This window comes from Bacteroides cellulolyticus (assembly GCF_025567135.1).
Classification (GTDB): domain Bacteria; phylum Bacteroidota; class Bacteroidia; order Bacteroidales; family Bacteroidaceae; genus Phocaeicola; species Phocaeicola cellulolyticus.
In genome coordinates, this window is the sequence record NZ_JAOQJJ010000003.1 from 115,344 (window position 1) to 173,014 (window position 57,671).

Annotated in this window: 64 protein-coding genes (2 of these 64 cut by a window edge); 15 read left to right on the forward strand and 49 right to left on the reverse strand. The window is 38.7% G+C overall.

Annotated features, from left to right (window positions below):
• Positions 1–408 carry the start of a butyrate kinase gene (buk, locus tag OCV82_RS05100; RefSeq protein WP_154043446.1) on the reverse strand. Its footprint begins 657 nt before the window's first position, so 408 of the gene's 1,065 nt are visible here — the first part of the coding sequence; its start codon is at positions 406–408; its stop codon lies beyond the left edge, outside the window.
• A 13-nt stretch (positions 409–421) separates the two neighbouring features.
• Complete coding sequence (locus OCV82_RS05105; RefSeq protein WP_154043447.1) at positions 422–1,333, reverse strand: phosphate acyltransferase; 912 nt, start codon at positions 1,331–1,333, stop codon at positions 422–424.
• A gap of 79 nt (positions 1,334–1,412) precedes the next feature.
• On the opposite strand from OCV82_RS05105, the gene OCV82_RS05110 reads away from it, so the two are divergent.
• Positions 1,413–3,179, forward strand: a complete 1,767-nt coding sequence (locus OCV82_RS05110) for a gamma-glutamyl-gamma-aminobutyrate hydrolase family protein (RefSeq protein WP_154043448.1) — start codon at positions 1,413–1,415, stop codon at positions 3,177–3,179.
• Positions 3,180–3,249: 70 nt separating this feature from the next.
• Here the strand turns inward: OCV82_RS05110 and OCV82_RS05115 are convergent, their stop codons facing one another.
• Positions 3,250–4,779, reverse strand: a complete 1,530-nt coding sequence (locus OCV82_RS05115) for a Gfo/Idh/MocA family protein (protein WP_154043449.1) — start codon at positions 4,777–4,779, stop codon at positions 3,250–3,252.
• Positions 4,780–5,148: 369 nt separating this feature from the next.
• On the opposite strand from OCV82_RS05115, the gene OCV82_RS05120 reads away from it, so the two are divergent.
• Both OCV82_RS05120 and OCV82_RS05125 read left to right on the forward strand, forming a co-directional pair.
• Positions 5,149–5,376 (forward strand): winged helix-turn-helix domain-containing protein, encoded by a 228-nt coding sequence (locus tag OCV82_RS05120; protein WP_154043450.1) that lies wholly within the window; start codon positions 5,149–5,151, stop codon positions 5,374–5,376.
• 1 nt (position 5,377) lies between these two features.
• Complete coding sequence (locus tag OCV82_RS05125) at positions 5,378–5,599, forward strand: winged helix-turn-helix domain-containing protein (RefSeq protein WP_154043451.1); 222 nt, start codon at positions 5,378–5,380, stop codon at positions 5,597–5,599.
• Between the two features lie 84 nt (positions 5,600–5,683).
• On the opposite strand, the gene bglX is transcribed toward OCV82_RS05125, so the two are convergent.
• The 9 genes from bglX to OCV82_RS05170 all read right to left on the reverse strand — a co-directional run bounded on the left by bglX (position 5,684) and on the right by OCV82_RS05170 (position 21,806).
• Positions 5,684–7,978, reverse strand: a complete 2,295-nt coding sequence (bglX, locus tag OCV82_RS05130) for a beta-glucosidase BglX (RefSeq protein ID WP_154043452.1) — start codon at positions 7,976–7,978, stop codon at positions 5,684–5,686.
• An 8-nt stretch (positions 7,979–7,986) separates the two neighbouring features.
• Positions 7,987–9,363 (reverse strand): glucoamylase family protein, encoded by a 1,377-nt coding sequence (locus OCV82_RS05135; RefSeq protein WP_154043453.1) that lies wholly within the window; start codon positions 9,361–9,363, stop codon positions 7,987–7,989.
• Between the two features lie 21 nt (positions 9,364–9,384).
• Complete coding sequence (locus tag OCV82_RS05140; RefSeq protein ID WP_154043454.1) at positions 9,385–10,857, reverse strand: RagB/SusD family nutrient uptake outer membrane protein; 1,473 nt, start codon at positions 10,855–10,857, stop codon at positions 9,385–9,387.
• A 21-nt stretch (positions 10,858–10,878) separates the two neighbouring features.
• The gene (locus OCV82_RS05145) at positions 10,879–13,917 is read right to left on the reverse strand and encodes a SusC/RagA family TonB-linked outer membrane protein (RefSeq protein ID WP_154043455.1); all 3,039 of its coding nucleotides are present in this window, start codon (positions 13,915–13,917) and stop codon (positions 10,879–10,881) included.
• A gap of 156 nt (positions 13,918–14,073) precedes the next feature.
• On the reverse strand, positions 14,074–16,920 hold the full coding sequence (locus OCV82_RS05150; protein ID WP_154043456.1) for a helix-turn-helix and ligand-binding sensor domain-containing protein: 2,847 nt from the start codon (positions 16,918–16,920) through the stop codon (positions 14,074–14,076).
• A gap of 130 nt (positions 16,921–17,050) precedes the next feature.
• Positions 17,051–18,781: a family 43 glycosylhydrolase gene (locus OCV82_RS05155; protein ID WP_154043457.1), complete on the reverse strand. Its 1,731-nt coding sequence runs from the start codon at positions 18,779–18,781 to the stop codon at positions 17,051–17,053.
• Positions 18,782–19,022: 241 nt separating this feature from the next.
• On the reverse strand, positions 19,023–20,660 hold the full coding sequence (gene groL / locus OCV82_RS05160) for a chaperonin GroEL (RefSeq protein WP_154043458.1): 1,638 nt from the start codon (positions 20,658–20,660) through the stop codon (positions 19,023–19,025).
• A 34-nt stretch (positions 20,661–20,694) separates the two neighbouring features.
• Positions 20,695–20,967, reverse strand: a complete 273-nt coding sequence (locus OCV82_RS05165; RefSeq protein WP_154043459.1) for a co-chaperone GroES — start codon at positions 20,965–20,967, stop codon at positions 20,695–20,697.
• A 215-nt stretch (positions 20,968–21,182) separates the two neighbouring features.
• Positions 21,183–21,806 carry a Crp/Fnr family transcriptional regulator gene (locus OCV82_RS05170; RefSeq protein ID WP_262543001.1) on the reverse strand — a complete coding sequence of 208 codons (624 nt, stop codon included), beginning with the start codon at positions 21,804–21,806 and terminating at the stop codon, positions 21,183–21,185.
• 127 nt (positions 21,807–21,933) lie between these two features.
• Here OCV82_RS05170 and hcp point away from each other — a divergent pair, with 127 nt between their 5' ends.
• The 3 genes from hcp to OCV82_RS05185 all read left to right on the forward strand — a co-directional run bounded on the left by hcp (position 21,934) and on the right by OCV82_RS05185 (position 26,167).
• Positions 21,934–23,613, forward strand: a complete 1,680-nt coding sequence (gene hcp / locus OCV82_RS05175; protein ID WP_154043461.1) for a hydroxylamine reductase — start codon at positions 21,934–21,936, stop codon at positions 23,611–23,613.
• A gap of 150 nt (positions 23,614–23,763) precedes the next feature.
• Complete coding sequence (locus OCV82_RS05180; RefSeq protein ID WP_154043462.1) at positions 23,764–24,129, forward strand: BlaI/MecI/CopY family transcriptional regulator; 366 nt, start codon at positions 23,764–23,766, stop codon at positions 24,127–24,129.
• A gap of 25 nt (positions 24,130–24,154) precedes the next feature.
• A complete protein-coding gene (locus tag OCV82_RS05185; RefSeq protein WP_154043463.1) occupies positions 24,155–26,167 on the forward strand; it encodes a M56 family metallopeptidase in 2,013 nt (670 codons plus the stop codon).
• Positions 26,168–26,338: 171 nt separating this feature from the next.
• On the opposite strand, the gene efp is transcribed toward OCV82_RS05185, so the two are convergent.
• Positions 26,339–26,905 (reverse strand): elongation factor P, encoded by a 567-nt coding sequence (gene efp, locus OCV82_RS05190; protein WP_154043464.1) that lies wholly within the window; start codon positions 26,903–26,905, stop codon positions 26,339–26,341.
• A 192-nt stretch (positions 26,906–27,097) separates the two neighbouring features.
• Between efp and rpmH the strand changes: the two genes are divergently transcribed.
• The 7 genes from rpmH (at position 27,098) to OCV82_RS05225 (ending at position 32,392) form a co-directional block, all read left to right on the forward strand.
• Positions 27,098–27,259 carry a 50S ribosomal protein L34 gene (gene rpmH / locus OCV82_RS05195; RefSeq protein ID WP_004292199.1) on the forward strand — a complete coding sequence of 54 codons (162 nt, stop codon included), beginning with the start codon at positions 27,098–27,100 and terminating at the stop codon, positions 27,257–27,259.
• A gap of 139 nt (positions 27,260–27,398) precedes the next feature.
• The gene (locus OCV82_RS05200; protein ID WP_154043465.1) at positions 27,399–28,049 is read left to right on the forward strand and encodes a PASTA domain-containing protein; all 651 of its coding nucleotides are present in this window, start codon (positions 27,399–27,401) and stop codon (positions 28,047–28,049) included.
• A gap of 14 nt (positions 28,050–28,063) precedes the next feature.
• Positions 28,064–29,137, forward strand: coding sequence for an RluA family pseudouridine synthase (locus tag OCV82_RS05205; RefSeq protein WP_154043466.1), 1,074 nt, complete (start codon positions 28,064–28,066; stop codon positions 29,135–29,137).
• Between the two features lie 15 nt (positions 29,138–29,152).
• A complete protein-coding gene (locus OCV82_RS05210; RefSeq protein ID WP_154043467.1) occupies positions 29,153–30,142 on the forward strand; it encodes a D-alanine--D-alanine ligase in 990 nt (329 codons plus the stop codon).
• Positions 30,143–30,170: 28 nt separating this feature from the next.
• Positions 30,171–31,325, forward strand: coding sequence for a 1-acyl-sn-glycerol-3-phosphate acyltransferase (locus OCV82_RS05215; protein WP_154043468.1), 1,155 nt, complete (start codon positions 30,171–30,173; stop codon positions 31,323–31,325).
• Entirely contained in the window at positions 31,322–31,978 is a 657-nt protein-coding gene (locus OCV82_RS05220) for a NigD1/NigD2 family lipoprotein (protein ID WP_154043469.1), read from the forward strand. The genes OCV82_RS05215 and OCV82_RS05220 overlap by 4 nt, the downstream gene beginning before the upstream one ends.
• 15 nt (positions 31,979–31,993) lie before the next feature.
• Positions 31,994–32,392, forward strand: a complete 399-nt coding sequence (locus OCV82_RS05225) for a rhodanese-like domain-containing protein (protein ID WP_154043566.1) — start codon at positions 31,994–31,996, stop codon at positions 32,390–32,392.
• A gap of 53 nt (positions 32,393–32,445) precedes the next feature.
• Here the strand turns inward: OCV82_RS05225 and OCV82_RS05230 are convergent, their stop codons facing one another.
• Positions 32,446–33,408, reverse strand: a complete 963-nt coding sequence (locus OCV82_RS05230; protein ID WP_154043470.1) for a Rossmann-fold NAD(P)-binding domain-containing protein — start codon at positions 33,406–33,408, stop codon at positions 32,446–32,448.
• Between the two features lie 97 nt (positions 33,409–33,505).
• Positions 33,506–34,753 (reverse strand): glutamate-5-semialdehyde dehydrogenase, encoded by a 1,248-nt coding sequence (locus OCV82_RS05235; RefSeq protein WP_154043471.1) that lies wholly within the window; start codon positions 34,751–34,753, stop codon positions 33,506–33,508.
• A 210-nt stretch (positions 34,754–34,963) separates the two neighbouring features.
• Here OCV82_RS05235 and OCV82_RS05240 point away from each other — a divergent pair, with 210 nt between their 5' ends.
• Positions 34,964–35,203, forward strand: coding sequence for a DUF2007-related protein (locus tag OCV82_RS05240; protein ID WP_154043472.1), 240 nt, complete (start codon positions 34,964–34,966; stop codon positions 35,201–35,203).
• 104 nt (positions 35,204–35,307) lie between these two features.
• Here OCV82_RS05240 and rplQ read toward each other — a convergent pair whose 3' ends face one another.
• The 34 genes from rplQ to OCV82_RS05410 form a co-directional block, all read right to left on the reverse strand.
• Positions 35,308–35,793, reverse strand: coding sequence for a 50S ribosomal protein L17 (gene rplQ, locus OCV82_RS05245; RefSeq protein ID WP_154043473.1), 486 nt, complete (start codon positions 35,791–35,793; stop codon positions 35,308–35,310).
• 3 nt (positions 35,794–35,796) lie between these two features.
• Positions 35,797–36,789, reverse strand: a complete 993-nt coding sequence (locus OCV82_RS05250; protein ID WP_154043474.1) for a DNA-directed RNA polymerase subunit alpha — start codon at positions 36,787–36,789, stop codon at positions 35,797–35,799.
• Positions 36,790–36,800: 11 nt separating this feature from the next.
• Positions 36,801–37,406 carry a 30S ribosomal protein S4 gene (gene rpsD / locus OCV82_RS05255; protein ID WP_154043475.1) on the reverse strand — a complete coding sequence of 202 codons (606 nt, stop codon included), beginning with the start codon at positions 37,404–37,406 and terminating at the stop codon, positions 36,801–36,803.
• A gap of 43 nt (positions 37,407–37,449) precedes the next feature.
• The gene (gene rpsK, locus OCV82_RS05260; RefSeq protein ID WP_005844897.1) at positions 37,450–37,839 is read right to left on the reverse strand and encodes a 30S ribosomal protein S11; all 390 of its coding nucleotides are present in this window, start codon (positions 37,837–37,839) and stop codon (positions 37,450–37,452) included.
• A gap of 11 nt (positions 37,840–37,850) precedes the next feature.
• Complete coding sequence (rpsM, locus tag OCV82_RS05265; RefSeq protein ID WP_154043476.1) at positions 37,851–38,231, reverse strand: 30S ribosomal protein S13; 381 nt, start codon at positions 38,229–38,231, stop codon at positions 37,851–37,853.
• 33 nt (positions 38,232–38,264) lie between these two features.
• The gene (gene ykgO, locus OCV82_RS05270; RefSeq protein WP_002558051.1) at positions 38,265–38,381 is read right to left on the reverse strand and encodes a type B 50S ribosomal protein L36; all 117 of its coding nucleotides are present in this window, start codon (positions 38,379–38,381) and stop codon (positions 38,265–38,267) included.
• A gap of 13 nt (positions 38,382–38,394) precedes the next feature.
• Complete coding sequence (gene infA / locus OCV82_RS05275) at positions 38,395–38,613, reverse strand: translation initiation factor IF-1 (protein ID WP_002558052.1); 219 nt, start codon at positions 38,611–38,613, stop codon at positions 38,395–38,397.
• A 9-nt stretch (positions 38,614–38,622) separates the two neighbouring features.
• Positions 38,623–39,414 carry a type I methionyl aminopeptidase gene (gene map / locus OCV82_RS05280; protein ID WP_154043477.1) on the reverse strand — a complete coding sequence of 264 codons (792 nt, stop codon included), beginning with the start codon at positions 39,412–39,414 and terminating at the stop codon, positions 38,623–38,625.
• Between the two features lie 7 nt (positions 39,415–39,421).
• Positions 39,422–40,768 (reverse strand): preprotein translocase subunit SecY, encoded by a 1,347-nt coding sequence (secY, locus tag OCV82_RS05285; RefSeq protein WP_154043478.1) that lies wholly within the window; start codon positions 40,766–40,768, stop codon positions 39,422–39,424.
• 4 nt (positions 40,769–40,772) lie between these two features.
• A complete protein-coding gene (rplO, locus tag OCV82_RS05290; RefSeq protein ID WP_154043479.1) occupies positions 40,773–41,219 on the reverse strand; it encodes a 50S ribosomal protein L15 in 447 nt (148 codons plus the stop codon).
• Positions 41,220–41,248: 29 nt separating this feature from the next.
• Positions 41,249–41,425 carry a 50S ribosomal protein L30 gene (gene rpmD / locus OCV82_RS05295; RefSeq protein WP_154043480.1) on the reverse strand — a complete coding sequence of 59 codons (177 nt, stop codon included), beginning with the start codon at positions 41,423–41,425 and terminating at the stop codon, positions 41,249–41,251.
• A 10-nt stretch (positions 41,426–41,435) separates the two neighbouring features.
• On the reverse strand, positions 41,436–41,951 hold the full coding sequence (gene rpsE / locus OCV82_RS05300) for a 30S ribosomal protein S5 (protein ID WP_204390357.1): 516 nt from the start codon (positions 41,949–41,951) through the stop codon (positions 41,436–41,438).
• Between the two features lie 6 nt (positions 41,952–41,957).
• The gene (gene rplR / locus OCV82_RS05305; protein ID WP_154043482.1) at positions 41,958–42,299 is read right to left on the reverse strand and encodes a 50S ribosomal protein L18; all 342 of its coding nucleotides are present in this window, start codon (positions 42,297–42,299) and stop codon (positions 41,958–41,960) included.
• Positions 42,300–42,320: 21 nt separating this feature from the next.
• A complete protein-coding gene (gene rplF / locus OCV82_RS05310) occupies positions 42,321–42,890 on the reverse strand; it encodes a 50S ribosomal protein L6 (RefSeq protein WP_154043483.1) in 570 nt (189 codons plus the stop codon).
• Positions 42,891–42,905: 15 nt separating this feature from the next.
• Complete coding sequence (gene rpsH, locus OCV82_RS05315; RefSeq protein ID WP_154043484.1) at positions 42,906–43,301, reverse strand: 30S ribosomal protein S8; 396 nt, start codon at positions 43,299–43,301, stop codon at positions 42,906–42,908.
• A 58-nt stretch (positions 43,302–43,359) separates the two neighbouring features.
• A complete protein-coding gene (gene rpsN, locus OCV82_RS05320; RefSeq protein ID WP_154043485.1) occupies positions 43,360–43,659 on the reverse strand; it encodes a 30S ribosomal protein S14 in 300 nt (99 codons plus the stop codon).
• A gap of 6 nt (positions 43,660–43,665) precedes the next feature.
• On the reverse strand, positions 43,666–44,223 hold the full coding sequence (gene rplE, locus OCV82_RS05325; protein WP_154043486.1) for a 50S ribosomal protein L5: 558 nt from the start codon (positions 44,221–44,223) through the stop codon (positions 43,666–43,668).
• Between the two features lie 3 nt (positions 44,224–44,226).
• Positions 44,227–44,547: a 50S ribosomal protein L24 gene (rplX, locus tag OCV82_RS05330; RefSeq protein ID WP_154043487.1), complete on the reverse strand. Its 321-nt coding sequence runs from the start codon at positions 44,545–44,547 to the stop codon at positions 44,227–44,229.
• 20 nt (positions 44,548–44,567) lie between these two features.
• Positions 44,568–44,933, reverse strand: coding sequence for a 50S ribosomal protein L14 (gene rplN, locus OCV82_RS05335; protein ID WP_154043488.1), 366 nt, complete (start codon positions 44,931–44,933; stop codon positions 44,568–44,570).
• Between the two features lie 2 nt (positions 44,934–44,935).
• The gene (rpsQ, locus tag OCV82_RS05340; RefSeq protein WP_154043489.1) at positions 44,936–45,193 is read right to left on the reverse strand and encodes a 30S ribosomal protein S17; all 258 of its coding nucleotides are present in this window, start codon (positions 45,191–45,193) and stop codon (positions 44,936–44,938) included.
• 11 nt (positions 45,194–45,204) lie between these two features.
• On the reverse strand, positions 45,205–45,399 hold the full coding sequence (gene rpmC, locus OCV82_RS05345) for a 50S ribosomal protein L29 (RefSeq protein ID WP_154043490.1): 195 nt from the start codon (positions 45,397–45,399) through the stop codon (positions 45,205–45,207).
• Between the two features lie 7 nt (positions 45,400–45,406).
• Positions 45,407–45,838, reverse strand: a complete 432-nt coding sequence (rplP, locus tag OCV82_RS05350) for a 50S ribosomal protein L16 (protein ID WP_154043491.1) — start codon at positions 45,836–45,838, stop codon at positions 45,407–45,409.
• A gap of 21 nt (positions 45,839–45,859) precedes the next feature.
• Positions 45,860–46,591, reverse strand: coding sequence for a 30S ribosomal protein S3 (gene rpsC / locus OCV82_RS05355; protein WP_154043492.1), 732 nt, complete (start codon positions 46,589–46,591; stop codon positions 45,860–45,862).
• A gap of 6 nt (positions 46,592–46,597) precedes the next feature.
• Positions 46,598–47,008 (reverse strand): 50S ribosomal protein L22, encoded by a 411-nt coding sequence (gene rplV / locus OCV82_RS05360; RefSeq protein ID WP_154043493.1) that lies wholly within the window; start codon positions 47,006–47,008, stop codon positions 46,598–46,600.
• Positions 47,009–47,045: 37 nt separating this feature from the next.
• Positions 47,046–47,315: a 30S ribosomal protein S19 gene (rpsS, locus tag OCV82_RS05365; protein WP_013618002.1), complete on the reverse strand. Its 270-nt coding sequence runs from the start codon at positions 47,313–47,315 to the stop codon at positions 47,046–47,048.
• A 22-nt stretch (positions 47,316–47,337) separates the two neighbouring features.
• Positions 47,338–48,159 carry a 50S ribosomal protein L2 gene (gene rplB / locus OCV82_RS05370; protein WP_154043494.1) on the reverse strand — a complete coding sequence of 274 codons (822 nt, stop codon included), beginning with the start codon at positions 48,157–48,159 and terminating at the stop codon, positions 47,338–47,340.
• Positions 48,160–48,167: 8 nt separating this feature from the next.
• A complete protein-coding gene (gene rplW / locus OCV82_RS05375) occupies positions 48,168–48,458 on the reverse strand; it encodes a 50S ribosomal protein L23 (RefSeq protein WP_154043495.1) in 291 nt (96 codons plus the stop codon).
• 19 nt (positions 48,459–48,477) lie between these two features.
• Positions 48,478–49,107 (reverse strand): 50S ribosomal protein L4, encoded by a 630-nt coding sequence (gene rplD, locus OCV82_RS05380; protein ID WP_154043496.1) that lies wholly within the window; start codon positions 49,105–49,107, stop codon positions 48,478–48,480.
• Entirely contained in the window at positions 49,107–49,724 is a 618-nt protein-coding gene (gene rplC, locus OCV82_RS05385) for a 50S ribosomal protein L3 (protein WP_154043497.1), read from the reverse strand. Before rplC ends, rplD begins: the two co-directional genes overlap by 1 nt.
• A 20-nt stretch (positions 49,725–49,744) precedes the next feature.
• On the reverse strand, positions 49,745–50,050 hold the full coding sequence (gene rpsJ, locus OCV82_RS05390; protein ID WP_002558075.1) for a 30S ribosomal protein S10: 306 nt from the start codon (positions 50,048–50,050) through the stop codon (positions 49,745–49,747).
• Between the two features lie 91 nt (positions 50,051–50,141).
• A complete protein-coding gene (fusA, locus tag OCV82_RS05395) occupies positions 50,142–52,259 on the reverse strand; it encodes an elongation factor G (RefSeq protein WP_154043498.1) in 2,118 nt (705 codons plus the stop codon).
• Between the two features lie 31 nt (positions 52,260–52,290).
• Entirely contained in the window at positions 52,291–52,767 is a 477-nt protein-coding gene (rpsG, locus tag OCV82_RS05400; protein WP_154043499.1) for a 30S ribosomal protein S7, read from the reverse strand.
• 149 nt (positions 52,768–52,916) lie between these two features.
• Positions 52,917–53,321: a 30S ribosomal protein S12 gene (rpsL, locus tag OCV82_RS05405; RefSeq protein ID WP_154043500.1), complete on the reverse strand. Its 405-nt coding sequence runs from the start codon at positions 53,319–53,321 to the stop codon at positions 52,917–52,919.
• A 183-nt stretch (positions 53,322–53,504) separates the two neighbouring features.
• Positions 53,505–53,843, reverse strand: coding sequence for a DUF3467 domain-containing protein (locus OCV82_RS05410; RefSeq protein WP_154043501.1), 339 nt, complete (start codon positions 53,841–53,843; stop codon positions 53,505–53,507).
• 135 nt (positions 53,844–53,978) lie between these two features.
• Between OCV82_RS05410 and OCV82_RS05415 the strand changes: the two genes are divergently transcribed.
• Positions 53,979–57,671, forward strand: partial view of a hybrid sensor histidine kinase/response regulator transcription factor gene (locus OCV82_RS05415; RefSeq protein ID WP_154043502.1) — the 5' portion only. The gene runs 372 nt beyond the window's last position; only the first 3,693 of its 4,065 coding nucleotides appear in the window; its start codon is at positions 53,979–53,981; its stop codon lies beyond the right edge, outside the window.

A 57,671-nucleotide genomic window follows, 5' to 3' on the forward strand; every position in this document is an offset into this window, starting at 1 on the left:
TGCCAGGTCGCTCATTTCATCCGTTACCACCGGATCAGCAATATATGCAGGACAATTACATCCTTTGGCAATCTCATCGGCAATCAATCCTGCCAGATTGGACGCATGCTCCATCTTGGCATTTATCAAATCGTATTTAATCTTTTCATCTACCAGATAAACACCACCTTGTGTAGGTTTAAGCAAACCTCCGCGTCCTATCACCGCATCGAATTCCACATTGAAACCTGCCTCTTCCAAAGACTTTATAATAAGCTCCTTTCTGAAATCGTGCTGTTCGTTGACATGCGAAAAACGCGAAAGTTCCTCAGCCGGATGATATACATTTTCACTCCACAGTTGTTTCTCATTATCATAAACGGCAACCTTGGTTGAGGTTGATCCGGGGTTTATTACAAGTATTCTCATAAAAACATAAGATTTATTTTCCTGCAAGGCATGCCAGCACAAGACTGTAGTATTTAGAATTACCGGAATCGCTTCGCGAAGGAACAACTACCGGAGCTATAGTACCGGTAAGCATTCCTGCCATGTTGGCATCTCCAAACAGGGAAAGTGTTTTATAAAAGGTATTTCCAGATTCGATGTTAGGGAATATCATAATATCAGCATTGCCGATAACAGGCGACGACATTCCTTTTATCTCTCCACTATGAGCGTCACAAGCAGTTTTCGCATCCATCGGACCGTCAATATAAACCTTACCCATCTTGCCTTCAGAGGCTTCTTTCTTCAGTTCGGTATAACAAATGGTATGGGGAAATTTGGCATTTACCTTTTCCGAACAATGTATCAAAGCCACACGTGGTTCTTCCATACCAAGCCTGTTGCATATCCTGATATCGTTCATTATCATAGCTCTGAACTGGTCTAATGTAGGTTTGGGAATTACGGCTGCATCCGAAAAGAACAATAATTTATGATAAAGCGGAATCTGTGCCACTGCCACATGACTAAGAATTCCACCTGGAGGAAGTAATCCTCTCTCTTTATGCAGAACTGCTCTCAGAAGATTGTCTGTATTTATCAATCCCTTCATAAGCACATCAGCCTCACCGGAACGGACCAGCTCCACAGCCAAAGCTGCTGCATCATCCGGAGTGGGAGCAGTATAGACACGAACAAAATCAGGAGATGCGGCATAAAGACTATTTGAAATGTCAACGTGATCAACATCAGTCACCAAAAGATATTCGGCAATTTCTTCTCTCAGACTTCTTATTATAACATATTCGGTGTGCGGATCATTAGGACAAACAACGGCAACCCTGCGTCGCTTATTGCTTAAACGCAGCCTGCTTACCATTTGGGAAAGAGTTCTTACAGGTTCCATAGTGTGTTATTTTAAACAAATATCCGAAATAAATCCGATTTTTCCGTATATTTGTCAGAGTTATAATAAAGATTAACGTATGAAAACGTATAATACATTCGATATACAGGCTGATTATGACTATTTGCATAGCAAATTGCCATCCGACAAAAGATGTCCGATAATTGGCATTACCGCCAATATAAGCGATGGAAACGTATCACTGTTTCCGGGATATTTCAAATCGATATATGAAGCCGGAGGAGTTCCCCTGGTTATTCCTCCTTCTGATGACCTGACCATCCTGCCAAATCTGCTTGATTCATTAGACGGAATACTTCTCAGCGGAGGCGCAGATATCAATCCGTTATTTCTGGGAGAAGACCCTGTAAGGGAACTCCATAATATAAATCCTTACCGCGACCGTCAGGAACTGATGATAGTGAGAATGGCTGCCGACAGACAGATTCCGATTCTCGGCATTTGCAGAGGCATCCAGATAATGACTGCCGCATTGGGAGGTACTTTATATCAGGACATCTACTCACAAGCTGAAGGCAAACTGATTAAACACAGTCAGGATCTTGACAGATCATATGCATCACACACGGTAAATATAGATAAAGACAGCCTGCTTGCCGAAATAATGGGTAATACAATATTGCCAGTAAATTCGTTCCACCACCAGGCAGTCAAGGAGCCGGCTCCAGGATTCAGAGTATGTGCACGTTCAAACGACGGTATAATAGAAGCAGTGGAAAGCACTGAATACAAATCGATGCTCGGAGTCCAATGGCATCCCGAATGTTTTATCCTTAACGGGGATAGAAGCATGATGCCTATATTCGAATGGCTGATAAAAGAATCATCATCATTCAAAGAAGCAAAAAGGCTTCATCAGAGGATCCTGACACTAGATACCCATTGTGACACTCCCATGTTTTTCGGACAGGGAATAAACTTCGCAACAAGAGACAGCAAGATAAAAGTCGATCTTCATAAAATGACAGAAGGAAGACAGGATGCCACAATAATGGTTGCATATATTCCGCAGAAAGAACGTACAGACGAAGCACTGCTTGCTGCCACAGCAAAGGCAGACAGACTGCTTAATGAAATGGAAAAGATGATAGCCGAAAACTGTACTGCTGTTGATATCGCATACGCACCTTCGGATCTTTACCGTCTTAAAACGGAAGGGAAAAAAGCTATAATGTTAGGTATTGAAAACGGATATGCCATTGGTAAAGACATCACCAATGTGGAACGTTTCAGAAAAAGAGGTGTGGTATATATGACATTGTGTCACAACGGTAACAACGACATCTGCGGTTCGGCAAGATATAATGACGAAAATCTTGGTGTAAGTCAGTTCGGTGAAGTTGTCATACGTGAGATGAACCGCACGGGTATGATGATAGACCTGTCGCACAGTGGAGAAAGAAGTTTCTACGAAACACTGGAGATAAGCCAGATGCCTGTAGTATGTTCACACTCCTCATGCCGTTCTTTATGCGATCATCTGCGAAACCTTACAGATGACCAGATAAAAGCCATTACCCGTAAAGGAGGAGTGATACAGGTTTGTCTTTACAGCGGTTTCCTCCGCTCAGACCGTGAAGCAAATATCCTTGATGCGATAGAACATCTGAACCACATAGTAAATCTTGCAGGTGTGGAACATGTGGGAATAGGAACAGACTTCGATGGCGACGGCGGAATAATAGGATGCAACGACTCATCGGAACTTATAAACTTCACCCGTCGTCTCATGAAAGAAAGATATAGCGAGGATGATATCAGACGAATATGGGGAGGCAACTTCCTGCGAGTAATGGAAGAAGTTCAAAAACACTCTTCACTATAAAATTTAAAGCCTTTTGAAAACTGTTTGCAAAGAGTTTTCAAAAGGCTTTAAAAATATCATATACTCTGATTTATTTCCAATCCTCAGCACCCTGAAGTTTTAGTTTCTGTGTATAAGCCTCAGCTTTCTTGGCTGCTTCAGCCTCATCTTCAGTTGAAGCAAAGGCATGTCTGTATCCTTTCACCTTGTTCCAGTCACCACGGGTGAAGTCAGGGAATTCTACAGGAGCACAGTTATTATCCATAGACAATTCACCAAGTTCGGCAAGGCAGCACCATTCAGCCAGGTCATAAACATCCATATCCAATGGCAAACCGTTCTGTAGGCAATAAACCAGACGTGAGTCCATAATGAAGTCCATACCACCGTGTCCGCCAACTTCCTTGGCCATATCACCGTATTTCTTCAATATAGGATGTCTGTATTTCTCTACCAGTGCATTCATTTCCTTTTCAGGAAGGAAGCTGTGTGCATTCAAATTGTCAACTTCCGGCTTTACGCCTGAAGCCTCAAGCTGATCACCTCCTACAGCATATCCCTCAATAGGATATTTGTTTGCAAAACCTTTTGTTCCTGTAAGTTGATAAAGTCTGTTGTATGGTTGCGGAGTCATTACGTTATGCTGTATTTCGATAACCTTTCCATTTTCTGTACGTATCAAAGTTGTAGTATGATCACCGTTTCTGAAATTCTCGCATACTGAATCTGCAGATGCTTCAACCCATGCTTTTCCATTCACAGATTTGGTATCCATTGCCACCAAAGTCTTCATTCTGTCGCCACGATGAATATCAAGAGCCTGAGCTACAGGGCCTAAACCATGAGTGGCATACACATCACCACGATGACGCATATTATAATCCAGACGCCATCCCAACTTGTCTGATTCACCATTCTTCCAGTAATGTTTCCAGAATGGACTTAAATCGTGGATATAGGCACCCTGAGCACGTATCACTTCACCGAATACTCCCTGCTGTGCCATATTAAGGGTATTCATCTCGAACCAGTCATAACAGCAGTTCTCAAGAATCATACAGTGCTTCTGATATTTCTCACTCAAGTTTACCAATGTCCAACATTCATTTAAATTCATTGCAGAAGGAACTTCTATAGCCACATGCTTGCCATTTTCAAGGGCACATTTTGCTACAGGGAAATGATGCAGCCAGTCTGTTGCTATATAAACCAGATCAATATCCTCTCTTTTACACAGTTCCTCATATCCTTTTTCACCTGAATATATCTCAGCCTTTGGCAAAGAAGCATTCTTCAAATACTCCTGACAAGCCTCAGCACGCGAAGCCTCATGATCACATAAAGCTACAATATGTGTACCCGGAATGTGAGTGAAACGTTCCACGGCTCCAGGTCCACGCATTCCAAGCCCTACAAAGCCTACTCTGACTACTTCCATTTTAGGAGCTGTAAGTCCCAATACACTCTTTTGTCCGGCCTCGCGTTCTGGAGTGTTTACGACGATAGTACCGCCATCCCACTTCCACTCGGTTCCATGCTCATTGACATTTACCTTATCCGTGTTGGTCGCAGTACACGCACATAAGGCAATACACACAATTAAATATAAAATTCTCCTCATAACACTTATAACCTCCACATTTATAAACTACCATCCTATATGTAGTGGAGTTTTACCATGATAAGACAGTTCTTTTTTCAGGCGTAAAGATATGAAGATTTTATACAATAACCTCCAATTATTAGGAAACATTATAATCACAAAATACTGGAGCGAATTAAAAAAAAACGGATAAACAGACTATCCTAATAATTAACACATTAGTAATATTATCACCAAAACTGGTATATTTAATAACATCATATTAAAAAAACGAATGTTCAAAGTTATAACATATACAAAAAAACAGTATATTTGTGAAAAGTCAATATTTAAAAACGACTTAGTTTATGAGGAAATAACCTGTTTTATTAATAAATATTTAAATATATGGATGTACAAAGTATAGGAAATTGCGCAGGAGTAATTTGGAAATTACTGAATGGCGAACACCGCAAATGGTCTTACAACGAGATCAAGAAGTCAACCGGATTGTCTGACAGAGAAATAAATGCTGCCATAGGATGGCTGGCTAGAGAAGGCAAACTCAATATAGAGGAGACTCAACAAGGAAAAAGAAATATTCTATACATTGAACTGAACTTTTTTATTGGTTAATATGGATAAACACATTATAGGAGAAAACGCAGGAGTTATCTGGCGTCTCCTCAACAACGGCGAAAGATGGGAGTATGAGAGCCTGAAAGCTGCTTCCGGACTTTCTGACAGAGATTTGAATCTTGCAATAGGATGGCTGGCAAGGGAAAACAAGATATTCTTTGAACGAAGTAAAGATCAGGATAAAGAATACATGTACCTGTCAATTGACCTGTATCTGTAAAACTATCTATAATAAAGAAACAAAAAAACACACGCACCGCATATTTGCAGCACGTGTGTTTTTTGTTTTATATACTCGGTTTTATCACATTAAAGTAAAACCAAGCTTTGTAACATCCTTACTGTTAGGACCAATCATTACATCAAAATCTCCAGGTTCACAAACGTAATTCAAATCATAATCATAGAATTTGAGCATTTCAGGAGTTATTGTAAACTCAACAACCTGACTTTCTCCCTTCTTAAGATGAATTCTCTTGAAACCTTTCAGTTCTTTTACAGGACGTGTTATACTTCCTACAACGTCTCTGATATACAGCTGTACAACCTCGTCAGCATCGTAGTTTCCTGTATTCTTTACTACGATAGAAGCAGTGATATTACCATTTGCATCCATCTTGCTGTTGCTCAGCTTCATGTCAGAATAGCTGAATGTTGTATAGCTCAAACCATATCCGAAAGGATATAACGGATCGTTGGAAACATCAATATAGTTGCTTCTGAACTTTTCGAACCATCTTCCTTCTGCCAATGGACGACCTGTATTCTTATGATTGTAATACAAAGGTAACTGACCTTCGTTCTGAGGGAATGTAGTTGTCAGTTTACCGCTAGGCACAACATCACCAAACAAAACATCACAAATAGCATCAGCTGATTCACTACCTCCAAACCACACATTAAGGATAGCAGGAACATTTTCGTTTTCCCATGTCATAACAGTCGGACGTCCTGAGAAATGCAACAAGATTACAGGCTTGCCTGTAGCCAACAATGCTTTCAACAAATCATGCTGTGCATCCGGCATTCTCAGTTCAGAACGACTACTAGACTCACCACTCATTTCTGAAGACTCTCCTAAAGCAGCAACAATGACATCAGACTTCTTTGCCACTTCAATGGCTTCCTGCAACAACTCCTTGTCATCCTTTCTTGGGATTTCACGGCCAAACATTGTTGCACGAGTCTGATATTCCGCATCGTACATCAGATTACTACCTTGAGCATACAATACATTAGCTTTTCCTTCTACCGCATTCTTCAGTCCTTCCAACAGTGTACTGTATCTGTCAGGAGTAGCAGCAACACTCCATGTACCAGGCATATTTGTACGAGTATTTGCAAGAGGGCCTATCAAAGCTATATTTCCTTTCTTTTTCAAAGGAAGCATATTGTTTTCGTTCTTCAAAAGTACGAACGACTTGGTTGCAATCTCACGTGCTACTTTACGATGTTCCTTATTAAAGATGTCTTTTGCAGGACGTTTCAAATCGCAATATTTATAAGGATCTTTAAACAAACCAAGTTTATATTTAGCTTCCAACATTCTGCGGCAAGCACGGTCTATATCTTCCATTGTAACCTTGCCTTCCTTCAACGATTTTTCCAAAGTTCCTATAAAACCGTCTGACACCATATCCATATCTGTTCCGGCTTTCAATGCTCTTGCAGATACTTCCTGCAAATCACCAATACCATGATCTGTCATCTCGTATATTGCAGTATAGTCAGTAACCACGAAACCGTCGAATCCCCACTGATTTCTCAACACATCAGTCATCAACCAGCGGTTAGCAGTTGCAGGAACACCGTCAACTTCATTGAATGAAGACATGAAACTACCGGCCCCCTCTTCTGCTGCAGCTTTGTAAGGAGGGAAAAACTCATTATACATACGGTTACGGCTCATGTCAACCGTATTATAATCCCTTCCCGCTTCAATAGCTCCATACAATGCAAAGTGTTTTACACAAGACATTATTTCAGTATTACTGCTCATATCCTTACCCTGATAACCTCTTACCATAGCCTTGGCTATTTCAGAACCCAGATATGGATCTTCACCGTTACCTTCTGATACACGTCCCCATCTTGCATCTCTACAGATATCTACCATCGGACTGAAAGTCCAGCATATTCCGTCGGCACTTGATTCAATCGCTGCTATACGTGCTGATTTTTCCACTGCTTCCATATCCCATGTACACGACAATGCCAAAGGAATAGGGAATACGGTTTCATAACCATGAATAACATCCATTCCGAAAAGCAATGGAATACCAAGGCGGCTTTTCTCTACTGCAAGTTCCTGCATTTCACGAATAGCCTTAACACCTTTCAGATTGAACAAGCCTCCGACTTCTCCACGGCTTATCTTACCTGCCACATCACTACTCTTAGCCTGACCTGTAGTAATATTTCCTGTTACAGGCAGGTTAAGCTGACCTAATTTTTCCTGAAGAGTCATCTTACTCATAAGTTCTGTTACGAACTTATCCATATTACCCTCATCTTTAGGCAACATACTTTTCTTATTTCCTGCAATCACTGTTGAAGAAACAAACAGTGACGCCAATAATATAAATGCTGTCTTTTTCATTTTGATGATTATTTATTTATTTCAAATCCCAATTTCTTTAATCCATCCTGTATTTCAGGACAACTCATAAACAGATTCCACAAAAGTCCTGAGCGATAATTCTCTATCATAGGAGCAATTGTACATTGATCTATTGCAAGGTAGTGAGGAACTGTCCAGTTATCTGTCTCAGAAAAAGCATCATAAAATCCGTATTTACCCCAAATCCAATCACCTTTCGAATAAAAATACCTCAATGCCCTCATTGACTCAACCGGTGTATATGGGAAGCTTGACAATGCAGCTGTAGGAGTTATTACACCCAGGTCATTATCTCCAGGACAATGTGCCGCATAACCTTTCACTGAGTAGCTGGCAGTCAGTCCCCAACAGTTCTCACTATACCCTGTATAGTTTTTAGGATTATCCACACAATAGTTGTAATTTGATAGAGCATGGTTCTTAACCACATTCCAGTAATCAGCATATTGGTCAGACAGTCCTTTCGGATTCAGTCCGATGTAAGAATAATGCGCCCAGAAAAGAGGTCCTCCCAGTTTTTCTGCTCCATTGTGTTTAACCTCCAGCGGATAACCGTACGGTTTTGAGTCGGATTTGATATTTCCGCCTCTTGCCCATCCGTTATGATAGGCAGTAGCTGAAACCGGATGTGTAGGCGATGAAGCAGCAAGTACATAAACTATAAGAGCCTCATTATATCCTTCGAGAGGGAAATTCATCTCCCAACCATAGTTAGGCGACCAATGCCAATAAATCACATCTTTACCGTTCTGGTACCAGTCAAATTCTACCTCATGCCATATCTTGTTTATTTTCTCACAAAGCTGTTTTTCCTTTTCATTTCCGTTCTGGAAATACTGACGTACACACAATAAACTCTGTATCACGAAACAGCTTTCCACCAGGTCACCGCCGTCATCTTTCTTGCTGAAAGGTAACACTTTACCTGTAGAGCCTTCCAACCAATGAGGCCATACGCCATGAAAACGATCGGCCTTAGCCAGATAATCAACAATCTTTGTAAGTCGTTCCACACCTTCCTCACGAGTTATGAATTGGCGGTGTATAGCAGTTAAAATACCTGCTATACCAAAACCGCTTCCTCCAATCGTTACGGTACCCTCATCATTCTGAGGGTAATTATTGTCAAGGTGTATTCTTTCCAAAGCCAGACCTGAAGTTTTCTCGGCTCCATCCCACATGTAGTTAAAATGCACTTTCTGGATGTAATCCAACATTACACTATCATTCTCAAAAGAATCCGGACGTGAAGCAGTCTGTTCGGTAATACTCTCAACCTTTTCTGATGTCTTTTTATTTCCTGTATTACAAGATATAAGCAACATCGTAAGGAAGAAATATATAAGTCTGTTTTTTCGTATCATTCAAATTATATATTTATTTCATTAATTATCTTTTGGTTCATTTTCCAATGCTGGAGATATATCAATTTGAGCAGTTGGAACAGGATAATACTCCTGACCTTGTTTCCAGCCTAATGGACCGAGCACCTCCTGTAATTTACCATTACGTCTCAAGTCATTATAACGTTCTCCCCATTCCAGTGCTAACTCCATACGTCTTTCGTCCAAAATCTGATCCAATGTTACACCTGTTATTTCAGACATCTTTGCACGTTTTCTTACTTCATTGAATGAATTATCTCCACTCTTGTTTAGACGAACTTTTGCCTCCGCATTCATAAGTAATACATCTGCATATCTGAATACACGGATGTTATTATTTGTTCCATATTCAGTACGTCCCGGAGTTATCTGGCTTGAAGGTGTATATGCCTTACCATTAAAACAATCAGGAGCGACTTCGCTTGCGGGTTCCTTTATAAAATCACCTTCTGGTGTTGTTTCACCAGCCATAAGGAAAGTAAGTTCAGCACGAACAGTTTCGCCACGTTCTTTAGCCCACTTTCTAAATTCTTTTGTCGGGCTAATAAATCCCCAGCCTGAAATAATTCCATCATTAATTGGGCCTTGGAATGTAAACCAGCTATCAGAAGTCACTACTTCACCAGAGCCATTTCCAAAATCTGTAAACTGTAACTCAAACAATGATTCATCACATAATTTTCCAGGAATTTGGAATAAAGCTCTATAATCTGGATTAAGCTCAAACTTGCCACTACCAATTATATCATCAGTTAGCGATTCTACTTTATCATATTGTCCTAATTCCATATACACTTTAGCAGCAAGCATTTCTGCAGTAAACGCAGAAGCAGCACCTATACGGTCTGTATATTCATTAGGGCGTATTCTCTGCAAATTATTGATAGCAAAATCAAGATCTTCCAACATATATCTATATACAGCCGCAATCGTAGAACGTGTCATATCAACTTGCTTATTATCGCGTAAAATTGTGACAGGTCCAAACAATTGAGTCAGTCTATAATAACAATATGCTCTTATGAACTTTACTTCACCTGTATATTCGTTATAAAGTTTCATATCACTGTCTTTTGTGATATTTTCCTTAAACATATCAAGTGATTCCAAAGCAGCATTTGCAACTTTAATAATATCATAATAAACCATCCATGCCTCATTACACCCCCAGAATCCGGCATTATATGTATAATTCTTGTCAATTGCTACCAAATCAGCCTGGTCGTCAATTCGTCCAGTTGATACATCATCATCACGTACTATAGTTGCCCCCCATACAATCCAGTGTGATCCTCTAGAACGTAATTTTGCATACACTCCAGATACCGGCTGGTACATATTAGACAAGTTTGTATAATCCACATTCTCTTCATTTACTTTATTTTCCGGAAGTTTATCCAGAAAATCAGAGCAAGAAGAGAACATTATCAATGCGCTACATGCACACAATAATATATTTTTATAATTCTTCATATTATGTTCTTAGTTTAAAGGTTAGAAATTAATAGTCAGTCCGAATGTATAAGTTGCAGCCAATGGATATACTCCTTCATCCCATCCAAACTGATTACTTATTTCAGGAGTAAATCCGTTTGAAGTAAAGTAAGTATATGGACGGTCGGCTGTAAGACTTATTTTTGCATTAGGAAGAGTATATGAACCTATTTTTACATTCCTAAAGTTATAAGCCAACATTATATTCTGTATTCTGAAATAATTGCCTTTTTCAACAAAGAATGAATTTGTATTGCTATTATTCCATGCTTTCAACATACCCTTTGATGAAGGATAAGAATTGCTGGTACCTTCTCCAGTCCAACGGTTATCATAGAAATCCTTATCGAAGTTAAAATTAGCCTGTGAATATCTTACAGCTCTTTTACGGTTGTAAATTTCATTGCCGGCCTGACCGAATGTTGACAAAGAGAATTCAAGATTCTTATATTGAAAACCTAAATTGAAGCTATAAGTAAGACTAGGTATATTTGATCCCAATATCTGACGGTCACTATCATCAATCACATTATCATTATTCACATCCTCAAAAATAAGATCTCCAGGTTCAAGTTCGTTTGCAACAGCTATAGGATCAGCTTTAATCTGATCTTCATTCTGATATACTCCCAAAACCTTATATCCATAATAAGATTGCATTTCCTCGCCTACTATATTAATTGTGCGGCTTTCAGCACTTCCCCCATAAATATATGGTGCTCCATTAAGACTTTTCACACTATTTTTAAGTGTTGACAGATTTACACCTGCATAATAAGAGAAGTCTTTACCTATCTTATCATTCCAGCTTAATTGAATATCAAAACCACTGTTAGAAATCTCACCATTGTTTCCTGCCAATGTTGTAGTACTGAAAGGAAGTGTTGTATTTATAATGGCATTCTTTGTAATACGGTTATAATAGTCAAAATCAACACTCAAACGACTATTGAACAACGCAAAATTCACACCTGCATTGAATTCTTCTACCATTTCCCAGCCTAACCAACTAAAGTAACTAGTATTCTGGAAACCTGGAAGTGTAGTATTTCCAAATACTCCAGAAGAGCCTGTACCAGTAGAAATAGAAGCAAATCCATCACTTGCAGCTACACGGTCATTACCTAACTGTCCCCAGCTGGCACGTATTTTCATATATTCTATCACATTCTGTTTCTTGAAGAATTCTTCATCGCTTATAACCCAAGCTGCACCTACAGAAGGGAAATATCCCCACTTTTCCTGGTATTTTGAACTACCGTCGGCACGCATTGTAGCTGACAATAAATATTTACCAGCATAATCATAACTGAAACGTGCAAAATACGAAAGGCCTCTATAGCAATAACCGTCATCGTTAACTTCGCGTCCTGTGGCGTTACCCTGACTTATATATAAATACTCATCATAATCGCCTGGAACATTTGTAGCAGTACCTTCCAGCTTTCTATATTGCTGTTCTCTGCTAGACTGTCCTAACAATACATTAAAATTGTTATCTTTCCAAGAATCAGTATATGTCAATGTATTATCCCAAACATAGCTATAATAATTTGAATTTGTTTTTGTCAGTTTAGACTCAGCATTCAATTGTGTAGAACTTACCTGATATGGTTGATAATATACACGACCTCTTATCAAAGAGAAATCCTGATTATAACTTGTCTTAAATCTTAATTTTTCAGGTATAAGTGTAAATTCAGCATAGAAGTTTGCCATTGCCTGAAAATTATCATTCATGCTGTTATCATTATATTTTGCAATGGCTACCGGATTGGTAAAATTACTTGTAAGACCAATCTGCTGAGGAGCAGCAAACTTCTCTGGGTATGCTTCCTCATCACTTCTTGAATAATCATAAACTGGTATTAATGATGGAGTCTTATACGCAGAAAGCCAAGCTGAATTATCGACATTATATTGTTCTGAGTTACTAATTATAATATTGCTACCTACTTTCAACCAATCTGTAGCCTCAAAATCAAGATTTGCACGGAAGTTCAACCTATTATAGCTGCTTCGTGTGTCCATAATACCATTCTGATACAAATAGTTCATACCAACAGCATAAGTAGCTTTCTCACTACCACCTGTTATATCAATACCATGGTTAGTCATAATGGCAGTTCTTAACAATTCGCTATACCAGTCTGTATCAGCTCCGAATGTCAAAGTATCATAATTGCCACCGAATTTTTCTATTGATGACAGAATAATCGGTTCGTATGCTTCTTTATTAGCCTCAAGCATTACAGTGGCATACTCCTTAGAATTAGCCATCTTCAGCACATTAGTAGCATTCTGTACACCAACATATCCGTTATATGTAATTTGTGCCTTAGAATTTCTTTTTCCCTTCTTTGTTGTAATAATTACAACTCCATTAGCTGCACGCACACCATATATTGCTGCTGCAGAAGCATCTTTCAATACTGATATCTCCTGTATATCTGAATTGTTCAGGAAATCAATATTATCATAGAACATACCATCCACTACATACAAAGGCGCAGTATCATTAAATGAGCCAAGACCGCGAATAGTAACTTTAGGGCTGCTTCCAGGCGCACCAGACGAAACAATATTTACCCCAGGTACTTTTCCCTGTAAAGCCGACATCGGTGATGACGATGCGATAGAAGCAATTTCTTCGCTTTTTACTACAGAAATAGGAGCAGTCAAGTCCTTGGCCTTACTTGTTCCATAACCAATGACAACGACATCTTCCAATTGTTGAACATCATCAGACAACACTACGTTTACAGTAGTATTACCATTAACCTTAACTTCAACGGTTCTCATTCCGATAAAGCTAAAAACCAAAGTTCCATCAGCGGGAACATTCTCAATTAGATACTTACCATCCATATCACAGATGGTTCCGACAGTTGTGCCTTTCACTAATACATTGGCACCAATCACAGGTTCGTTGAATGTTGCGTCTGTTACAACACCTTGAACAGTTACAGCCTTCTGTGCAAATACCGACGAGGCTGCAAACAATAAAGACATTAAGATTAAAACAAATTGTCTGCTCATAGATATTAAACTATAAAATTTCACGGCGGCAAAGGTGAACATAATAGAATATATCTACAAAAAAACCGACACTCTAAAGCTACGTCTAAGAGCAGACCTTATACTTTTATACTACTTTTTAGTATGATAAACAATTGATAAACAAGCTTATAGCACTTACTTGAATTCAATGAAGAAATCTACAAGACTTACTCCGTCTGGAACACCTATCCTTTTACGTATTCTATATCTTGCGGCCTCAACTCCCCTTATAGTAAGATTTGTCATTTGGGCAATATCTTTAGTTGACATGTTCAATCTCAACAAAGCACAAAATCTCAAATCCGTAGCAGTAAGTCCGGGGTATCTTTCTTTCAAAGTCCTGAAGAAACGTTGATGTATCAAGTCAAAATTATTCTCGAAAACTGTCCAGAAATCTTCATTGTCAATGTTGTCATTAATCTGCTTTAAAACCATCTCCATATTTTTTCTTCCACACTGGTTTTTCAACAATTGTTCCTGAACAAATTTTCTTAAACTCTCCAAAGTCTCCTGTTTGGCCAATCTGGCAAGTGTCATACTGGCAAGTTCCTTTCCTTTCAACGTCAATTCATTTTCCAGTAATTGTTTCTGTTGTTCGGCAATCAACCTTTGCTGCTCACTTATTTGTATATTCTGCTCTATTCTATGTGTTTCAAACTCTTTCTTTTTTTTCTTCTCTACGGCCTTTTCCCTCCATCTGACAAACAAGAACAAAACAGCTCCCGCTACCAAAATATATACAACAATCATCCAATTGGACATCCATACAGGTCTGTCTATTATAAACGAATATGACACCGAATCAAGCAATTTACCTTCCTCATTCAACACCTCGACATCCAGACTATATTTACCATATTCCAGACTGGCAAAATGCATATATGGCATATCGCTTTCTTCGGTAATATCTATTTCTCCATCCATTATAAACTTAAACCTCAGGCTTCCTTGCTTATACGATGGATATGAGACATACACCTTCAAATCTCTGAATTTACTGTCCAGTGTAGTTTCGCTTGCAAGATTCAGAATATCTGTCATTCCATCAGATGATTCGGCTATAATCTTTGAAAATTCCGCTTTCACATATTCCTTCTTGTCAACAGAATCTTTCAAAGGAAATATTCTTGCCACGCAATTATTAAGATTCAGATAGCTGACATCATCTTCCACATAAACATTTGCATATCCTTCAATACAAGGAGAGTCAAAACTGCGTGAAAGTATTCTTTTCTTTACATAGAACTTTCCTTTATTATACTGAAGCAAAACATATTCGTCATCATTAACAAGCCAGATCATATCATCATAATGCGTGTCAACCGCGCAATGCGCATTCTTTATTATTACATCAGAATTCTTCAGCAATCCATAAGGCACTATCTTCTGTTTGGATTCATCATATACAAAATATCCTTCTTCATCAGAAAAAACTACTTTACCTCTAATTTTAAATACATTTATTTTATTGGAGCTGTTATGTTCCGATTTACCAAGATTGTATATTCTGTCTATCTCCTTTATATTACACAAATCATCTGTAAGCTTTATCTTATATAAACCACTATACATATGTGAAGCCCAAATAACACCGGATTCATCAATTTCCAAAGATTTCACCGGTGCCAGAAAATCATTTACCTTATGCGACAGAAACCAATATCCGTCACTGTTCTTCTTCCAGATTCTCAATTCGGCATAACTGGCCTCAACCAGAACTTCAGTTCCATTAATACTTGCCTTTTTTATACAAGTACTGCTTGAAGTTCCTTTTACCTGACTGACTTTTCCGTCATAACACAAGGTGGCAGAATTATTTCCGATGAACAACTGCCTGTCTATTTTCTTTACATACCAGTTCTGTCCTTGGGTATATGGCAACAGTTCCATACCTCCACCGTTCATATCATATACATATGCCCCTTGGTTGGTAGCCATAAACATCTTTGTTCCTACCTTCTCCACCCCATATACCATTCCGAATTTATAATCTTTGGATGACGGTATTAACAATGTAGTCAGAGTATTTGTACGCAAGAAAGAAATTCCATCATCAAGTGCAGTCCACAAATTACCGTCCTTATCACGACATATACCCATTATCGTGTTATTATTCAGCTGGTTCTCCCTGTTCAGATGCCATAGTAATTTTCCATTATAATCTATACCATACAGTCCGTTGGATATTGTACCTAACACTATCACTGAGTCTTTCAGAATTGTACTTCTATTCCCCCTGGCTTGTATAAGTTGAGCATCGATATCTGTAGCAAATCGCGAAACAGTACCATTGAAATATCTGAATAAACCGTTATTGAGGCTGAAAAGGATGAACTCATCTCCTTTAAACGGCAATATAGAAACCACGTCATCATTCAGTTGTTCCCTTGAAAACAACATTTTCATATTCTCTCCATCGAAAGAATAGAAATCGCCGTCTATAGCCTGAATATATCCCATACCGTTTATGACTGAACAAAACAATGGACGTATAGGTACAGGCAACTTACCAGGTTCTACCCTTTCGCCGTCATAGACATACATTCCTGTGAACGATTGGAAAAAGATTTTCTTATTTATACGAACTATATTCCATATCTCATCGTTAGAATTCACTTTCTCTTTTATCGAATCACTTAATGAAACATAGTCCAATTCCCCTCTGTCATTTTTTCTGAAATAACCAAACTCCTCAAAAGAGCCGATATAGATTCTGTCTCCATCAACGAATACAGATCTGACAGCAAAATTTCCGGGCACTCTATACAAGTTCCAGAAAAAACCGTCGAAAGTCAATAAGCCATTATTATTTCCAAAATACATTACGCCGTTAGGTCCCTGTGTACAACTCCAGTTTTGATGACCGGCATTATATGAATCTACAGTATAATTGGTTGTAGCAGGAATAAACGAAGCCGCATTCAAATCAGGTAAACAAAGTATCAGGCAAACAAAAAGTATATTGAGAAATTTTAGTTTCATAAAAATGTTTTTTCATACATTACATAATAAGACAAAGGTATATTATAATTTCATAATTCAAAACAGATTTACAGAAAAAGGGTTCAGGAACTAATTGAAAACTCAATTTGAACCCGAACCCATCTCTCTCTTATTTACAGAATATTATTTCCGATGTCTTGGAAACTCCATTCTCATTAAATGCCTCTATACAGAAATAGTAACTTTGGTCTGTCGATAAGGAGCGCATAAACAGTTCATTTTCATCATAAACCATCCATGAGCTGTAAAGTTTGTCAGGAGATATTCCCCAAAGCACATTGTAACCTTGAGCGCCTTTCACCTTTTCCCATTTTATTGATACATCTCTCCTGTCGGCTTGTCTTTCCACTGTCAGTCCTTTAACTTTAGACGGCTGCTTTCCATTTCCTAAACCGAAAATTCTTAACTCAGATATAGCCAGATTTGGAGTAGGTACCTTAATATTCTTATATCTCACAAATCTTGCCTTTTGTGACTTAGGCAATTCGACATAATCGTTTGGCACATCCTTATAATTATTGCTCTTGTCAACCATTACATACCAGTCTTTTCCGTCCAGAGATCCCTCTATCATATATCTGTGATGAAGATTTTCATATCTTCCGTACATATCACTCTTATAATCATGATAGTTTATCTGCAGGGCATATACATCGGATACATTCTCAAGATCTATTGTCACCCACTGGTTTTCGTCATTCTTCTCTGCCACCCAGAAACTCTTGGTTTTCTCGTCTGTCAGTTCATTTCCTTTAAATGTTTCCAATGAAGACGAAACCGTTACAGGCTTCTTATACGACAGAAGCATCCATCCACGGAACTCTCCCTTCTTATTAGGAACAGATGGGGCATAATGCGGATAATCACCAAATCTGGTATTACAATACATTATTCCGTCATCATCAAATCCCATAGGGAACATACACAAGCGGCGCTCCCAATTGACATTAATAGAAAGCGACATAGAAGCGAAATGCCAGTAAGTATTGTCAGGACCAAGAAGACTGCTGCCATGGCCTGCTCCATTCATAAAACCTCCCGGCTTATATGACACCGGATTATGAGGCTGATATTCAAACGGACCTAGAGGATTGTCGGACACATATACTCCGTCGCCGTAAACATTGAACTCTGTACCCGGCGAGCCATACTGAAGATAATATTTACCATTATGTTTTGTCATCCATGGGCCTTCGATAAATCCTCCTAGATCAGAATCGCTCACATGGTTCTCACCGAAACGCTCCCAACCATGATTGGCGAGATCCAGATGCAACAGTTCCTTCACTTCACCTTTTGGTATGAAACGATGATTGCGGTCGAGCTCCATTCCTCTTACAGGGAACACGTTCGAAGATCCCCAATACATATAAGCCTTTCCGTCATCATCAATAAACAAGGCAGGATCCTGAAGATTGTTCAATATTGCCGGAGTTCCTTTCCATTTTCCTTCTTTAGGATTATCGGTGTATAACACACTCATCGAACCGGAAGGATCGCCACATACATACAAAACTGAGTCCTTGTAATTATGCGCTGCCGGCGCATTACATCCTTGTGGATACCAATTTGAAGGAGAAATGAAATCCCAGTTCTGCAAATCTTTTGAATGCCAGTATCCGTGCGAACGTGTGACGAACATATAGTATTCTCCTCTGAACTCAACCACTGCAGGATCAGCACCCGAACGGTAAGATATATCCTTGTCCGAATTATATATCATATACGTATAATCCAGATTAATAGGATTACAATATGTTTCCATTCGTGTATTTTGTCCGGAAGCAGGCAGAAGAAACAAAGCACTAGAAATAAAAAATAATAAGGTTTTCGGTTTCATAAGTAATGTTTTAGATTAGTATTAATTTTATCTGGCGGCAAAATAACCTCTTAATAATCTAACAGACAAAAAAACTCATACTTAGACACTACTTCTTTTAACAACACGCAATACTTCTATACTACTTTTACATCGTATAACCGATTGAATTTAAAAGAATTACAACAAACAAAAAACTCCTGCCGGACTGATGTCCGGCAGGAGCCTAATATCAATATTTTATGTGATTAAAAGGGGAAGATTACATCATGCCACCCATGCCGCCCATTCCTGGAGCGCCCATTGGCATTTCAGGTTTGTCTTCTTTCTTTTCAACAATTACACATTCAGTAGTCAAGAACATACCTGCTATTGAAGCTGCATTTTCAAGAGCAACACGAGTTACTTTTGCAGGATCTACTACACCGGCAGCGTGCAAGTGTTCGTAAACATCTGTACGTGCATTGTAACCGAAGTCATCTTTACCTTCACGTACTTTCTGTACCACTACAGCACCTTCCTTACCAGCGTTAGCTACAATCTGACGAAGAGGTTCCTCGATAGCACGTTTGATGATTTCGATACCGGTTGTTTCGTCAGCGTTGTCACCCTTCAAGCCTTCCAATGCATCGATTGCACGGATGTAAGTTACACCACCTCCAGGTACGATACCTTCTTCGATAGCGGCACGAGTTGCGCACAAAGCATCGTCAACACGGTCTTTCTTTTCCTTCATTTCAACTTCGCTTGCAGCACCTACATAAAGAACTGCTACGCCACCTGACAATTTGGCAAGACGTTCCTGAAGTTTTTCTTTGTCATAGTCAGAAGTAGAGTTCTTCATCTCAGCTTTGATCTGGTTGATACGTTCCTGGATGAGTTCTTTCTGACCGGCACCGTTTACGATAGTAGTATTTTCCTTAGAAACAGTAACCTTATCACAAGTACCAAGCATTTCGAGAGTAGCCTGTTCAAGTTTCAAGCCTTTTTCTTCGCTGATAACTACACCACCTGTCAATACTGCGATATCTTCAAGCATAGCCTTACGACGGTCGCCGAAGCCCGGAGCCTTAACAGCACAAATCTTCAACTGTCCGCGCAGACGGTTAACTACAAGTGTAGTCAATGCTTCGCTGTCAACATCTTCTGCTATAACCAACAAAGGACGTCCGCTCTGTACTGCCGGTTCAAGGATAGGCAAGAAATCTTTCAGATTAGAAATCTTCTTGTCATAGATAAGAATGTATGGGTGTTCCATTACACATTCCATCTTTTCTGTATCAGTTACGAAGTAAGCTGACAAGTAACCACGGTCGAACTGCATACCTTCTACAACACCGATTGTAGTGTCAGTACCTTTAGCTTCCTCGATAGTGATAACACCGTCTTTTGAAACCTTGCGCATAGCATCTGCAATAAGCTTACCGATAACAGGGTCGTTGTTTGCAGAGATTGTAGCAACCTGTTCAATCTTGTCGTAGTTGTCACCTACAGTTTCAGCCTGTGACTTGATAGATTCTACAACTTTAGCAACAGCCTTGTCGATACCACGTTTCAAGTCCATTGGGTTGGCACCTGCTGTAACATTCTTCAAACCTACACCTACGATAGCCTGAGCCAATACAGTTGCAGTAGTAGTACCGTCACCTGCATCATCACCAGTCTTTGAAGCTACAGATTTTACAAGCTGTGCACCTGTGTTCTGGAATGCGTCAGCCAATTCTATTTCTTTAGCTACAGTCACACCATCTTTAGTGATGTGAGGAGCACCGAATTTCTTTTCTATAATAACGTTACGTCCTTTAGGACCAAGTGTTACTTTCACTGCGTTAGCAAGTTCGTCCACACCTTTTTTCAACTGATCGCGAGCATCAATGTTGAAGAGAATATCTTTTGCCATAATTTTCTAAACTTTAAAATGTTGATTATATTTATTATTCCACAACAGCGAGTACGTCACTCTGGCGCATCATCAAGTATTTTACACCTTCGTGTTCGATTTCAGTACCAGAATATTTTCCATACAAAACAGTATCATTAACTTTCAATACCATTTCTTCGTCTTTAGTACCGTTGCCTACTGCAATTACTTTACCCTGTAATGGTTTTTCTTTTGCTGTATCAGGAATGATGATACCGCCGATAGTTTTTTCTTCTGCAGGAGCAGGAAGAATCAGAACTCTGTCTGCTAATGGTTTAATAGTCATAATAGTATATTTTTATTGTTATTTTTCAGTTTATCTAATGTCTTTAATAAGACACAATACTCAATACGAAAAGCGTGCCAAATACTAATTCTGTCATATTGGCATATCATTTCTTAATAAAGTATATGTAACACTGACATTTAATCAGTAGTGACACATATTTATATTGCCAAATCTACTGTTGTTCTAAAAAGCGGCAGGATATTTTTCCGAACTTAATATTTTGACAATCTATACCCTCCTTCAGTCTTTATCAATACACCTTCCTCAACCATAGCAGACAGCGTACGCGACAGTGACGGACGTGCCACTCCCATGATAAAAGCAACATCCTGAATATTGGTTATTACACCACTCCTCTGCAAATAACTCACAATCCTTGTACTAAGATTCTGCAAGGCAAATTCATTAAGTTTACGACTCAGAAAGACACTCCTGTCTGATATCTGACGTAGAAAATTTCTCAGAAGAGCGTCGTCGGTTTCCATCATCTTAAGAAAATCATCTTTCGACAGAGACCATATTATGACATCATCCTCGGCCTGCAGTGTTACAGGAAATCTGTTCTCTGTTCCGTAAATAAATGCAGGTGCCAATATCTCCGGAGCCGCCAGATGTTCTATCACTATTTCCTTTCCCTCGGCGTTCGTCATCTTGGCAAGCAGCGTACCCTGACACAACAGAGACAATGACTTACACAAACTGTCTTGAAAGATGGCGATATCTCCTTTCTTATACGAAGAAATCTTATTGGAAGCATTCTTCAGAAATTCCGCTATCCCATCTTTGTTTACTCCTTCAAAAAGAGTGAAATCCAATATGTCATAAAATCGTCCCATGTACATATATATTAATCATTTTTATCAGTCATTGTAACATCTGTTACGGAATAAAGAGTAACAACGGAATACCTTTGCACAAAAATAGCAACAATAGTATTAGCCACAAATTCAAATCACATTTATTATGACTGAAAATTCTATTGCAGTAAACGAAATGTTCTGTTTCCAATGTCAGGAGACAGCCAAAGGAATAGCCTGTACCATCAAGGGTGTATGCGGCAAGAGCAGCTCAACATCGGCAGCCATGGACTTGCTGTTGTTCGTAGTTAGCGGCGTGTGCTCCGTAGCAGACATTTTGAGAGAAAACGGCATTAAAACAAATCATGAGGTAAACACTTTCGTAACAGACGCATTATTCTCAACCATTACAAATGCCAATTTCGACGATGAAAGCATTCTGAAAAGAGTGGACCGAGGATTGGAACTGAAAACTGAACTGAAAAATATTGCAGAGAAAGAGAATATCAAACTTCCGGCAGTAGATGAAATAATCTGGAATACAGAAAACAGAAGATTCTACGATGAGAAGTCAAGAGCCGTTGGCATTCTGAGAGAGAAGAATGAGGATATCCGCTCACTGAAAGAGCTGATAATATATGGTCTGAAAGGTATGGCCGCATATCACGAGCACGCCATGCGCCTGGGATATAATGATGAAAGCATACACACTTTCATGCAGTCAACAATAAGAAAAATCACAATAGGCAACCTATCGGCAGATGAACTTACAGCATTAACACTTGCTGTGGGCGAAACAGGAGTTAAGGTAATGGCTCTATTGGATAAGGCAAATACGGAGACTTACGGAAATCCTGAAATCACAAAAGTGAATATCGGTGTAGGAACAAATCCGGGAATACTGATAAGCGGACATGACCTGCATGACATAGAGGAATTGCTAAAACAGACTGAAGGTACCGGAGTAGATGTATATACACACAGCGAGATGCTGCCGGCACACTACTACCCGGCATTCAAGAAATACAAACATTTCATCGGTAACTACGGTAATGCGTGGTGGAAGCAGCGCGAAGAATTCTCTTCGTTCAACGGTCCGGTGATATTCACTACGAACTGTATCGTACCTCCTACCTCGAATGCTGTATATAAGGACAGAATCTTCACCACCAACTCTACCGGTTATCCGGGATGGAAACATATCACTGCAAACGAGAACGGAGTAAAAGACTTCTCCGAAGTGATTGAACTTGCAAAGAAATGCGATGCGCCTACACAGATTGAGGAAGGCGAAATAATAGGTGGATTTGCACATAATCAGATATTGAGTCTGGCAGACAAGGTAGTGGATGCTATCAAGGCAGGCGCAATAAGAAAATTCATTGTTATGGCAGGATGCGACGGCAGAATGAAAAGCAGAGACTACTACACCGAGTTCGCAAAGGCATTGCCGCAAGACTGTGTAATCCTTACTGCAGGATGTGCGAAGTATAAATATAACAAACTTCCATTGGGCGATATTAACGGTATCCCTCGCATTCTTGATGCAGGACAATGCAATGACAGTTACTCACTGGCCGTTGTAGCCATGAAGCTGAAAGAGGTATTCAATCTAAACGATATAAACGAACTGCCTATAGCATACAACATTGCATGGTATGAACAGAAAGCGGTAATCGTTCTGCTCGCTCTGTTGTCGCTTGGAGTGAAGAACATCCACCTCGGTCCTACTCTTCCGGCATTCCTCTCGCCTAATGTGGCCAAAGTACTTGTTGACAACTTCGGTATCGCAGGTATAGGAACTGTTGACGAAGATATGAAGACACTTGGTATTAGTGTGGAATAAAAATACAAAAATCATTGAATTTCCGGGCCCAGAACTCTGGGTTCGGAAATTGTCGTTTATTGGCATTAATTATCTTTAACTATAAAAATTAGTTGAGCAACTATATTTTTTAGTTACTTTGTCACAAACGAAAATCTAAAGCAAAGCCTTATGAAAAAACTGACATCAAAAGAAGAGGAAATCATGGAACTTTTCTGGGAAAAAGGTCCATTGTTCGTGAAAGAGCTCCTTTCATTTTATGACGAACCGAAACCGCATATTAACACACTGTCAACAATTGTACGCGGATTGGAAGACAAAGGGTATATAGGCCATAAGGCATACGGAAATACATTCCAGTATTATGCCACTGTGAGCCGGAATGATTTCAGCACCAGCACATTAAAAAATGTAATTAGCAAATATTTCAATAATTCCTACCTTAATGTAGTATCTTCCTTAGTTAAGGAAGAAGACATATCAATTGACGAGCTTAAAGAACTTATAAAGAAAGTTGAAGAAGAGAACAGGAAATAAGCAATGATAGAAAAAGTTTAATAATATGGGAACACTACTTATATATATACTGAAATCGGCTGTTTGTCTGGCAGTATTCTATCTGTTCTACAAACTGCTGATGAGTCGCGAAACTTTTCATCGTTTCAATCGTTTCTCTCTTCTTGGCTTGATGATTATATGTTCCATAATTCCTTTCGCAAAGATAAGTATGGATACCCCGGATGAAACTGTTCAGGTTGAAATATCTATGGACGAGTCACTGATGATGCCTGTCATGGTCGATGAAAATATAGCAACAGAAGCCAGTGATATCTCTACGATGGAATATATCACCACATTTGCAGCCATCATATACATCACCGGAATTCTGTTCTTTGCCGTAAAAGAGATTTTACAGTTCATAAAAGTGCTGAACATAACGCACAAGGGTAAAGAGGAAGATATCAGTCTGTATGTAAAAGACAATACAGGCAAAATAAAACTTATAGTGACAGACGAAAAAATATCACCTTTCAGCTGGATGAACCATATAGTAATATCACGTACCGACCTGGAAGAAAACGGCAGAGAGATACTGTGTCATGAAATGGCACATATCACCAACCATCATTCCATCGACCTTATTCTGGCAGATATATGCATACTTCTGCAATGGTTCAACCCGGCATCATGGCTTATAAAATCGGAACTTCAGAACGTACATGAATTTGAAGCCGACGAAACAGTAATAAGAAACGGAATAGACGCAAAGAATTATCAATTATTATTAATAAAAAAAGCTGTTGGCTCAAGGCTCTACTCAATCGCCAACAGCTTTAATCACAGTAAACTTAAAAAACGTATCACTATGATGATGAAAAAGAAATCCAGCCCATGGGCACGCGCGAAGTATCTCTACGTACTTCCACTGGCAGCTGTAGCAGTTGCCGCCTTTGCCCATCCTGAAATCTCAAAATTAAGTGACGAGATTTCAAGTGTCAAAGTTAATGATTTTTCGGCAATTACGAAAAATCATGAGGTAGAAAACACTTATTCCAAACCTAACGGACTTATTCTGGTGAAAGGTACAGTAGTTGACGATGCCACCGGAAAAGCGATAAGGGGAGCCAGCATCCTGGAAAGAGGTACTACAAACGGAACTATCTCAGATGAGAACGGAGATTTCACATTACGAACTACAGAAAACTCCGTAATAATAATTTCATTCATCGGGAAACAGACTTATACTTTCATAGCGTCGGAAATGGAAATAAAAGGATTAAAAAATAACCCCATAAAGCTTAAGGACGATGTGCAGAATATGGACGAGATAGTTGTAGTGGGATATGAACCGGCCGAGCAACCAAAGAAAGAAGAAAAAGTTCAGCATAAAGCCGGAAATGAGGAGGAAGTATTCATAGTAGTGGAACAGATGCCTGAATTCCCCGGTGGCATGTCCGAATGCTTAAAATATATAGCCCGCAACATCAAATATCCTACACTTGCACAGGAAGCAAAAATTGAAGGACGTGTAATAGTCAGATTCGTTGTAGGTATAGACGGATACACATCAAACTTCGAGATTCTACACAGTGTATGTCCAGCCTTAGATGCGGAAGCCATCAGAGTTTTGGCACAAATGCCTAAATGGAAACCTGGTATGCAAAGAGGTGTTGCTGTTCCTGTGAAATACACCGTTCCTGTAACCTTTAAACTTGAAAAACAAAATACGCCCCAAACGCAAACCATTAAAAGTAATCCGGTTATGCCCGGAAACGTAAGTTTCAACAAGTCATTGGAGAATGTCCTGATTGTTATAGACGAGAAAGTGGCATCACAGCAAGAATTCAGTGCCTTGAAACCTCAAAACATTGAAAGAATAGAAGTCATAAAAGAAGATAGCAAGGCACAGGAAATATTCCGTAAATACGGTGTATTCGACAAGAAAGAAGGAGTAATAATGATTAAAACGAAAGTATGGAACGATGAACCGACTGTAACTCTAAGCGCTGATAAAATGGACAGTAAAACAGCGAAAATAATAAAAGACAAACTGATTAACGACTACAAAAAATAGGCTAATAAAAAACGTGCGCACATTCGATTTAAAACGTGCGTTCATTTAATCTAAAACGTGCGCACGTTTTACTTAAAACGCCCTGTCGTTTTTTTAAAAGATATGCTCCCCCTATCGGAAGTCCGAAAGAGGGAGCATTTATACTATTAAAATTCGTGCAAAAACAAATTATCAAGCCTTAACACGACCTACGTATGAACCATCGCGAGTATCAACTTCGATGATTTCATCCTGATTGATGAACAATGGAACACGTACTGTAGCACCTGTTTCTACTGTAGCAGGTTTAGTAGCGTTAGTTGCTGTATCACCCTTCAATCCCGGTTCTGTGTAAGTAACCTTCAACTGAACCTTAACAGGCAATTCAGCGAAAAGGATAGTTTCAGTAGAAGCGTCAGAAACAACTTCGATAACCATTTCTTCTTTCAGGAAGTCAACACCTTCGATAAGATCGTGAGCGATAGGCACCTGTTCGAAAGTTTCCTGATTCATGAAGATATAATCATTACCTTCCTTATACAAGTACTGGTAAGGACGACGTTCAACACGTACATCTTCAAGTTTTTCACCGATATTGAAACGACGTTCCAAAACGTAACCGTCAACAACATCTTTCAATTTAGTACGCATGAAAGTGTTTCCTTTACCCGGTTTTACATGAAGGAAGTCAATACAGAAATAAATCTTGCCATCCATACGGATTGCTGTTCCGATTTTAATGTCTTGAGCATTAATCATAAGTAGAAATCTTTATATTTATATGTAATAATTGATATTCAGAGTAATAATTCGGGTGCAAAATTAATCTAAATCACGAAAAAACGCAAAAAGTTTTGTGTAAAAATGACTTATATCTTTGATTATTAAAAAAAAGTCACTAATTTTGCAGCCCGAACGCATAGAATAATAACATAAATAGTATATACAAAAATGAAAAGAACATTCCAACCCTCTAACAGAAAGAGAAAAAACAAACACGGTTTCCGTGAAAGAATGGCTACTGCAAATGGTCGCCGAGTATTGGCTGCACGTCGTGCTAAAGGTCGTAAAAAATTGACTGTATCTGACGAATACAACGGAGTTAAGGCATAAGCCGTGCTTTGGAATTAAGATTTAAGAAAAGCCGCAATGTACTGATGACAGTATTTTGCGGCTTTTTCTGTTTTTATACATTATCAATAAAACGAATAACCAAAAAAATCGTATCTTTGTCGAAAATATTCAACAAGTTATGATAGGATTTAAAGACTTCTTTTCGTTCCAGAAAAATAAATTCTTCTGGATTAACATAATTGGTATGGTTGTGGTAATAATAGCTGTGACATGGGGAACTTTGGCATGGCTTGATTCATATACCAGACATGGAGAAGCACATATAGTGCCTGACGTAAAAAACAAAAACATAGAGGAAGCAGTCAGGATTCTGAATGAAGGTACAATGGAAAGTGTAGTCATAGACTCAAATTACGTTAAAGGCGTACCGGCAGGAATGGTTCTGGAACAAACTCCCGCTGCAGGAGCCAGAGTAAAGGAAGGCAGAACTGTATATCTGACAATAACCACTACCTCTGTTCCACTGATACAGCTACCAGACATTATTGACAACAGTTCTATAAGACAGGCAGAAGCAAAACTGAAAAGTATAGGTTTCAAGCTTACAGAACCTGAACTCGTTCCGGGAGAACAGGACTGGGTGTATGGAATAAAATACAGAGGAAGAGAACTGAAATCGGGTGATAAAGTACCTAACGAGGCCCTTCTCACCTTGTGTGTGGGAGATACTCATTTAAGGGATTCACTTGCAATGGATTCCACTATGATTGAAATAAATCCAATGCCTCAAAATGAAGAAAAACCTGAGGTGGATGATTCCTGGTTCTAACTAATAATGAAAGAATGGCAGAAGATATTTTTCTTGATGATATTGACGATACATTAGACGACCTTGAGCCTACCAGAAATTCCGGAGAGTTGTATGAGCACTTCAAGGTTGTGGTCGATAAAGGACAGTCGCCGGTAAGAATAGACAAATACCTTTTTGAAAGGATAGTAAACGCCTCAAGAAACAGGATACAGGCTGCTGCGGATGCGGGGTTCGTTATGGCTAATGGAAAACCTGTGAAAAGCAGCTATAAGGTGAAACCTTTGGATGTACTGACGGTGATGATGGACCGTCCGAAATATGACAACGACATTATTCCTGAAGATATTCCACTTGACATTGTTTACGAGGACAGTGAACTTATGGTGATAAACAAGCCTGCAGGACTTGTGGTACATCCGGGATGCGGCAATTATCATGGCACCTTGGTCAATGCTATTGCATGGCATCTGAGAGACGTCCCTACATACGATCCGAACGATCCTCAAGTGGGATTGGTACATAGAATAGACAAGGATACATCCGGACTGTTGGTTATAGCCAAAACACCTGATGCAAAGACCAGTCTTGGAATGCAATTCTACAATAAGACCACAAAACGTGAATACAACGCACTGGTGTGGGGAATAGTGGAAGAGGACGAAGGAACAATAACGGGCAACATAGGACGTAATCCAAAAGACAGAATGCAAATGGCTGTAATGGCTGATCCGAATCAAGGTAAACATGCCGTGACGCACTATAAGGTTTTGGAAAGGCTTGGATATGTGACGCTTGTGAAATGTGTGCTGGAGACAGGAAGAACACATCAAATTCGCGTACACATGAAGCATATAGGGCACGTACTTTTCAATGACGAAAGATATGGCGGCAACGAAATTCTGAAAGGGACTCATTTCAGCAAATACAAACAATTCGTAAACAACTGTTTTGATATTTGTCCAAGACAGGCGTTACATGCCAAGACTTTAGGTTTCGTACATCCTAAGACCGGAGAAGAAATGTTCTTCACATCGGAACTGCCTAAGGATATGACAGAACTGATTGAGAAATGGAGAACTTATATCAGTAATAGAGAACAGATTTGAATAATATAAATAAAGATGAAACGTACAGTAGCAATTATTGCAGGCGGTGACTCTTCGGAACATGAAGTGTCAATGAACAGTGCAAAAGGCATTTATTCTTTTATTGATAAGGAAAAATACAATCTATATATAGTAGAATTGAGCAAGAAGGCCTGGGAAGCCGTGCTTGCCGATGGAACTCGTTCGAAAATAGACAAGAACGATTTCAGTTTTATGGATGGCGACAAAAAGGTAAAACCTGACTTCGCATATATCACCATACATGGTACTCCGGGGGAAAATGGTATCCTGCAGGGGTATTTCGAATTGTTGGATATCCCCTACTCTACTTGCGACGTCCTGGTTTCTGCCATGACTTTCAGCAAGTTTACATTGAACCAATATCTGAAAGGATTCGGCATCAGAGTTGCGGAGTCTATGCTGGTAAACAAACGTTTCGGCATAGAGGATAAGGATGTTATAGAGAAAATAGGTCTTCCTTGTTTTATCAAGCCTAATGCCAGCGGTTCAAGTTTCGGTGTGACAAAAGTAAAAACAGCGGATCAGATACAACCTGCCCTGAAAGCTGCCTTTGCAGAATCGGATGATGTGATGATAGAGGCATTCATGGACGGTATTGAGCTGGCAAACGGATGTTATAAGACAAAGAATAAATCTGTAGTATTCCCTATCACTGAAGTGGTTAGCGACAATGAGTTTTTCGATTATAACGCAAAATATAAAGGCGAAGTGACTGAAATAACTCCTGCACGTCTCAGTCCTGAGCTTACAGAGAGGGTAAAGAAGCTGACTTCTGCCGTGTATGATATTTTGGGATGTAAGGGTATAGTAAGAGTTGACTATATCATTACTGAGGGTGAAAAGATTAATATGCTCGAAATAAACACCACTCCGGGAATGACAGCTACAAGCTTTATTCCGCAGCAGGTAAAGGCTGCAGGACTTGACATAAAAGATGTGATGACAGACATCATAGAAGAAGGACTGGAAAAGTATTCTAAATAAACATTCATAACCATAAAAACTGAAAGCCATGAGAATACCTGAAGAATTTGACGAAATCCGCCCCTATTCTCCGGAAGAACTTCCAAAGATCTTCGAAGAATTATTGTCTGACAGTGATTTTATAGAGGTGATAAAAAAGGTATTGCCAGATACTCCAATTGAGGCATTGGCCAATATATTGAGAAACTGCAAGACTAACCTTGATGTGCAGAAGAATATTTTTTATGGATTACTGCATGACATCATAAAGAAATGCAGCGACGGATTCAGTTTCGACAGCTCGCAGATTGCAGACAAAAACAAAGGATATACTTTTATATCCAATCACAGGGATATTGTACTGGATTCCGGGTTCCTTTCAGTAGGACTCATTGACAACGGATTCCCTACTACAGTAGAAATAGCAATAGGTGACAATCTTCTGATATACCCGTGGATAAAGAAGCTGGTGCGTGTAAACAAGGCGTTCATAGTACAAAGGGCACTGAGCATGCGACAAATGCTTGAGGCTTCGGCCAGAATGTCAAGATACATTCATTTTGCAGTTACACAGAAGCAGGAAAATATATGGATAGCGCAACGCGAGGGAAGAGCGAAGGACTCTAATGACCGTACTCAGGACAGCGTTCTGAAGATGCTGGCAATGGGTGGTAGCGGCGACGTAATAGACAGTCTGAAGGAGCTTAACATAGTGCCTTTGTCACTGTCATATGAATATGATCCGTGTGATTTCCTTAAAGCTCAGGAAATGCAGCTGAAAAGAGATGTAGAAGGCTTCAAGAAAAGTCAGCAGGACGACCTGGTGAATATGCAGACAGGAATTTTCGGATACAAGGGAAGAATACATTTCCAGACCGGTCCATGCATAAACGACGAACTGGAGGCTTTGCGCGGATTGCCTAAAGTGGAGATATTTACAAAAGTTTCTGAGATTATAGACAGATATATCCACCTCAATTACAGAATGTATCCTGCCAATTATATTGCATGTGATATGCTTAACGGAAACAAGGCGATGGCAGAACATTATACGGCTGAAGACAAGGCAAAATTTGAGGCTTATCTCGAAAAGAAGATTTCGCTTATAAACATTCCTGACAAGGATATTGACTTCTTACGTGAACGTATTCTGACTATGTATGCAAATCCTGCTATCAATCATCTCCATGCAATAAAGGAATGAGGAAAGGTTTTTACATAATAATTCTAGTATGCATTGTGGCTTTTTCATCTTGCAAGAAAGATGAATATGTATATCCTAGTGTACTGACAGAACTTGTTGACATAAAGACAAATTCTTCCGGGAAACTATCGTATATTCAAAGCGACAACGGAGATATGTATCAGATAATGGAGAGGAGTGGACTGGAAGGTTTCACTCCGGACTCTACTTATAGGGCGCTATTTATCTTCGAACTCGGAGAAAGCAGCAACGATGTTTTTACAGCTAAGGTTTATTCATGTCAGTTTGTTATTTCAGTTATTCCATCTCCGGCAGACAAGTTTGATAAAGGGATAAAAACTGATCCGCTGGATATAGACAGAATTTGGAGTTCGGGAAACTATATAAATATGGTACTGGATATTATGGCGAAAGACAAAACGCACGTATTGAATTTCGTCGATAACGGGATAACAAACAATGCAGATGGAAGCAAGACACTGGATATAACGGTTTATCATGATCAGAATGGTGATTATGAAGCCTACACGAAAAAAGCGTATGCTTCTATTCCGTTATGGCCTTATAGAGGAATATTGGCAGAAGGTGACAGAATAATAGTGCACATAAACACATTTAAGGAAGGAAATACGACAAGAGAGTTCCATTACTAAACATTCTATATTATGATATTGAAGAGTATATATTTCATGTTCTTTGTATGTGTCTTTCTGTTTGGGCTGATGGCATGCAGTTCGAAACCAAAAGACAAATTCACAAATCTTTCGGCAGACGAATTCGAGAAGCTGATAGAAAACGATGATGTACAAAGACTGGATGTAAGAACTGTTGCCGAATATAGTGAAGGTCACATACCAGGCAGCATAAACATCAATATATTTGATGATAAGTTTTCAGCTGCAGCTGATGAGATTCTTGACAAATCAAAACCTGTAGCTGTATATTGCAAGAGTGGACGCAGAAGCAGGAATGCAGCAAGACTTTTGGTAAAGAAAGGATATACGGTATATAATCTTGACAAGGGTATCCTGAACTGGATAGACTTAGGTAAAGATATAGAGAAATAACATAAAAGGGCAGTTCAAACCGAAATGGTAGAGAACTGCCCTTATTTATTTTTTTACAATGATTGAAGCATTCTTTTCAATACAACTGTTGCCGAAATCTCACGGTTTGCTGCCTCAGGAATAACCAACGATGTAGGTGCTTCAATAACATCATCGGTAACTATCATATTTCTGCGCACAGGCAAACAATGCATGAAATAGGCATTATTAGTGACCGCCATGTGTTTGGCGTCAACAGTCCATCCCATATCCTTTGAAAGCACCTTACCATAATCTGCAGGATTGGTAACTCCTGGACATGCCCAGTTCTTTGCATATATAAAATCTGCGCCTTCGAAAGCCTTCATCTGATCATACTCAACTTTTGCACCACGTACAAATTTAGGATCGAGCTCGTAGCCTTCCGGATGAGTAATAACAAAATCAACATCTGCCTCGTTCATGAAGTCTGCAAATGAGTTAGGCACTGCCTGAGGAAGGGCTTTAGGATGTGGAGCCCAGGTAAGCACTACTTTAGGACGGTCCTTTTTCTTATATTCTTCTATAGTGATAAGATCTGCAAATGCCTGTAGAGGATGTCCTGTAGCAGCTTCCATAGAAAATACAGGCTTGCCTGAATATTTGATGAACTGGTTAAGAATTTTCTCGGTATAATCGTCTGTGCGACTCTCAAACTGTGCAAACGAACGGACACCGATTATGTCACAATAAGAAGCCATCACCGGTATTGCCTCCAGCAGATGTTCACTCTTATCACCATCCATAACAACTCCACGTTCTGTTTCAAGCTTCCATGCTCCCTGATTAACGTCCAACACTATCACATCCATTCCTAAATTACGCGCTGCCTTCTGTGTGCTTAAACGTGTACGAAGACTATTATTGAAAAATATCAGCAAGCATGTTTTGTGCTTTCCCAATGATTCATATTTATATCTGTCATTCTTTATCTCGAAAGCTTCAGCCAAAGCTGTTTTCAAGTCACCCAAATCGAATACGTTAGTATATGTTTTCATAAGATGTATGTATATTAATTAGTTTTCAACAGCAAAAATACAATAAAAATACAATTATACGCTATAATAACGAATATTATTACATAAATATTAATGTTTATTTCCTTATCTGACCGTTTCCCTCTATAATCCACTTGTAAGTGGTTATCTCTTTTAATCCCATCGGGCCACGGGCATGGAGTTTCTGGGTACTGATCCCTATCTCTGCACCCAGGCCAAACTGTGCACCGTCAGTAAACGAAGTCGGAGCATTCACATAAACACAGGCAGCATCGACAGCTCTTCTGAAATACTCTGCTGCATTCTTATCTTCTGTCACTATACACTCACTGTGTTTTGAACTGTATTTGAATATATGATTGATGGCTTCATCTATATTGCTCACGGTTTTTATTGCCATTTTATAATCCAGGAATTCTGTTCCGTAACTATCTTTTGTGGCTGGTTGCAATAATTCCGCCGGATAAGTGCCTTTTAAGGCCTCGTACGAGGATTTATCTGCGTATATGATAACATTACTGGAAGATAACTCCGAGCAAATCTGAGGCAAATCTGAAAGTCTGTCGGAGTGTATCAGAAGGCAGTCCAAAGCATTGCATACACTGACTCTCCTTGTTTTGGCATTATTTACAATTCTCGCGCCTTTATTGATATCTCCTGCCAAGTCAAAATAAGTATGACAAATTCCCGCTCCGGTTTCAATTACAGGCACGGTAGCTTCAGTACGCACATAATTGATAAGGTTACTGCTACCACGTGGTATTATCAAATCTACATATCCATTCGCATGTAGAAGTTCGGTAGTAGTTTCTCTGTCTGTTGGCAATAAGGTTACTATATTTTCATCAACTGCAAATTTTACAAGCACTTCGCGGATTATTTCTACGATAGCCATATTGGAATTATATGCATCACTTCCACCTTTCAACACACAAGCACTTCCGCTTTTCATGCAGAGAGAAAAAACATCAAAGCTAACGTTTGGACGTGCTTCATAAATAACTCCTATTACTCCAAACGGCACACTGACCTTCTTTATTTTCAAACCGTTCGGACGTACGTCTTCATACAGGACATTACCTAAAGGTGATGGTAAGGAGGCTACATTACGAATATCGGAAGCTATATCACATATTCTCTCTCTGGTTAGCTTCAAACGATCATACTTGGGATTAGAAACTTCCATCTTTTGAAGATCCATTACGTTTGCTGTCAAAATCCTTTCAATATTTTCAACAGCTGCATCAGCCACAGCTATAAGAATCTCATTGATTTTCTTTGTATCAAGAAGAGCTAACTTACGGGAAGCTAGCCTTACGGCTTCTAAAGTTTCATTTAGACTCATAATTTCACGTTTTTCAATCCAATATTCGCAAAATTAGGATTAAATTTTGAAATATGATAATTTATTGATAAAAAAACAATATTAAGTGAAAATCATTACCGTACTGTTTGTTTAACTATGATTTATTTGCTTTTAAGAAGAAAAAAACTTAACTTTGAAAATAACAGAGAGTGTTAACCGATTATTATTAACCATTAAAAGATTATAGCTATGGCAGAAATCAATTATGACTCATTAGTAGAAGTTTTCAAAGGCAATCTTTGGGAAGCTGAATTAGTAAAAGGCTTATTAGAATCTGAAGGTGTTCAAGCTATGATAAAAGACGAAACATTGTCAGCTGTTACTTCACCATATTCTGGTATGGGTGGAGCCGTACTAGTATTGGTTAATAAGGAAGAAGAAGTCTATGCAAGAAAAATTGTAGAAGAAAGGAAAGATAGAAAAGTATAATGCAGTAAACCTACAATAAGGGTACATACTGAAAATAGGAAGAAATAAAAAATGCTGTCCCAAGAAATCTTGAGACAGCATTTTTATATATAGCATTTACAGAATTATTCAGCTTTAGGGGCTTCCTCTGTTGTTGCTTCAGTAGTAGTTTCTGCCGGTGCTTCAGTTGCAGCAGATTTTTTAGAACGACGTGTACGAGTTGTCTTCTTGGCAGCGCTCTTAGCCATGTTTTCGTTGTAGTCAACCAACTCGATGAAACACATTTCAGCGTTATCACCTAAACGGTTACCAGTCTTAATTATACGAGTATAACCGCCTGGACGATCAGCAACCTTAACAGAGATTTCTTTGAAAAGTTCTGTTACAGCAAACTTATCCTGCAAGTTACTGAATACTACACGACGTGAGTTTGTTGTATCTTCCTTTGATTTTGTTATCAGAGGTTCAACGAACTTCTTCAAAGCTTTAGCCTTCGCAACAGTCGTAGTGATTCTTTTGTGCTTGATCAAAGAACATGCCATGTTTGACAACATTGCGTTTCTATGAGAAGCAGTACGACCTAAATGGTTAAATTTTTTATTATGTCTCATTTTTTATTCTTTATCTAATTTATATTTAGAAATATCTGTTCCAAACGTAAGATTCAGACTCTCGAGCAAATCATCAAGCTCAGTGAGCGATTTCTTTCCAAAGTTTCTGAACTTAAGAAGATCAGTCTTATTGAACTGAACGAGATCACCAAGTGTCTCAACATCTGCAGCCTTAAGACAATTAAGCGCACGAACCGAAAGGTCCATATCGACTAACTTAGTCTTGAGCAATTGTCTCATGTGCAATACTTCTTCATCGAATTCTTCGTTGCTGTCTGCATCTGATGCTTCAAGTGTGATCTTTTCATCAGAGAACAACATAAAGTGATGAATCAATATTTTTGCAGCTTCTTTAAGCGCTTCCTTTGGATGAATGGAACCATCCGTACTAATTTCAAGTACAAGCTTTTCAAAGTCTGTTTTCTGTTCAACACGGAAGTTTTCAACAGAATACTTGACATTACGTATCGGAGTATAAATAGAATCAATAGGAATTACATTAACATCAGTGCAATACACACGATTTTCATCGGCTGGAACGTATCCGCGACCTTTGTTAATTGTAATGTCTATTTGCATAGTTGCTTTTGAGTCTAAATGGCAAATAACCAATTCAGGATTTAACACTTCAAATCCGGTCAAATGCTTTCCAATGTCACCTGCCTTGAATTCAGTTGAATTCTCAACAGTTATGCTGACACTTTCATTTTCGTATTCGTCAACTATCTGCTTGAATCTTACTTGCTTCAGATTCAAGATAATGTTAGTCACATCTTCTTTTACACCAGGAATAGTCGCAAATTCATGTTCTACACCTTCAATACGTATAGTGTTGATTGCATAACCTTCCAAAGAAGAAAGAAGAATACGGCGTAAAGCATTACCTACGGTAATACCGAAACCGGGTTCAAGCGGACGGAATTCAAATTTACCGAATTTAGAATCCGCTTCTAACATTAATACTTTATCTGGTTTTTGAAATGCTAATATCGCCATGAAATTAATTATTATTTAGAGTACAATTCAACGATTAAGTGTTCTTTTATGTTTTCTGGAATGTCAGCTCTCTGTGGTATGTGCAACATCTTACCAGTCTTAGAGTTCTGATCCCATTCTAACCAAGGGTATTTGCTGTGGTTGAATCCAGTCAACGCATTTTCAATAACTTCGAGTGACTTAGATTTTTCACGTACACCTACCAACTGACCAGGTTTTACAGCATATGATGGGATGTTAACAACTTTACCATCAACAACAATATGCTTGTGACCTACCAACTGACGAGCTGCAGCACGAGTTGGGGCGATACCCAAACGGAACACAACATTATCAAGACGACATTCAAGTGCCTGTAACAAAAGTTCACCAGTAATACCATTCTGACTTGCTGCTTTTTCAAACATATTACGGAACTGCTTTTCAAGTACACCGTAAGTATATTTAGCTTTCTGTTTTTCAGCCAACATGACACCGTATTCAGATGTTTTTCTACGGCGAGTATTTCCATGCTGTCCAGGAGGATAATTTCTTTTTGCTAAAACTTTATCTGCTCCGAAGATAGCTTCACCGAATTTACGTGCAATTCTACTTTTTGGTCCAGTATATCTAGCCATTTTTATTTGAAATTTTAATTGTTATTAATACAGGTGTCTAATATTATACTCTTCTTCTCTTAGGAGGACGACAACCGTTATGAGGCAATGGTGTTACATCGATAATTTCAGTAACTTCGATTCCGGCTCCGTGTACGGTTCTAATAGCAGACTCACGTCCGTTACCTGGACCCTTAACGTATGCTTTAACCTTTCTCAATCCGAGGTCAAATGCTACCTTTGCACAATCCTGTGCAGCCATCTGTGCTGCGTATGGAGTGTTCTTCTTTGAACCTCTAAATCCCATTTTACCTGCAGAAGACCAAGAAATAATCTGACCTTCACTATTTGCTAAAGAAACAATGATGTTATTGAATGATGAATGAACATGCAACTGTCCGTTAGCATCAACCTTCACATTTCTTTTTTTAGCTGCGACTGTTTTTTTTGCCATATCAACAATTATTATTTAGTAGCTTTTTTCTTATTTGCAACAGTTTTCTTTCTTCCCTTACGTGTACGAGCATTGTTCTTAGTACTCTGTCCTCTTACAGGAAGTCCCAAACGGTGACGAACACCACGATAGCAACCAATATCCATTAATCTCTTAATGTTTAACTGGATTTCTGAACGAAGATCACCTTCTACTTTATATTCAGCAGCGATGATTTCACGGATTTTTGCAGCCTGATCATCTGACCAATCCTTTACTTTCAGGTCACGGTCAACACCTGCCTTATCCAAAATTTTTGCTGAACTACTGCGTCCTATACCATATACGTATGTTAACGCAATCTCACCTCTTTTATTCTGAGGCAAATCTACACCAACTATTCTTATAGCCATAAACTAAATTATTTTTTTTGCAAAAATAATAAATTATCCTTGACGTTGTTTATACTTAGGATTTTTCTTGTTAATAACATACAAACGGCCATTACGTCTAACGATCTTACATTCTGGCGTACGTTTCTTTAATGAAGCTCTTACTTTCATATCTTAATTTCTATTATTTATATCGGAAAACAATTCTTCCTTTTGATAAATCATATGGAGACATTTCAACTCTCACCTTATCACCAGGAAGTATCTTAATGTAATGCATTCTCATCTTTCCAGAGATATGAGCTGTTATCTCATGTCCGTTCTCAAGTTCAACTCGAAACATTGCATTTGACAATGCTTCAACTATTACACCATCTTGTTCTATTGCAGATTGTTTTGCCATATTTATTATTTACTTTTCTTCTAATACTTGTTCTATAAATTCAAAAGATGATAAGATATCAGCCTTTCCTAAACCTACTGCCACTGTATGTTCGAAATGAGCGGCAAAACTATTGTCTCGGGTTCTGACAGACCAATTATCTTTCTCAAGATAAATCTTCCTGTCTCCCAAAGTTATCATAGGTTCTATTGCAAGGCACATACCTTTCTTTAAGAGTGTACCACTACCACGCTTACCATAATTAGGAACAGCCGGATCTTCGTGCATATCTCTTCCAATGCCATGCCCAACAAATTCTCTAACTACGCCGTAATGATAAGATTCGCAATGATTTTGGACTGCATATCCAATGTCACCCAATCGCTTTCCATGAACTGCATTCTCAATACCTTTGTATAATGCTTCTTTTGTTACTTTTAATAATTGGCGAACTTCCGGACTTACTTCTCCGACACAAAATGTATAGGCTGAATCACCGCAAAAGCCATTTAAAAAAGTTCCGCAATCTACTGAAACGATATCGCCATCTTTCAATGGCTCATCATTCGGTATCCCATGCACGACCTGACTATTTACTGACGTACAAATTGAAGCAGGGAAAGGAGAACCATACGGATTAGGAAAACCTTTAAAAGTTGGTATCGCTCCATTATCACGTATAAACTCTTCTGCAACCTTATCAAGTTGTCTGGTAGTAACTCCAGGTTTTATTAATTTGGCTACTTCAGCCAAAGTCCTTCCAACAAGAAGGTTACTTTGACGAAGTAGCTCTATCTCATCATCAGTTTTAAGAATTATCATAGAGTAATTAGTAAGCAGCAACGTTTCCAGAACGTCCTCTAATTCTTCCTGAGCTTAACAAGCCATCGTAATGTCTCATCAACAAATGGCTTTCAACTTGCTGAAGAGTATCAAGTACAACTCCAACCAAGATCAACAAAGATGTACCTCCGAAGAATTGAGCAAATTCAGCTTGAATACCAAAATAACCAGCGAAAGCAGGAAGAACTGCAATAATGGCAAGGAAAATAGAACCCGGCAATGTGATTCTTGTCATAATTGTATCCAAGTAATCAGAAGTTTGTTTACCAGGTTTTATACCAGGAATAAAACCATTATTTCTCTTCATGTCTTCAGCCATCTGGTTAGGATTTATTGTAATTGCTGTATAGAAATAAGTAAAGACAATAATCAAAACTGCAAAGACCAAATTGTATGCAAAGCTAGTATGATCAATTAAAGATCTCATTATACCACTGGCATTTTCTGTATTAGAAAAACCGATGAATGTAATAGGAATAAACATGATTGCCTGAGCAAAGATGATAGGCATTACATTCGCAGCATTTACTTTCAATGGTATATACTGTCTAGCGCCACCATATTGTTTGTTTCCAACAATACGTTTTGCATATTGTACTGGAACTTTACGAACTCCCTGAACCAACATAATAGCAGCTGCGATAACTGCAAGCAAGGCAACAATTTCAATAATGAACATTATGACACCACCAGTTTCTGCCAATGTCAAGCGAGATACTAACTCACCTCCAAATGCTTGAGGAAGACGAGCTATAATTCCCACCATAATGATCAATGAGATACCATTACCAATACCTTTGTCTGTAATACGTTCACCTAACCAAAGAACAAACATACTACCAGCTGCCAGTATTATTGTAGATGTAATTATAAAGAAAGTCCAATCTAATGAAGCATTAAGAGCTGGTCCAGCTTGAAACTTTAAGTTGATCAAGTAAGACGGTGCCTGGAAAATAAGAATCAATAATGTCAATATACGTGTATATTGATTGATTTTTCTTCTTCCACTTTCACCTTCGCGCTGTAATTTCTGGAAATATGGAACAGCAATAGCCAACAACTGAATCACGATGGATGCTGAGATGTATGGCATAATTCCCAATGCGAATATAGATGCATTAGAAAAAGCACCACCAGAAAACATATTCAACAAAGCTAGAAGACCTTCACTTGTCTGCTCATGCAATTTTGACAACATTTCAGGGTTGATACCTGGAAGAACCACATACGAACCTAAACGGTAAATTGCGACAAACAATATGGTAATGAGGATCCGTTTTCTCAGATCCTCAATATTCCATATATTTTTTAATGTTTCAATAGATTTTCTCATTTAATCAGAGTTTTACTGCATTACCACCAACGGCTTCGATTGCAGCTACTGCACTTTTTGAGAAAGCATTTGCTTCAACATCAAGTTTAGTAGTTAAACTACCGTTACCAAGAACTTTCACTAACTGTTTTGAAGAAATATAACCAGCTTCAATCAAATCATTGATACCAACTTTTGTCAAGTTTTTAGCATCAGCCAAAGCCTGAATTGTATCAAGGTTGATTGCTTTATATTCTACTCGGTTGATATTCTTAAAACCAAATTTCGGAACACGACGCTGAAGAGGCATCTGACCACCTTCGAATCCGATCTTCTTTGAATAACCAGATCTAGACTTTGCTCCTTTATGTCCTCTTGTAGAAGTTCCACCTAAACCAGAACCTGGTCCACGACCAATTCTTTTTCTAGTCTTTACAGAGCCTTCTGCTGGAGTTAAACTATTTAAATTCATATTGTAAAATCTTTATTATTAACAATATATTACTTAACGATTTGTACAAGGTGCTTTACCTTCTCAATCATACCAAGGATTGATGGAGTTTCTTCGTGTTCAACCACACGATTCATCTTACGAAGACCAAGTGCATCCAATGTTCTTTTTTGGTCAGCAGGAGCACCAATTCTACTCTTAATTTGCTTAATCTTTATAGTTGACATGTTTTCCTCCTTATCCTCTAAATACTTTATCCAAACTTACACCTCTGTTCTGTGCAACCATTCTTGCATCTCTCATTTCGCCCAAAGCCTTGATAGTAGCTTTAACCAAATTGTGAGGGTTTGAAGAACCTTTTGACTTAGCCAAAACGTCAGTTACACCAACACTTTCAAGTACTGCACGCATTGCACCTCCAGCAACAACTCCTGTACCTGTAGAAGCAGGCTTGATGAAAACTTCAGCACCGCCAAATTTAGCAGACTGTTCGTGAGGAACAGTTCCTTTCAATACAGGAACGCGAGTAAGGTTTTTCTTAGCAGCTTCTACACCTTTAGCGATTGCTGCTGTAACTTCACCAGCTTTACCAAGTCCCCAACCGATGATACCATCTTCATTTCCTACTACAACAATAGCAGAAAAACTGAATGTTCTACCACCTTTTGTAACTTTAGTAACACGGTTGATAGCAACCAGTCTATCTTTTAACTCTATATCGTTAGTGATCTTAACTCTATTATTAACTGCCATAATTCATTAAAATTTAAGTCCACCGTTACGAGCAGCATCAGCTACTTCTTTTACTCTCCCATGATACAAGTAACCATTACGGTCGAATACGACAGTCGTAATACCAGCTTCCTGAGCTTTCTTAGCGATCAACTCACCAACTTTAGCTGCCTGTTCTTTCTTTGGACATGCTTCCATACCAAGAGATGAAGCTGCTGCAAGTGTTTTACCATTCAAGTCGTCGATTACTTGAACGTAAATCTGCTTGTTACTTCTAAATACACTCATACGCGGACGTTCAGGAGTACCTGAAATTTTATTGCGTACTCTATATTTGATCTTAATTCGTCTTTCTATTTTTGTTGTCATAATTATACGTATTTAAGTGAATTATTTAGCACCAGCTGACTTACCAGACTTTCTACGAATTTCTTCGCCAACAAACTTAATACCTTTTCCTTTGTAAGGTTCAGGCTTACGGAAAGAACGTATTTTTGAACAAACCTGACCGAGCAGCTGTTTGTCACAAGATTCCAAAATTATAAGTGGGTTCTTATTTCTTTCAGACTTAGTTTCAACTTTTACTTCAGGTGGCAACTGCAAAAATATATTGTGTGTATAACCTAATGCGAAATCGATTATATTTCCATTATTTGAAGCACGATAACCTACACCGACAAGTTCCAACTCTTTCTTGTAACCCTGAGAAACACCAACAACCATGTTGTTGATCAATGCACGATACAAACCGTGGAAAGCGTGACGCTGTTTTGGGTTATCAAGCAAAGCATTTTCATTCTCAGTCAATACAACGTGACCATCAGCTATTTCAACATTGATAGAAGGATCAACAAACTGACTCAATTCTCCTTTAGGTCCCTTAACGCTAACTACATTATCCTTAAGAGTTACTGTAACTCCTGAAGGTATAGAAATAGGCAATTTACCAATTCTTGACATAGTTTATCCTCCTAATTAATATACATAACAAAGAACTTCACCACCTATTTTCAATTCAGCAGCTTCCTTGTTTGTCATTACACCTTTGGAAGTAGATATGATTGCAATACCTAATCCATTAATTACTCTCGGCATGTCTTTGTATCCAGTGTATTTACGCATACCTGGAGTTGAAACTCTAATAAGTTTCTTAATGGCGTTAACCTTGTTAACGGCATCATACTTCAAAGCCACTTTGATAGTTCCCTGAGGACCATCTTCTACAAATTTGTAGTTCAGAATGTAACCTTTGTCAAACAAGATTTTTGTAATCTCTTTTTTCAAATTTGATGCAGGCACTTCTACTACTCTGTGCTTAGCACTAATTGCATTTCTCAATCTAGTGAGATAATCTGCTATTGGATCTGTCATAAAATAAAATTGTTAAATTAATCAGGACTACCCTGACAATATTTAATAATAAAAAATCTTACCAGCTAGCTTTCTTTACACCCGGGATCAAACCGTTAGATGCCATTTCACGGAACTGAATACGTGAAATTCCGAACTGACGCATATAACCTTTTGGACGGCCAGTAAGTTTGCAACGATTGTGCAAACGAATCGGATTTGAGTTTTTAGGAAGATCTTGCAATTTCTGTGCAGCTTCAAAAGCTTCAACAGGATCACCTGTATTAACGATTTTCTTGAGTGCAGCACGCTTCTCAGCATATTTTGCAACAAGTTTAGCTCTCTTTACTTCACGAGCTTTCATTGATTCTTTTGCCATAGCTTATCAATCTTTTTTAGCGTTTTTAAACGGTAAACCGAATTCTTTCAAAAGAGCATAACCTTCTTCATCAGTCTTAGCAGAAGTCACGAAAGTGATATTCATACCTAAGATTTTTGTGATGCTATCTATATTGATTTCAGGGAAGATAATCTGCTCCTGGATACCAAGAGTATAATTACCTCTACCATCAAACTTGCTTTCAATACCTTTGAAGTCACGGATTCGTGGCAAAGCTACACGAACAAGTTTTTCAAGGAATTCATACATTCTTTCACGACGCAAAGTTACCATAACACCGATAGGCATTTTTTTACGTAACTTAAAGTTTGCGATATCCTTACGAGATACAGTCGCAACAGCTTTCTGACCAGTAATTGCAGTCAACTCGTTTATTGCAACATCAATGATCTTCTTGTCAGCTACAGCCATTCCCAAACCTTGATTGATAACAATCTTCTTGAGAACCGGAATCTGCATTGTTGAAGAATACTGGAATTGATTCTTCAATGCTGGAGCTATACGCTCAGCATATTCTTTCTTTAGGCTTGTAGTATTACTCATTTATTAGATCTCCTCTCCTGATTTTTTTGCATAACGAACAAATGTTCTTCCGTCAGAACTTTCTCTTCTACCAATTCGTGTTGGTTTGCCTGTTTTAGGATCAACAGGGTTAAGGTTTGAGATGTGAATAGGAGCTTCCTGTTTCACAATACCTCCCTGAGGGTTCTTAGCATTAGGCTTAGTACTCTTAGATACCATATTGATACCTTCTACCAAAGCGCGTCCTTCTTTAACAAGAACTTTCAACACACGTCCAGTCTTACCTTTATCTTCACCAGAGTTAACGTAAACTGTATCGCCTTTTTTAATATGTAATTTACTCATTACTTAAATCTTTTACAAAATTAAAGTACTTCAGGTGCCAAAGAAACTACTTTCATGTTTGCATTACGCAATTCTCTTGCAACCGGACCAAAGATACGACTTCCTCTAATTTCGCCAGCGTTGTTAAGCAATACGCAAGCATTATCATCAAAACGAATATAAGAACCGTCAGCACGACGAATTTCTTTCTTAGTACGTACGATCAGGGCTTTTGATACGGCACCTTTTTTAACATCACTTGAAGGGATTACACTCTTTATTGAAACTACAATAACATCCCCAACAGAGGCATAACGTCTTTTTGTACCGCCTAAAACACGGATACAAAGAGCTTCCTTAGCACCACTGTTGTCACACACTGTAAGTCTTGATTCTGTCTGTATCATGATTACTTAGCTCTTTCAATAATTTCAACTAATCTCCATCTCTTAGTTTTGCTCAATGGACGAGTTTCCATGATACGAACTGTATCGCCTGGAAGACATTCGTTCTTCTCATCGTGAGCATGGTATTTCTTCGTTTTGCTAACGAACTTACCATAAATAGGGTGTTTCTCTTTAAACTTAGCAGCAACAGTAATGGTCTTATCCATCTTGTTGCTAATAACAACACCAGTTCTTTCTTTTCTTAAATTTCTAACTTCCATGTGGACCATTATTATTTGTTAAGTTCTCTCTGACGCAATTCTGTCTTCATTCTTGCGATAGTTTTACGCAACTGTTTAATCTGAGCAGGATTAGCCAAAGGAGAGATTGAATGATTCAAAACCATCTGTTTGTAATTAGCTTCTTCAGTCTGTATTCTTTCAGCTAATTCGCTAGTAGCTATTTCTCTTATTTCTGCTATCTTCATATCTCAATTAAGCATTTTGACTTGCGTCGTAATCACGTCTAACAATAAACTTAGTAGTAACTGGAAGTTTCTGAGCTGCAAGGCGCAGAGCTTCTTTAGCAATATCAAAAGGAACTCCTTCAACTTCAATCAGGATACGTCCTGGAGTTACCGGAGCAACAAATCCTTCTGGAGAACCTTTACCTTTACCCATACGTACATCGGCAGGTTTACGAGTAATAGGTTTATCAGGGAATATACGTATCCAAATCTGTCCCTGACGCTGCATATATCTTGTTACAGCAATACGAGCTGCTTCAATCTGACGTCCAGTGATCCATTTTGTCTGTAAAGATTTGATACCAAATGTACCAAAAGCCAACTGATGACCTCTCTGGGCATTACCTTTAGCGCTACCTTTCTGCTGTCTTCTGAATTTTGTCTTTTTCGGTTGTAACATAATTCCTAAAATTCAAATTCGTTAGCGATTGTTGTTTCTTTTCTTACGGAAATTCTTTCCACCATTGTTTGCACCGTTGCCACGGCCTGTTTCCTTAGTCTGTGTGAAGTTAGGAGCCAACTCACGTTTTCCATAAACTTCGCCACGGCATATCCATACCTTAATACCAAGAAGACCTACTTTTGTCAATGCTTCTGCATGACAATAGTCGATATCAGCACGGAATGTATGAAGTGGAGTACGTCCTTCCTTGTACATTTCTGAACGAGCCATTTCAGCACCATTCAAACGTCCGGAGATAAGGATCTTTATACCTTCAGCGCCCATACGCATTGTGTTAGCAATTGCAGTCTTGATAGCGCGTCTGTAAGCGATTTTTCCTTCAACCTGACGTGCAATGTTATTAGCAACAATCACAGCGTCTAACTCAGGTCTTTTAACTTCGAAGATATTAATCTGAATATCTTTGTCAGTGATCTTCTTCAACTCTTCCTTCAACTTATCAACTTCCTGACCACCTTTACCTATGATAATACCTGGACGAGCAGTGCATACAGTGATTGTCACCAATTTCAGAGTACGTTCAATTACAATTCTTGAAACGCTTGCTTTAGCAAGTCTGGCATTCAAGTACTTACGGATTTTGCTGTCTTCGAGCAAAGCGTCACCATATTTTTTGCCACCGTACCAATTTGAATCCCATCCTCTGATAATTCCTAAACGGTTGCTTATCGGATTAACTTTCTGTCCCATCTACTCTTAATTTTGATTATCATTAGTATTTTTAGAATCAACGAACAAAGTCACATGATTTGAGCGTTTGCGGATTCTGTATCCTCTACCCTGTGGAGCTGGTCTCATACGTTTAAGAGTTGCACCACCATCAACATAAATCTTAGTTACAAACAGTTCACCGCTTTCAGCCTTACGTTCGTTTTTCTGTTCCCAGTTAGCAATAGCAGAGCGTAACAATTTTTCCACTCTTGCAGAAGCTTCTTTAGAAGAAAACTTCAGTACACCAAGTGCTCTATTCACTTCCATTCCACGGATCATGTCAGCCACGAGACGCATTTTTCTTGGAGATGTAGGAACATTCTGCAACTTGGCAAAATACATGGTTTTAAGGGCTTCTTTTCTTTTTTCAGCCGATATTTTTTTTCTTGCTCCCATTATTATTTACTTTATTATTTTTCAAACAAGTTTCCTGTTATTTTTTCTTGTTACCGGCGTGTCCACGGAATGTACGAGTAGGAGCGAATTCTCCCAACTTGTGACCTACCATGTTTTCTGTAACATAAACAGGAATAAATTTGTTACCGTTATGAACTGCAATAGTATGCCCAACAAAATCAGGCGAAATCATTGAAGCTCTGGCCCAAGTCTTAACAACTGATTTCTTGCCGCTTTCATTCATAGCAAGCACCTTCTTTTCCAGTTTTACATTAATATATGGACCTTTTTTTAATGAACGACTCATAATTTACTCAATTAATCAGTTATTACTTTCTTCTCTCAATTATATACTTAGAAGACTGTTTCTTAGGTGCTCTAGTCTTCAAGCCCTTAGCATACAAGCCTGTACGTGATCTTGGGTGACCTCCAGACTGACGTCCTTCACCACCACCCATTGGGTGATCAACAGGGTTCATTACAACACCACGGTTGTGTGGACGACGACCTAACCAACGAGAACGTCCTGCCTTACCAGAAGATTCAAGTGCGTGGTCAGAGTTACCTACACTACCGATAGTAGCTTTACAAGCACTCAAGATTTGTCTTACTTCACCTGAAGGCAATTTAATTACACAATATTTTCCTTCACGAGAAGTCAACTGAGCAAAATTACCAGCCGATCTTACTAAAGCTGCACCTTGTCCTGGACGTAATTCAATATTGTGAATAACTGTACCTACAGGAATGTTTTCAAGCGGAAGTGCATTACCAATCTCAGGCGCTGCAGTCGCTCCAGACATCAAAGTGCTGCCAACTTGCAATCCATTAGGAGCAATAATATATCTCTTTTCTCCATCAGCGTAGAACAACAAAGCGATACGAGCCGAACGGTTTGGATCGTACTCTATTGTCTTAACTACTGCTGGAACACCGTCTTTATTTCTCTTGAAGTCGATGAAACGGAATTTTCTCTTATGACCACCGCCGATATAGCGCATTGTCATTTTACCAACGTGGTTACGACCACCAGTAGAACGCTTTCCACATACAAGAGATTTTTCTGGTACCGATGCAGTAATTTCTTCAAAAGTACCAATAATTTTGTGTCTCTGCCCCGGTGTTGTGGGCTTAAATTTACGTACTGCCATCTTATTTATTAAATATTGCTATAAAAATCAATAGTATCGCCTTCTTTCAATGTCACTATTGCTTTTTTGTAAGCATTAGTACGACCTTTAATCAGGCCAGATTTAGTATAACGGCTCTTGTTCTTACCAGCATAACGGATAGTGTTAACATTAAGAACTGTTACGTTATACAAAGCTTCGATTTCACTCTTAATCTCTAATTTGTTAGCATCAGGACGCACAATAAAACCGAAACGATTGAACTTTTCAGTTATAGCTGTCATTTTTTCTGTTACTAACGGTTTAATAATAATTCCCATTTTACTAAGCCTCCTTTAATTATTTAACTAAGGTTTCCTCGATAGCTTTCAATGCACTCTCAGTTACAACAAGAGTTTCTGCATTCAATACAGAGTAAGTATTTAACGCAGAAGCAATTGCCAAGTTTGTACGCTCTAAGTTACGAGCGGACAAATATACGTTTTTATTTGCTTCCGGCAAAACCATAAGTAGCTTTTTGCCAGCCACTTTCAGATTATTCACAACATTTATAAATTCTTTAGTCTTTGGAGCTTCAAAACTGAAATCTTCAACTACTACGATGTTGTTACTCTGAGCCTTATAAGCTAAAGCAGATTTACGTGCTAAAGCCTTAACCTTCTTATTTAATTTGAACCAATAATCACGTGGTTTAGGACCAAACACGCGAGCACCACCTACCAAAAGTGGAGAGTTGATATCACCGCGACGTGCACCGCCACCACCTTTCTGACGACCCAATTTACGAGTAGAACCGCTAATTTCGCTTCTTTCTTTTGATTTGTGAGTTCCCTGGCGCTGATTAGCCATGTACTGCTTAACATCAAGATAGATAGCGTGATCGTTTGGTGTAATACCGAAGATAGCGTCGTTAAGAGCTACTTTTCTACCAGTATCTTCACCTTTAATATTTAATACGTTAACTTCCATTATTTCTCAATTATTACGATTGAACCTTTGTAACCTGGAACTGAACCTTTGATAAGAAGAAGGTTATGTTCAGGAATTACTTTTAATACCTGCAAGTTGTGAGTAGTCACTCTATCACCACCCATTTGTCCGCCCATGCGCATTCCTTTGAATACTTTTGCTGGGTAAGAACAAGCACCGATAGAACCCGGTTTACGTGCGCGGTTATGCTGACCGTGTGTAGTCTGTCCGACACCGCCGAAACCATGACGTTTTACAACACCCTGGAAACCTTTACCCTTAGAAGTACCAATAACGTCAACATAAGCTGAATCATTGAACAATTCTACAGTAATAGTGTCTCCTAAATTCAATTCCTGTGAGAAATCTTTGAACTCGGCCAAGTGTCTCTTTGGAGTTACACCAGCTTTCTTAAAGTGTCCCATCAAAGGCTTTGTAGTATGCTTTTCTTTCTTGTCCTGAAAACCTACCTGAACAGCAGCATAACCATCTTTTTCTACACTCTTAATCTGAGTAACTACACAAGGACCAGCTTCGATAACAGTGCATGGTACATTCTTACCATCAGCACTGAATACGGATGTCATTCCGATTTTCTTTCCTAATAATCCTGGCATTTCAGTTAAATTTTAATTGATTAAACTTTAATTTCTACTTCTACTCCACTTGGTAACTCTAACTTCATCAAAGCATCTACTGTCTTAGCAGTTGAGCTATAGATGTCGATAAGTCTCTTATAAGAAGACAATTCAAACTGTTCACGTGACTTCTTGTTTACGAAAGTCGAACGGTTAACAGTAAAAATTCTTTTGTGAGTTGGCAATGGAATAGGACCGCTTACGATAGCACCTGTTGCCTTCACAGTTCTTACAATCTTTTCAGCTGACTTATCAACCAAGTTGTGATCGTAAGATTTCAGTTTAATTCTGATTTTCTGACTCATTGTTAAATTTTTAATTAATTATTATTGATAAGATGAAGCATGAGGGCTAAGAGTCATTCGCTAGCCCTCATAGGCTTCAAGATATTATTTATTAAACTAGATCAACGCGACCTTTAACTTCTTCAAGAACAGTCTTAGCGATTGAGCTTGATACCTGTGCATGGTGATCGTATGACATTGATGATGTAGCACGACCTGAAGTGATTGTACGCAAAGCAGTAACATAACCGAACATTTCAGCCAGTGGTACCATAGCTTTTACAATACGTGCTCCTGAACGGCTTGATTCCATACCTTCAACCTGACCACGACGTTTGTTCAAGTCACCGATAACATCACCCATGTTTTCTTCAGGAGTTACAACTTCAAGCTTCATGATAGGCTCCATCAAAACCGGACCTGCCTTAGCACAAGCATTCTTGTAAGCCTGGATTGCACAGATTTCGAAAGACAACTGGTCTGAGTCAACCGGGTGGAATGAACCATCCTTCAAAACAACCTTCAATGAATCGAGAGGGAAGCCGGCCAACACACCATTCTTCATTGCAGTCTGGAAACCTTTCTGTACTGAAGGGATGAATTCCTTAGGCACGTTACCACCTTTAACCTCATCGATGAACTGAAGTCCACCTTCTTTGTAATCTTCGTCAACTGGGCCGATAGTTACGATGATATCAGCAAACTTACCACGACCACCAGACTGTTTCTTATAAACTTCACGAAGCTCTACAGTCTTAGTAATAGCTTCCTTGTAGTTAACCTGAGGACGACCCTGGTTACATTCAACCTTAAATTCACGTTTCAAACGGTCGATAATGATATCCAAGTGAAGCTCACCCATACCAGAGATAACTGTCTGACCTGTCTGTTCGTCAGTTCTTACAGTAAATGTTGGGTCTTCTTCAGCAAGTTTAGCCAAACCGTTAGAAAGTTTGTCAAGGTCTTTCTGAGTCTTAGGTTCTACTGCGATACCGATAACTGGTTCAGGGAAGTCCATAGACTCAAGAACGATTGGAGCAGTTTCGTCGCACAAAGTATCACCTGTACGGATATCTTTGAAACCAACACCTGCACCTATATCACCAGCGCTGATTACTTCAACTGGGTTCTGCTTGTTTGAGTGCATCTGGAACAGACGAGATACACGTTCTTTCTTGCCTGAACGAGAGTTAAAGATATATGAACCGGCTTCAATCTTACCTGAGTAAACGCGGAAGAAAGTCAAACGACCAACGTATGGGTCAGTTGCAATCTTAAACGCCAAAGCAGAAGTCTTTTCATCTTCATCTGGTTTACGATCTTCTTCAGCACCAGTAGTTGGGTTTGTACCAACAATGTTTGGAGTATCTAGAGGAGAAGGCAAGAAAGCGCAAACATAGTCAAGAAGAGTCTGTACACCTTTATTCTTGAATGAAGAACCGCAGAACATAGGAACGATATCCATTTTCAATGTTCCGGCACGGAGAGCACGTAAGATTTCTTCTTCTGTGATAGTAGAAGGATCATCAAAATACTTCTCCATAAGCGCTTCGTCGAACTCTGCTACTTTTTCAAGCATCTTGTCTCTCCATTCCTGAGCTTCATCAACAAGGTTAGCTGGGATTTCTTCTATATCATAGTCAGCGCCCATTGTTTCATCGTGCCACAAGATAGCTTTCATCTTGATAAGATCAACTACACCTTTAAAGTTCTCTTCAGCACCAATAGGAATAACCACCGGACATGGATTAGCACCCAATACATCCTTCATCTGACGAACTACTTCGAAGAAGTCAGCACCAGAACGGTCCATTTTGTTAACATAACCGATACGTGGTACATTGTACTTATCAGCCTGACGCCATACTGTTTCTGACTGTGGCTCAACACCACCTACAGCACAATAAGCTGCAACAGCACCGTCAAGAACACGCAATGAACGTTCAACCTCAGCAGTGAAGTCAACGTGTCCCGGAGTGTCAATAAGGTTTATCTTGTATGTATTACCTGCATATTTCCAACGAGTTGTAGTTGCTGCAGAAGTAATTGTAATACCACGTTCCTGTTCCTGCTCCATCCAGTCCATTGTTGCAGCACCGTCATGAACCTCACCGATTTTGTGAGTAAGACCTGTGTAGAACAATATACGTTCAGAAGTTGTTGTTTTACCGGCATCGATGTGAGCCATGATACCGATATTACGGGTCAAGTGCAAATCTTGTTTAGCCATTTTAATTACTAGTTATTAAATTATTACTTGATTAAAATCTGAAATGCGCAAATGCACGGTTAGCTTCAGCCATACGATGCATATCTTCTTTACGCTTGAATGCACCACCCTGCTCGTTGTAAGCATCAAGGATTTCAGCAGCCAATTTATCAGCCATACACTTTCCACCACGTTTACGAGCAAACAATATCAAGTTCTTCATTGAGATTGACTCCTTACGTTCAGGACGAATTTCAGTTGGAACCTGGAAAGTTGCACCACCGATACGGCGTGATTTAACTTCAAGCTGTGGAGTCACATTATCAAGAGCCTTTTTCCATACATCTAGAGCAGAAGTTTCATCTGCAGGCAATTTAGTGCCAACTACATTAAGAGCACCATAAAAGATTTCATAAGAAGTATTCTTCTTTCCATCATACATCAGATGGTTAACGAATTTAGAAACCTTCTGATCATTAAATACTGGATCCGGAAGGATCACACGTTTTTTTGGTTTTGCTTTTCTCATTTTGTTTGACAATTTATGTTTAGTTTGGGGCTGCACCTCTGTTCGCTTCAACATCTCCTCCGAGATATTTACTCAACCTTAAAGCTTTTCCAACAAACCAAAACGAAATTAATAAAGTCTTTACTTAAAAGGATTGTACTCAGCTAATATTATTTTTTACCTTTAGCCGCTGGAGCCTGTCCTGGTTTTGGACGTTTTGCACCATATTTAGAACGTCTCTGTGTACGACCTGCTACACCTGCAGTATCCAATGTACCGCGAACGATGTGATAACGTACACCTGGAAGGTCTTTCACACGACCACCACGTACCAATACGATTGAGTGTTCCTGCAAGTTGTGTCCTTCTCCTGGGATATAAGAGTTAACTTCCTTAGAGTTTGTCAGACGCACACGAGCAACTTTACGCATTGCTGAGTTAGGTTTTTTCGGAGTTGTAGTATAAACACGAACGCAAACACCACGTCTCTGAGGACATGAATCAAGCGCTGGTGATTTACTTTTCTCAACCAAAACCGTTCTTCCTTTTCTTACTAATTGTTGAATAGTAGGCATTTTGTTTGATTTTTAAATTTATATTATTGTTTATTCAAATTCCAATCCTAAAGCGAAACTACATATTTCGGGTTGCAAAGGTACGAATAAGTTTTTAATACACAAACACTTTTAATAATAAAAAAGGCCCGATTTGCATAAATAACGGCAAATCGGACCTAATTAAACATTTTTTATTCTTTTTTAAGCTTCACCTTTAAAATCGCTCAATGGCGGAACAAAAGTTTTTCCTCCATTTTCATTATTTGCATTACGTTCTTCCGGCATTTTCACTGTACCAAAATTACGTTCATATTTAATCATATTATCCTGAAGGGCATACATGAGTCTTTTGGCATTTTCAGGAGTCATGACTATTCTTGATTGTACTCCTGCTTTTGGCAAACCAGGCAATACAGAAACAAAATCTATTATGAATTCTGAAGTTGAATGTGTTATAATAGCCAGATTGGCATAAGTACCTTTTGCTACATCTTCTTTCAGTTCTATCTGTAGCTGATTATTTTTATTTTCGTTTTCCATGATAATTTATAATTTATAGAATTAATATCAGGACAAATATATGACAAATAATATAGCCATACAAGAAAAGAATATAAAAAGTTATATGCCGACTAACAAAAAAAATCGTTACATTTGCCATATAACATAGTGCCTATGAATTATTTAAACCTTCCATATCTATACATTTTTCTGCTGTCATTGTTCTATTCAGTTACAGCATCATCTCAATCTGTAGCATTCAATCATCTCACTACCAAAGAGGGGTTATCACAACTTTCCGTAAACAGTATTTATGTAGATGAATTCGGAATCCTATGGATTGGAACAAGAGTAGGTCTAAACATATACGATGGTCAAAAAATACACACAATTAATAAAGAAAAGTCCGATCCAAACAGCCTGCCTTCAAATATTATATTACAAGTAACGGGAAGCAAAGATGGAAAGGTTTATATATTGAGCCCCGACTGTGTCAGTGAACTGAATATCATGACACAAAGATTCAAAATATTAAAAGAAGACAAAATAGGCTGTATTTACTATAGAGACAAACTTTATATTACAATAGGTAATTCAATACTAACCTATAACGACAATGGTTCATTCGAAACATTTTATACACTTCCAGACAATTCGATTAAAACTATAAACTCCCTCATCGTTGACGACGAAGGGAACATGTGGATTGGAACACCATCATATGGAGTATTCAAATACGACACACAAAATTCTACAACAAAACACGTAATAGAACACGGCAATATCACCAAAATGTATATTGACCAAGAAAAGACTTTATGGATTGGGAGCTGGGAGAACGGGCTTTATACCATAAAAAAGGATGGGGAAATAAACAACTATAAAACCAGCGATATCAAGAGGTCAATATCATCTGACTTTGTTAGAGCAATATGTCAGGATAACCAAGGGAATATCTGGATTGGGACTTCCAACGGCATAGACAAATACGACAGGACAAACAGTGAATTTATCCACTATTCTTCTGGCGAGACAGACCATGACCTAACAGATTCATCCGTATGGTGTATAGAAAAAGACGCCCAAGGTACCCTTTGGATTGGAACATATTTTGGAGGAGTCAACTATGTTAATCCCGAATACTCAATCTATAGAAGATACTATTATTCAAAAGAAGAAGGAAAAGGATTAAGTAGTCCGGTAATAGGAAGAATGACAGAAAACAAAGACGGTAAAATCTGGATTGCAACCGAAGGTGGTGGAGTAAATCTTCTTGACAGAACTAGCAGAACCATAGAATGGCCGAAAGGAATATCAGGTCCATCAAATTCACTTTCACACAATAATGTCAAATCATTATATTACGATGAAGACCAAAACACACTTTGGATAGGGACTCACACCGGAGGGCTGAACAAATACGACATCAAGACCGGACGTATAACCCTATATATGCATCACAGTGGTAACGAAACCTCTCTCCCGTCAAATATCATAAGAGACATTGAGCCTTACACCTCAGACAGTCTGATCATAGCCACTCAAAACGGAATATGTATTATGGAAAAGGAAAGTGGCAAATGCAGGCATATACTGCGCAATCTTCCTAACGGGAAATCCTTAGGAATGGTAGCCGATGTTACGCTTGATAATAATAATAACCTGTGGATTGCGGCGACAGGAGAAGGAGTATATGTCTATAACATGTCATCATCTAATGTAAAGAATTACCGTAATGATACAACACGGGAGGGAAGCATCAGCAGTAATAATATAAATAACATAATAACAGACAGCAAGAACAATATATGGATATGTACATCCGGTTGTGGTCTTGACTTGTATATACCCGAAACTGACAGCTTCAGGAATTTCGACAAACAAAACAACAATCTGGCAAATGATTGCATATACCAGGCCTGTGAATCGCCGGTAACCGGAAACTTATTGCTTATCACGACTGATGGTTTCTCAATCTTCGACAAAGAAAAAAAGATATTCTACAATTATAATTCCAAAAATGGTTTTCCTATAGATGCGGTCAATGAAAACGCATTATATATAGCCTCAGATGGTGAAGTATTCTTAGGAGGAATACGAAATATGGTATCGTTTTATGAGAAAGACCTGTTTCTTAAGCATAAGCCTTACAGCATTATACTCACCGGCCTAGTTGTTAACGGCAACTACATAAATGTAGGAGATAAAACCGGTATTCTTAAAGAATCACTGAATTATACCAGACAAATTACATTGTCGCACAAGGAAAATATATTCAGCATTGATTTTGCCGTAACCAATCATATACCGGAAAACAAAGATAAAATAATATACAAACTTGAAGGATTTTCCGAACAATGGAACGAAGTCAGAAATTCCAATGAAATAACATATACAAACCTGAGTCCTGGCTCATATACACTGATAATAAAAGCTCAGAACGAAGATACATCCATATGTAAACCTATAAGAATTGATATAAAAATCAAGACTCCATTCTATAAAACACCGATAGCATATATAATCTACACACTATCGGCTGCATTGTTATTATGGTATATCATCAGTATTTATATAACTCGTTTACGCCTGTCCGAATCATTGAAATTAGAACAAAAGCATGCCGAAAACATAAAAAAAGAAAATCAGGCACAACTTAAACTCTTCACTAACATATCGCATGAATTCCGCACACCGCTTACACTTATAATATCACAAATAGAAACTCTTATACAAAACAACAGATTTACCAATCAAACATACAACAAACTTTCAATAGCATACCACAACTGCATGCAACTGCGTGAACTAATCACCGAACTGCTCGACTACAGGAAGCATGAGATGGGACATCTAAAACTACAGGTATGCCATAACGACATCATACATTTCGTTAGAGAAAATTATATTCTGTTCAGCGATTATGCTTCCAAGAACAATATAACCATTGAGTTCAGTACAGAGTATGAAAGTCTGGACCTATGGTTCGACCCCAAACATTTTCAGAAAGTTATAAACAACCTCCTTTTCAACGCAATTAAAAGTACCGGCAATGGAGGCAAGATATCTATAGAAGTAAAGAAAGACAATAAAAACGCTATAATATCAATATCAGACAACGGTAAAGGAATACCTGCTAAAGATATTGACAAGATATTTGATATCTTTTATCAGGTAGAAGATTCTAACAGCTCAATACCTGGAACAACAGGTTCTGGTATAGGCCTGGCCTTTGTGAAGACAATAATAGACATGCACCATGGAAATATTAAAGTAAACAGTAAGGAAGGAGAAGGCTCAACTTTCAGTATTAGCCTTCCACTAGGTAAGGCACATTTTTCAAAAAGTGAAATCATTTTCTCACAACCTACCGATTACTCTCCTCCTGTATTTAACTCTCCTACCCCTATTATTCAATCAGAACAATCGGAAAGCACAACAGAGATAGCTGAAATTTCATCAAAACTACAAAGCAAGCCACAAATGTTCATCGTCGAGGACAATGAACAAATACGTGCCATGCTGAAAGAAATTCTGTCTCCGTTCTATTACATCCGTTCATTTGCCACAGCAGAAAGCGCGATATCTGAAATAGAAGTTACTATGCCGGACATTGTAATAACCGACGTAATGATGCCGGGAATGGATGGAAAAGAGCTATGCAAGAGAATCAAGTCCAATCCTGCCACAAGTCATATACCTGTAGTCCTATTAACCGCACAGAATGCGATAGACCAATACATAGAAGGTCTTAGGACTGGAGCCGACGACTATATCACAAAGCCGTTCAATACCCAATTGCTGATATCAAGATGTAACAATCTTGTCAACTCACGTATTCTTCTTCAAGAAAAATTCAGCCATAAG

Coding starts and splice junctions, on each gene's coding strand:
- OCV82_RS05205 (WP_154043466.1), top strand. CDS start 28,064: ATGGCAGAAGATATTTTTCTTGATGATATTGACGATACATTAGACGAC.
- rplP (WP_154043491.1), bottom strand. CDS start 45,838: ATGTTACAACCGAAAAAGACAAAATTCAGAAGACAGCAGAAAGGTAGC.
- OCV82_RS05200 (WP_154043465.1), top strand. CDS start 27,399: ATGATAGGATTTAAAGACTTCTTTTCGTTCCAGAAAAATAAATTCTTC.
- OCV82_RS05250 (WP_154043474.1), bottom strand. CDS start 36,789: ATGGCGATATTAGCATTTCAAAAACCAGATAAAGTATTAATGTTAGAA.
- OCV82_RS05215 (WP_154043468.1), top strand. CDS start 30,171: ATGAGAATACCTGAAGAATTTGACGAAATCCGCCCCTATTCTCCGGAA.
- OCV82_RS05135 (WP_154043453.1), bottom strand. CDS start 9,363: ATGATACGAAAAAACAGACTTATATATTTCTTCCTTACGATGTTGCTT.
- OCV82_RS05170 (WP_262543001.1), bottom strand. CDS start 21,806: ATGGGACGATTTTATGACATATTGGATTTCACTCTTTTTGAAGGAGTA.
- OCV82_RS05105 (WP_154043447.1), bottom strand. CDS start 1,333: ATGGAACCTGTAAGAACTCTTTCCCAAATGGTAAGCAGGCTGCGTTTA.
- rplQ (WP_154043473.1), bottom strand. CDS start 35,793: ATGAGACATAATAAAAAATTTAACCATTTAGGTCGTACTGCTTCTCAT.
- rpsC (WP_154043492.1), bottom strand. CDS start 46,591: ATGGGACAGAAAGTTAATCCGATAAGCAACCGTTTAGGAATTATCAGA.
- rplC (WP_154043497.1), bottom strand. CDS start 49,724: ATGCCAGGATTATTAGGAAAGAAAATCGGAATGACATCCGTATTCAGT.
- OCV82_RS05165 (WP_154043459.1), bottom strand. CDS start 20,967: ATGACTATTAAACCATTAGCAGACAGAGTTCTGATTCTTCCTGCTCCT.
- OCV82_RS05155 (WP_154043457.1), bottom strand. CDS start 18,781: ATGAAACCGAAAACCTTATTATTTTTTATTTCTAGTGCTTTGTTTCTT.
- rplN (WP_154043488.1), bottom strand. CDS start 44,933: ATGATACAGACAGAATCAAGACTTACAGTGTGTGACAACAGTGGTGCT.
- OCV82_RS05180 (WP_154043462.1), top strand. CDS start 23,764: ATGAAAAAACTGACATCAAAAGAAGAGGAAATCATGGAACTTTTCTGG.
- OCV82_RS05145 (WP_154043455.1), bottom strand. CDS start 13,917: ATGAGCAGACAATTTGTTTTAATCTTAATGTCTTTATTGTTTGCAGCC.
- infA (WP_002558052.1), bottom strand. CDS start 38,613: ATGGCAAAACAATCTGCAATAGAACAAGATGGTGTAATAGTTGAAGCA.
- OCV82_RS05110 (WP_154043448.1), top strand. CDS start 1,413: ATGAAAACGTATAATACATTCGATATACAGGCTGATTATGACTATTTG.
- groL (WP_154043458.1), bottom strand. CDS start 20,660: ATGGCAAAAGATATTCTCTTCAACATTGATGCTCGCGATCAGTTGAAA.
- rplB (WP_154043494.1), bottom strand. CDS start 48,159: ATGGCAGTACGTAAATTTAAGCCCACAACACCGGGGCAGAGACACAAA.
- OCV82_RS05230 (WP_154043470.1), bottom strand. CDS start 33,408: ATGAAAACATATACTAACGTATTCGATTTGGGTGACTTGAAAACAGCT.
- OCV82_RS05150 (WP_154043456.1), bottom strand. CDS start 16,920: ATGAAACTAAAATTTCTCAATATACTTTTTGTTTGCCTGATACTTTGT.
- rpsH (WP_154043484.1), bottom strand. CDS start 43,301: ATGACAGATCCAATAGCAGATTATCTCACTAGATTGAGAAATGCAATT.
- secY (WP_154043478.1), bottom strand. CDS start 40,768: ATGAGAAAATCTATTGAAACATTAAAAAATATATGGAATATTGAGGAT.
- rpsN (WP_154043485.1), bottom strand. CDS start 43,659: ATGGCAAAAGAATCAATGAAAGCTCGTGAAGTAAAGAGAGCTAAACTT.
- OCV82_RS05210 (WP_154043467.1), top strand. CDS start 29,153: ATGAAACGTACAGTAGCAATTATTGCAGGCGGTGACTCTTCGGAACAT.
- rplR (WP_154043482.1), bottom strand. CDS start 42,299: ATGACAACAAAAATAGAAAGACGAATTAAGATCAAATATAGAGTACGC.
- rpmH (WP_004292199.1), top strand. CDS start 27,098: ATGAAAAGAACATTCCAACCCTCTAACAGAAAGAGAAAAAACAAACAC.
- OCV82_RS05185 (WP_154043463.1), top strand. CDS start 24,155: ATGGGAACACTACTTATATATATACTGAAATCGGCTGTTTGTCTGGCA.
- rpsG (WP_154043499.1), bottom strand. CDS start 52,767: ATGAGAAAAGCAAAACCAAAAAAACGTGTGATCCTTCCGGATCCAGTA.
- rplD (WP_154043496.1), bottom strand. CDS start 49,107: ATGGAAGTTAACGTATTAAATATTAAAGGTGAAGATACTGGTAGAAAA.
- rplF (WP_154043483.1), bottom strand. CDS start 42,890: ATGTCAAGAATTGGTAAATTGCCTATTTCTATACCTTCAGGAGTTACA.
- OCV82_RS05240 (WP_154043472.1), top strand. CDS start 34,964: ATGGCAGAAATCAATTATGACTCATTAGTAGAAGTTTTCAAAGGCAAT.
- map (WP_154043477.1), bottom strand. CDS start 39,414: ATGATAATTCTTAAAACTGATGATGAGATAGAGCTACTTCGTCAAAGT.
- OCV82_RS05120 (WP_154043450.1), top strand. CDS start 5,149: ATGGATGTACAAAGTATAGGAAATTGCGCAGGAGTAATTTGGAAATTA.
- OCV82_RS05115 (WP_154043449.1), bottom strand. CDS start 4,779: ATGAGGAGAATTTTATATTTAATTGTGTGTATTGCCTTATGTGCGTGT.
- rpmC (WP_154043490.1), bottom strand. CDS start 45,399: ATGAAGATAGCAGAAATAAGAGAAATAGCTACTAGCGAATTAGCTGAA.
- rpsD (WP_154043475.1), bottom strand. CDS start 37,406: ATGGCTAGATATACTGGACCAAAAAGTAGAATTGCACGTAAATTCGGT.
- rplW (WP_154043495.1), bottom strand. CDS start 48,458: ATGGGAATTATTATTAAACCGTTAGTAACAGAAAAAATGACAGCTATA.
- rplO (WP_154043479.1), bottom strand. CDS start 41,219: ATGAATTTAAATAGTTTAACTCCAGCAGAAGGCTCTGTAAAGACTAGA.
- OCV82_RS05235 (WP_154043471.1), bottom strand. CDS start 34,753: ATGAGTCTAAATGAAACTTTAGAAGCCGTAAGGCTAGCTTCCCGTAAG.
- rpsJ (WP_002558075.1), bottom strand. CDS start 50,050: ATGAGTCAGAAAATCAGAATTAAACTGAAATCTTACGATCACAACTTG.
- OCV82_RS05140 (WP_154043454.1), bottom strand. CDS start 10,857: ATGAAGAATTATAAAAATATATTATTGTGTGCATGTAGCGCATTGATA.
- OCV82_RS05125 (WP_154043451.1), top strand. CDS start 5,378: ATGGATAAACACATTATAGGAGAAAACGCAGGAGTTATCTGGCGTCTC.
- fusA (WP_154043498.1), bottom strand. CDS start 52,259: ATGGCTAAACAAGATTTGCACTTGACCCGTAATATCGGTATCATGGCT.
- rpsS (WP_013618002.1), bottom strand. CDS start 47,315: ATGAGTCGTTCATTAAAAAAAGGTCCATATATTAATGTAAAACTGGAA.
- OCV82_RS05410 (WP_154043501.1), bottom strand. CDS start 53,843: ATGGAAAACGAAAATAAAAATAATCAGCTACAGATAGAACTGAAAGAA.
- rpsE (WP_204390357.1), bottom strand. CDS start 41,951: ATGGCAGTTAATAATAGAGTTAAGATCACTAACGATATAGAGTTAAAA.
- hcp (WP_154043461.1), top strand. CDS start 21,934: ATGACTGAAAATTCTATTGCAGTAAACGAAATGTTCTGTTTCCAATGT.
- rplE (WP_154043486.1), bottom strand. CDS start 44,223: ATGAGTAATACTACAAGCCTAAAGAAAGAATATGCTGAGCGTATAGCT.
- bglX (WP_154043452.1), bottom strand. CDS start 7,978: ATGAAAAAGACAGCATTTATATTATTGGCGTCACTGTTTGTTTCTTCA.
- rpsK (WP_005844897.1), bottom strand. CDS start 37,839: ATGGCAAAAAAAACAGTCGCAGCTAAAAAAAGAAATGTGAAGGTTGAT.
- efp (WP_154043464.1), bottom strand. CDS start 26,905: ATGATTAATGCTCAAGACATTAAAATCGGAACAGCAATCCGTATGGAT.
- rplV (WP_154043493.1), bottom strand. CDS start 47,008: ATGGGAGCAAGAAAAAAAATATCGGCTGAAAAAAGAAAAGAAGCCCTT.
- rpsM (WP_154043476.1), bottom strand. CDS start 38,231: ATGGCTATAAGAATAGTTGGTGTAGATTTGCCTCAGAATAAAAGAGGT.
- rpsL (WP_154043500.1), bottom strand. CDS start 53,321: ATGCCTACTATTCAACAATTAGTAAGAAAAGGAAGAACGGTTTTGGTT.
- rpmD (WP_154043480.1), bottom strand. CDS start 41,425: ATGTCAACTATAAAGATTAAGCAAATTAAGAGTAGAATTGGTGCTCCT.
- OCV82_RS05220 (WP_154043469.1), top strand. CDS start 31,322: ATGAGGAAAGGTTTTTACATAATAATTCTAGTATGCATTGTGGCTTTT.
- ykgO (WP_002558051.1), bottom strand. CDS start 38,381: ATGAAAGTAAGAGCTTCATTAAAGAAACGTACGCCAGAATGTAAGATC.
- rpsQ (WP_154043489.1), bottom strand. CDS start 45,193: ATGGAAGTTAGAAATTTAAGAAAAGAAAGAACTGGTGTTGTTATTAGC.
- rplX (WP_154043487.1), bottom strand. CDS start 44,547: ATGAGTAAATTACATATTAAAAAAGGCGATACAGTTTACGTTAACTCT.